General features: G+C 35.2%; 52 protein-coding genes and 1 pseudogene (2 of these 53 only partly in view). 24 read left to right on the top strand and 29 right to left on the bottom strand.

The features are described from left to right. Together Q1A60_RS07640 and Q1A60_RS07635 are read left to right on the top strand one after the other, a co-directional pair. Window positions 1-420, top strand: partial view of a hypothetical protein gene (locus tag Q1A60_RS07640; RefSeq protein ID WP_299763897.1) — the 3' portion only. Its footprint begins 123 nt before the window's first position; 420 of the gene's 543 nt are visible here — the last part of the coding sequence; its start codon lies off the left edge, out of view; the stop codon is at window positions 418-420. A gap of 193 nt (window positions 421-613) precedes the next feature. Further along, window positions 614-1,051, top strand: a complete 438-nt coding sequence (locus tag Q1A60_RS07635; protein ID WP_299763899.1) for a hypothetical protein — start codon at window positions 614-616, stop codon at window positions 1,049-1,051. Between the two features lie 234 nt (window positions 1,052-1,285). Here the strand turns inward: Q1A60_RS07635 and Q1A60_RS07630 are convergent, their stop codons facing one another. Then, window positions 1,286-3,253, bottom strand: a complete 1,968-nt coding sequence (locus Q1A60_RS07630; protein WP_299763901.1) for a T9SS type A sorting domain-containing protein — start codon at window positions 3,251-3,253, stop codon at window positions 1,286-1,288. Window positions 3,254-3,361: 108 nt separating this feature from the next. Next, window positions 3,362-4,069 carry a DUF6503 family protein gene (locus tag Q1A60_RS07625; protein ID WP_299763903.1) on the bottom strand — a complete coding sequence of 236 codons (708 nt, stop codon included), beginning with the start codon at window positions 4,067-4,069 and terminating at the stop codon, window positions 3,362-3,364. A gap of 76 nt (window positions 4,070-4,145) precedes the next feature. Between Q1A60_RS07625 and Q1A60_RS07620 the strand changes: the two genes are divergently transcribed. Then, window positions 4,146-4,907, top strand: coding sequence for a hypothetical protein (locus Q1A60_RS07620; RefSeq protein WP_299763905.1), 762 nt, complete (start codon window positions 4,146-4,148; stop codon window positions 4,905-4,907). 231 nt (window positions 4,908-5,138) lie between these two features. Here Q1A60_RS07620 and dnaE read toward each other — a convergent pair whose 3' ends face one another. Further along, window positions 5,139-9,524 carry a DNA polymerase III subunit alpha gene (gene dnaE, locus Q1A60_RS07615; RefSeq protein ID WP_299763907.1) on the bottom strand — a complete coding sequence of 1,462 codons (4,386 nt, stop codon included), beginning with the start codon at window positions 9,522-9,524 and terminating at the stop codon, window positions 5,139-5,141. Window positions 9,525-9,665: 141 nt separating this feature from the next. Next, window positions 9,666-10,481: a DUF6252 family protein gene (locus Q1A60_RS07610; protein ID WP_299763909.1), complete on the bottom strand. Its 816-nt coding sequence runs from the start codon at window positions 10,479-10,481 to the stop codon at window positions 9,666-9,668. A 131-nt stretch (window positions 10,482-10,612) separates the two neighbouring features. Between Q1A60_RS07610 and Q1A60_RS07605 the strand changes: the two genes are divergently transcribed. The 4 genes from Q1A60_RS07605 to Q1A60_RS07590 are packed head-to-tail and all read left to right on the top strand — an operon-like array spanning window position 10,613 to window position 13,713. Then, window positions 10,613-11,131: a 30S ribosomal protein S16 gene (locus tag Q1A60_RS07605; RefSeq protein WP_299763912.1), complete on the top strand. Its 519-nt coding sequence runs from the start codon at window positions 10,613-10,615 to the stop codon at window positions 11,129-11,131. A gap of 18 nt (window positions 11,132-11,149) precedes the next feature. Beyond that, a complete protein-coding gene (rimM, locus tag Q1A60_RS07600; RefSeq protein ID WP_299763914.1) occupies window positions 11,150-11,674 on the top strand; it encodes a ribosome maturation factor RimM in 525 nt (174 codons plus the stop codon). 11 nt (window positions 11,675-11,685) lie between these two features. Beyond that, window positions 11,686-12,474: a methyltransferase gene (locus Q1A60_RS07595; RefSeq protein WP_299763916.1), complete on the top strand. Its 789-nt coding sequence runs from the start codon at window positions 11,686-11,688 to the stop codon at window positions 12,472-12,474. A gap of 60 nt (window positions 12,475-12,534) precedes the next feature. Further along, window positions 12,535-13,713, top strand: a complete 1,179-nt coding sequence (locus tag Q1A60_RS07590) for an acyl-CoA dehydrogenase family protein (RefSeq protein WP_299764389.1) — start codon at window positions 12,535-12,537, stop codon at window positions 13,711-13,713. 54 nt (window positions 13,714-13,767) lie between these two features. On the opposite strand, the gene Q1A60_RS07585 is transcribed toward Q1A60_RS07590, so the two are convergent. Further along, complete coding sequence (locus Q1A60_RS07585; RefSeq protein WP_299763919.1) at window positions 13,768-14,793, bottom strand: tetratricopeptide repeat protein; 1,026 nt, start codon at window positions 14,791-14,793, stop codon at window positions 13,768-13,770. Window positions 14,794-15,054: 261 nt separating this feature from the next. Between Q1A60_RS07585 and Q1A60_RS07580 the strand changes: the two genes are divergently transcribed. Then, window positions 15,055-15,951: a metallophosphoesterase family protein gene (locus tag Q1A60_RS07580; protein ID WP_299763922.1), complete on the top strand. Its 897-nt coding sequence runs from the start codon at window positions 15,055-15,057 to the stop codon at window positions 15,949-15,951. Between the two features lie 2 nt (window positions 15,952-15,953). Here the strand turns inward: Q1A60_RS07580 and Q1A60_RS07575 are convergent, their stop codons facing one another. The 11 genes from Q1A60_RS07575 to Q1A60_RS07525 all read right to left on the bottom strand — a co-directional run bounded on the left by Q1A60_RS07575 (window position 15,954) and on the right by Q1A60_RS07525 (window position 24,044). Then, entirely contained in the window at window positions 15,954-16,523 is a 570-nt protein-coding gene (locus tag Q1A60_RS07575; protein ID WP_299763924.1) for a hypothetical protein, read from the bottom strand. Beyond that, on the bottom strand, window positions 16,523-17,410 hold the full coding sequence (locus Q1A60_RS07570; protein WP_299763926.1) for a DUF2807 domain-containing protein: 888 nt from the start codon (window positions 17,408-17,410) through the stop codon (window positions 16,523-16,525). The genes Q1A60_RS07575 and Q1A60_RS07570 overlap by 1 nt, the downstream gene beginning before the upstream one ends. A gap of 54 nt (window positions 17,411-17,464) precedes the next feature. After that, window positions 17,465-17,848 carry a hypothetical protein gene (locus tag Q1A60_RS07565; RefSeq protein ID WP_299763928.1) on the bottom strand — a complete coding sequence of 128 codons (384 nt, stop codon included), beginning with the start codon at window positions 17,846-17,848 and terminating at the stop codon, window positions 17,465-17,467. A gap of 5 nt (window positions 17,849-17,853) precedes the next feature. Continuing rightward, the gene (locus Q1A60_RS07560; RefSeq protein WP_299763930.1) at window positions 17,854-18,339 is read right to left on the bottom strand and encodes a DoxX family protein; all 486 of its coding nucleotides are present in this window, start codon (window positions 18,337-18,339) and stop codon (window positions 17,854-17,856) included. Window positions 18,340-18,485: 146 nt separating this feature from the next. Then, window positions 18,486-19,676 (bottom strand): AraC family transcriptional regulator, encoded by a 1,191-nt coding sequence (locus Q1A60_RS07555; protein WP_299763932.1) that lies wholly within the window; start codon window positions 19,674-19,676, stop codon window positions 18,486-18,488. 54 nt (window positions 19,677-19,730) lie between these two features. Beyond that, window positions 19,731-20,819: a tetratricopeptide repeat protein gene (locus Q1A60_RS07550; RefSeq protein WP_299763934.1), complete on the bottom strand. Its 1,089-nt coding sequence runs from the start codon at window positions 20,817-20,819 to the stop codon at window positions 19,731-19,733. A 112-nt stretch (window positions 20,820-20,931) separates the two neighbouring features. After that, window positions 20,932-21,261: a 2Fe-2S iron-sulfur cluster-binding protein gene (locus Q1A60_RS07545; protein ID WP_299763936.1), complete on the bottom strand. Its 330-nt coding sequence runs from the start codon at window positions 21,259-21,261 to the stop codon at window positions 20,932-20,934. A 1-nt stretch (window position 21,262) separates the two neighbouring features. Then, window positions 21,263-21,499 carry a hypothetical protein gene (locus tag Q1A60_RS07540; RefSeq protein ID WP_299763939.1) on the bottom strand — a complete coding sequence of 79 codons (237 nt, stop codon included), beginning with the start codon at window positions 21,497-21,499 and terminating at the stop codon, window positions 21,263-21,265. After that, entirely contained in the window at window positions 21,499-22,551 is a 1,053-nt protein-coding gene (locus tag Q1A60_RS07535) for an NAD(P)/FAD-dependent oxidoreductase (protein WP_299763941.1), read from the bottom strand. The genes Q1A60_RS07540 and Q1A60_RS07535 overlap by 1 nt, the downstream gene beginning before the upstream one ends. Window positions 22,552-22,661: 110 nt before the next feature. Next, on the bottom strand, window positions 22,662-22,904 hold the full coding sequence (locus Q1A60_RS07530; protein ID WP_299763943.1) for a NifU family protein: 243 nt from the start codon (window positions 22,902-22,904) through the stop codon (window positions 22,662-22,664). A 3-nt stretch (window positions 22,905-22,907) separates the two neighbouring features. Beyond that, entirely contained in the window at window positions 22,908-24,044 is a 1,137-nt protein-coding gene (locus Q1A60_RS07525; RefSeq protein WP_299763946.1) for an Mrp/NBP35 family ATP-binding protein, read from the bottom strand. Window positions 24,045-24,389: 345 nt separating this feature from the next. Between Q1A60_RS07525 and Q1A60_RS07520 the strand changes: the two genes are divergently transcribed. Then, complete coding sequence (locus Q1A60_RS07520; protein WP_299763948.1) at window positions 24,390-25,238, top strand: type II CAAX endopeptidase family protein; 849 nt, start codon at window positions 24,390-24,392, stop codon at window positions 25,236-25,238. 53 nt (window positions 25,239-25,291) lie between these two features. Here the strand turns inward: Q1A60_RS07520 and Q1A60_RS07515 are convergent, their stop codons facing one another. Genes Q1A60_RS07515 through trmB form a run of 3 tightly spaced genes read right to left on the bottom strand, consistent with a single transcriptional unit; the run spans window position 25,292 to window position 26,950 of the window. Continuing rightward, entirely contained in the window at window positions 25,292-25,639 is a 348-nt protein-coding gene (locus Q1A60_RS07515; RefSeq protein ID WP_299763950.1) for an MGMT family protein, read from the bottom strand. After that, window positions 25,636-26,265 carry a LysE family transporter gene (locus Q1A60_RS07510; protein ID WP_299763952.1) on the bottom strand — a complete coding sequence of 210 codons (630 nt, stop codon included), beginning with the start codon at window positions 26,263-26,265 and terminating at the stop codon, window positions 25,636-25,638. The genes Q1A60_RS07515 and Q1A60_RS07510 overlap by 4 nt, the downstream gene beginning before the upstream one ends. Window positions 26,266-26,275: 10 nt before the next feature. Continuing rightward, entirely contained in the window at window positions 26,276-26,950 is a 675-nt protein-coding gene (gene trmB, locus Q1A60_RS07505; protein WP_299763954.1) for a tRNA (guanosine(46)-N7)-methyltransferase TrmB, read from the bottom strand. A 69-nt stretch (window positions 26,951-27,019) separates the two neighbouring features. Here trmB and Q1A60_RS07500 point away from each other — a divergent pair. Beyond that, a pseudogene (locus tag Q1A60_RS07500) lies at window positions 27,020-27,988 on the top strand (glycosyltransferase); the annotation flags it as partial. Between the two features lie 57 nt (window positions 27,989-28,045). Here Q1A60_RS07500 and Q1A60_RS07495 read toward each other — a convergent pair. Together Q1A60_RS07495 and Q1A60_RS07490 are read right to left on the bottom strand one after the other, a co-directional pair. Beyond that, entirely contained in the window at window positions 28,046-29,098 is a 1,053-nt protein-coding gene (locus tag Q1A60_RS07495) for an ATP-binding protein (protein ID WP_299763956.1), read from the bottom strand. After that, window positions 29,098-29,781 carry a response regulator transcription factor gene (locus Q1A60_RS07490; protein WP_299763958.1) on the bottom strand — a complete coding sequence of 228 codons (684 nt, stop codon included), beginning with the start codon at window positions 29,779-29,781 and terminating at the stop codon, window positions 29,098-29,100. Before Q1A60_RS07490 ends, Q1A60_RS07495 begins: the two co-directional genes overlap by 1 nt. Window positions 29,782-29,981: 200 nt before the next feature. On the opposite strand from Q1A60_RS07490, the gene Q1A60_RS07485 reads away from it, so the two are divergent. The 4 genes from Q1A60_RS07485 to Q1A60_RS07470 all read left to right on the top strand — a co-directional run bounded on the left by Q1A60_RS07485 (window position 29,982) and on the right by Q1A60_RS07470 (window position 35,447). Beyond that, window positions 29,982-32,540, top strand: coding sequence for a DUF5689 domain-containing protein (locus Q1A60_RS07485; RefSeq protein WP_299763960.1), 2,559 nt, complete (start codon window positions 29,982-29,984; stop codon window positions 32,538-32,540). Window positions 32,541-32,648: 108 nt separating this feature from the next. Further along, complete coding sequence (locus tag Q1A60_RS07480) at window positions 32,649-33,626, top strand: acyl transferase (RefSeq protein ID WP_299763962.1); 978 nt, start codon at window positions 32,649-32,651, stop codon at window positions 33,624-33,626. Window positions 33,627-34,187: 561 nt separating this feature from the next. Next, entirely contained in the window at window positions 34,188-34,643 is a 456-nt protein-coding gene (locus Q1A60_RS07475) for a YHS domain-containing (seleno)protein (RefSeq protein ID WP_299763964.1), read from the top strand. Window positions 34,644-34,994: 351 nt separating this feature from the next. Beyond that, entirely contained in the window at window positions 34,995-35,447 is a 453-nt protein-coding gene (locus Q1A60_RS07470) for a YHS domain-containing (seleno)protein (protein WP_299763967.1), read from the top strand. An 82-nt stretch (window positions 35,448-35,529) separates the two neighbouring features. Here the strand turns inward: Q1A60_RS07470 and tyrS are convergent, their stop codons facing one another. Beyond that, on the bottom strand, window positions 35,530-36,825 hold the full coding sequence (tyrS, locus tag Q1A60_RS07465; protein WP_299763969.1) for a tyrosine--tRNA ligase: 1,296 nt from the start codon (window positions 36,823-36,825) through the stop codon (window positions 35,530-35,532). Between the two features lie 84 nt (window positions 36,826-36,909). On the opposite strand from tyrS, the gene Q1A60_RS07460 reads away from it, so the two are divergent. Continuing rightward, window positions 36,910-37,908, top strand: a complete 999-nt coding sequence (locus Q1A60_RS07460) for an NAD-dependent epimerase/dehydratase family protein (RefSeq protein WP_299763971.1) — start codon at window positions 36,910-36,912, stop codon at window positions 37,906-37,908. Here Q1A60_RS07460 and Q1A60_RS07455 read toward each other — a convergent pair. Genes Q1A60_RS07455 through Q1A60_RS07445 form a run of 3 tightly spaced genes read right to left on the bottom strand, consistent with a single transcriptional unit; the run spans window position 37,892 to window position 40,489 of the window. Beyond that, complete coding sequence (locus Q1A60_RS07455) at window positions 37,892-38,419, bottom strand: DUF4296 domain-containing protein (protein ID WP_299763973.1); 528 nt, start codon at window positions 38,417-38,419, stop codon at window positions 37,892-37,894. The genes Q1A60_RS07460 and Q1A60_RS07455 overlap by 17 nt on opposite strands. Then, a complete protein-coding gene (locus Q1A60_RS07450) occupies window positions 38,419-39,759 on the bottom strand; it encodes a dihydroorotase (protein WP_299763976.1) in 1,341 nt (446 codons plus the stop codon). The genes Q1A60_RS07455 and Q1A60_RS07450 overlap by 1 nt, the downstream gene beginning before the upstream one ends. A gap of 1 nt (window position 39,760) precedes the next feature. Further along, on the bottom strand, window positions 39,761-40,489 hold the full coding sequence (locus Q1A60_RS07445; RefSeq protein WP_299763978.1) for a polyprenol monophosphomannose synthase: 729 nt from the start codon (window positions 40,487-40,489) through the stop codon (window positions 39,761-39,763). Between the two features lie 108 nt (window positions 40,490-40,597). On the opposite strand from Q1A60_RS07445, the gene Q1A60_RS07440 reads away from it, so the two are divergent. From Q1A60_RS07440 to Q1A60_RS07420, 5 genes are all read left to right on the top strand, one after another. Then, window positions 40,598-41,248 (top strand): DUF4271 domain-containing protein, encoded by a 651-nt coding sequence (locus Q1A60_RS07440; protein ID WP_299763980.1) that lies wholly within the window; start codon window positions 40,598-40,600, stop codon window positions 41,246-41,248. A 29-nt stretch (window positions 41,249-41,277) separates the two neighbouring features. After that, the gene (locus tag Q1A60_RS07435; RefSeq protein WP_299763982.1) at window positions 41,278-42,024 is read left to right on the top strand and encodes a uroporphyrinogen-III synthase; all 747 of its coding nucleotides are present in this window, start codon (window positions 41,278-41,280) and stop codon (window positions 42,022-42,024) included. Between the two features lie 254 nt (window positions 42,025-42,278). After that, the gene (gene aspS, locus Q1A60_RS07430; RefSeq protein ID WP_299763984.1) at window positions 42,279-44,027 is read left to right on the top strand and encodes an aspartate--tRNA ligase; all 1,749 of its coding nucleotides are present in this window, start codon (window positions 42,279-42,281) and stop codon (window positions 44,025-44,027) included. Then, on the top strand, window positions 44,020-44,283 hold the full coding sequence (locus tag Q1A60_RS07425; protein ID WP_299763986.1) for a hypothetical protein: 264 nt from the start codon (window positions 44,020-44,022) through the stop codon (window positions 44,281-44,283). Before aspS ends, Q1A60_RS07425 begins: the two co-directional genes overlap by 8 nt. Window positions 44,284-44,377: 94 nt before the next feature. Continuing rightward, window positions 44,378-44,569, top strand: a complete 192-nt coding sequence (locus tag Q1A60_RS07420; protein ID WP_089369861.1) for a cold-shock protein — start codon at window positions 44,378-44,380, stop codon at window positions 44,567-44,569. 62 nt (window positions 44,570-44,631) lie between these two features. Here Q1A60_RS07420 and Q1A60_RS07415 read toward each other — a convergent pair whose 3' ends face one another. Next, window positions 44,632-45,081 (bottom strand): nucleoside deaminase, encoded by a 450-nt coding sequence (locus tag Q1A60_RS07415; protein ID WP_299763988.1) that lies wholly within the window; start codon window positions 45,079-45,081, stop codon window positions 44,632-44,634. A gap of 53 nt (window positions 45,082-45,134) precedes the next feature. On the opposite strand from Q1A60_RS07415, the gene dxs reads away from it, so the two are divergent. Next, window positions 45,135-46,886: a 1-deoxy-D-xylulose-5-phosphate synthase gene (gene dxs / locus Q1A60_RS07410; RefSeq protein ID WP_299763990.1), complete on the top strand. Its 1,752-nt coding sequence runs from the start codon at window positions 45,135-45,137 to the stop codon at window positions 46,884-46,886. Between the two features lie 54 nt (window positions 46,887-46,940). On the opposite strand, the gene Q1A60_RS07405 is transcribed toward dxs, so the two are convergent. Both Q1A60_RS07405 and Q1A60_RS07400 read right to left on the bottom strand, forming a co-directional pair. Continuing rightward, complete coding sequence (locus Q1A60_RS07405) at window positions 46,941-49,592, bottom strand: T9SS-dependent M36 family metallopeptidase (RefSeq protein WP_299763992.1); 2,652 nt, start codon at window positions 49,590-49,592, stop codon at window positions 46,941-46,943. A 360-nt stretch (window positions 49,593-49,952) separates the two neighbouring features. After that, window positions 49,953-51,281 (bottom strand): deoxyguanosinetriphosphate triphosphohydrolase, encoded by a 1,329-nt coding sequence (locus Q1A60_RS07400; protein ID WP_299764391.1) that lies wholly within the window; start codon window positions 51,279-51,281, stop codon window positions 49,953-49,955. A gap of 244 nt (window positions 51,282-51,525) precedes the next feature. On the opposite strand from Q1A60_RS07400, the gene Q1A60_RS07395 reads away from it, so the two are divergent. Together Q1A60_RS07395 and Q1A60_RS07390 are read left to right on the top strand one after the other, a co-directional pair. Further along, window positions 51,526-52,794, top strand: coding sequence for a hypothetical protein (locus Q1A60_RS07395; protein ID WP_299763994.1), 1,269 nt, complete (start codon window positions 51,526-51,528; stop codon window positions 52,792-52,794). Between the two features lie 93 nt (window positions 52,795-52,887). Then, window positions 52,888-55,716: a TonB-dependent receptor gene (locus tag Q1A60_RS07390; RefSeq protein WP_299763996.1), complete on the top strand. Its 2,829-nt coding sequence runs from the start codon at window positions 52,888-52,890 to the stop codon at window positions 55,714-55,716. A 102-nt stretch (window positions 55,717-55,818) separates the two neighbouring features. Here Q1A60_RS07390 and Q1A60_RS07385 read toward each other — a convergent pair whose 3' ends face one another. Continuing rightward, window positions 55,819-56,184: a nicotinic acid mononucleotide adenyltransferase gene (locus tag Q1A60_RS07385; protein ID WP_299763998.1), complete on the bottom strand. Its 366-nt coding sequence runs from the start codon at window positions 56,182-56,184 to the stop codon at window positions 55,819-55,821. Between the two features lie 349 nt (window positions 56,185-56,533). Here Q1A60_RS07385 and Q1A60_RS07380 point away from each other — a divergent pair, with 349 nt between their 5' ends. Beyond that, window positions 56,534-57,671, top strand: partial view of an inorganic phosphate transporter gene (locus Q1A60_RS07380; RefSeq protein ID WP_299764000.1) — the 5' portion only. Its footprint extends 1,103 nt past the window's final position; only the first 1,138 of its 2,241 coding nucleotides appear in the window; its start codon is at window positions 56,534-56,536; the stop codon falls past the right edge of the window.

Here is a 57,671-nt window from a genome sequence, read left to right as displayed (position 1 = left end):
AATCAATACGCATACATTTTTACAGATCCCAAAGATGCCAATGAGTTTTATTATTACATAAGCGCTAAGTTTCCACCAAATCAAGAAGGAGATTCTGAAAACAATGTTCCTGTACAAATAAATGATACCAATTACTACATTTCTTTTTATGAAACCGAAAAGAAATCTCGTATGGTCAATTTACTTCCAGCAATTACGAATGAAGTATTGAGAGACAAAAACATTCCTATTGAACTTGAAGAGCCCCCAATTACAAGAGAAGGTACTTGGTATATTGTTCTTACGATCACAGATGCCGAATTTATAGATGCCTTGTCTCCCAGCTACAAGAATCAAAAAAAGATTTTAGACTACACCAAGATACTTCATAATGAATACATAAGCACCACTAATTATAATAGCCTACAATTTCAGAAGTAACTATTCATACAAGATTATCATAAAGAGTACGCTTTCGCGAACCTGTCTGCCGACAGGTTCACGATCATCTTGATACTGAATCATTAACGTGTATTCAATACAATACTGTAAAGATCATTTTTAATCATAGGAGATATTGTTTGTTCTATATGGCATAGTCTTTGATTTTATCCCAAAGACTAAAACTACACCTATGAAAAGAATATCCTACATTCTCCTTCTATCTATTTGTTATTCCTGTATACCACTACAGATTGCACCTAATTTAGAGGAGGGAAAAGTTTACAAAGCAAAGAAATTTAAGCGTTCACTTCCTAAACAACGCACCTATGTGTTTACAGATCCTAAAGACGCCAATGAATTTTATCACTTTATAACCTCTAAGTATCAGACCAACACAGATACTGATGAGAATAACATTCCGATACTTATAGAAAACAGACGTTATTTCTTATCATTTTACGAAACAAAAAAAACGACACAAACGATTAATTTAGTGCCGCTTGCTTTAGATGCTACTTTAATAGCTAATGATAGCGAACCTATTTTAGAGGATATATACACTTCAAGAACAGGAAACTGGTACATCGCACTTACCATTACAGATTCAAATCTTAACGATGCCTTTTAGATCCAACCTATAGAGATGTAGCTAAAATTGTATCCTTTGCAACACAATTGCAAGAAGAATATCTTACCACTCAGAACTACAATGAGTTATTGCTTCAGAAAACAGTAAACACTCATTAATAAAGTGATGATACAGGATACGCTTTCGCGAAAGCGCACTTAGTATTATATATAGAAAGCTCCCTCTTACAAATAAAAGGGAGCTTTTCTGGAAGAAGACTCATCTTGAACCTTCTTATTTTACATGTATTTTCTTAACAATTTGTGTTTCTCCATCACTTATCTCTAATAAATAAATCCCAGAAGTAATGGTATTAGTAAATAATTCATAATTAGACTGCTCTTGTTTTGAAATACTATTTTGAGCTACTAATTTACCTTCTACACTGTACATTTTATATGATAATTCTTGTGCAGATGACCAATTAATTTGTAGTGTAATTGGGTTATCTCTATGTAAAGTATAATATACCTGAACATCATTTGTATTCTGAGCGATGTTTCCTACATTAACATCATAATTTGTTGTCCCATCTGACGAAAGAAACTCAAGACCAATGGTGTCTATTTCTTCGCCAATAAATTCATCTAAAAAGAATGTAATTCCTGACCATCCATTATCATCGTTTACATTTACAAAGAAACGCGCGTCATCTATAGATTCATTTGCAAAAGAAACCTTTACAATAAGGCTCGTCCCATCATTAGTAACTTGATCATAAATAATATCTATTTTTGTATCTCCAGTAACCAAAAGCTGTGTTTTATACAGCAACAAATCCAAAGGATCTCCTGCATTCAAACTCCCTTGCAGATGCAACGAACTTCCTCCATTATAGGCATTTTCAAAATCCCAAGTTGCAGAAAGTAATCCGTTTTCTGAAAAAGCAAATTGCCAATTTGGAAGAATATCTTGTTCATTCATATTATGCCAAGAAGCACTATTTACAAGTACTCCTTCTTCAAATCTATTAAGTCCGTGACCCGTATTAAAATTAGTCTCAAAAGGAATTTCTGTAATGGTCGAAGCTGCAGGCACCCAATTTGAATACCCTCTAAATCCTGAAGCGTCTACTATTCTTGGGTTTCTATCTGCTCCCGCAAACATATGTCGCTCTTCACTATAAAAATTCGCATAGTCATTTGGATCTGTATTAAATGTAGAATACTCAGCATTATTAAACACACAATTTGGTGCAAATAACCCAAAAGATGTAATTGGAGATGTAGGATCGTCATGCATCAAAGACATCCAGTTATTACCTCCTGTTTGAAAACGCGCTTGATTTCTCCCTGGCCAAACATCTACTCCTGTAAATACTTCAAAAGAAGATCTCCCTATGGTATTTGCTCTGTTTCTTGATGCATTTGGAAATGCCATCGAACTCCAGAAAAAGTTAATAAATATATGACTACTGATACGATCTTCAAATCCATTAGACGTATCACCATCAGTATCGTTTTGCACAAAAACACTATTACTTGTACTAAGCCTGTTTTGCCAATTCACACTACCGTTCAAGAGCATCGCATCATACCACATTACTTCTTTACCTACAGCTTCTACTGCTGTGGTAAGATCTCTTAAAAAATCTTGCATAAGCCCTGCCGTGGTGGAATTTGTGTTGGTCTCTTCATTAATAAACCACCCATCAAATTGGTAATATTGCATAATTTCTACCATAATAGGAACTACAAGAAAATTACCATCACCGTCTTGTTCTAAAAAATTATTTAATGTTGCTGTGCTCCCTCCAAATTGGTTAGGCGCAAAAAAAACATTACCTAATACTTTCACTCCATTACGATGGGCTGCATTTACCCAAGGTGCTGATGGTAATTGAACTGTCTGACTAGCTGTACCCCCAAACCAAACTAATTTATCTATATAGGACCAATTGGTGAAATTATAGAGGTTAAATTGTGATTGCTCTTGCCCGTAATTTCCTAAATTATTCATCCCATCTGGCAAATAGGCAATTTCCATATCATTCGGTAAATCTGGATTTAATTGCGTCTCCGTATTTTCAAAACGTATCGCTAGCGGCTCGTCTGCTATAAGAATGGGATCTGCCGTGGGACCATTTTGCGTCCATTCCTTAAGTTCATCTACAGTTAGAATGTAAGGAGGCTCATTTATAATTTGTGCATTTATATATACACCATATAGTAAGCCTACAAAAAGAGTAATTTTTTTAATCATATCATATATTTTTCAAGTAGCTGTTAAATATATGAATTTCACTCTTTAGAATTGGCTAACGACTATATTTGCTTTCGCGAAATGGTATACTGAGCCTGTCGAAGTAGCTTACTTTTTCACCAGTTTGTCCGTTCCTAAATATCCATTGTCTTTATTGTAGTACCAAGCACGATCTTTAGGCATTTTAATCCCTCCTATTTCCATCTCATCCGTAAGAAGAATATATTCTCCTGTGGTTTCTTCGGGTCCTTTAAAAAACTGATACACTTCCATGGCATATGTAGTAGGATTAAAGTAAAATTGCCAGATATCAGAACCTACTTCTTGATCATAGGTCGCACGAAGCACCAAATACTCTTTCCCTTTAAATGTCTTTTTTTGCACTACAGGATCTATATGGGTTCCAGGGTCCTTAAGTTTCATGGGAAGTCCATATAAATAGGTGTAGTAATTTTTAAACATGGTAGAGCGTTCACAATCACCTCGATGTTTCTTTATGTCTTCTTCAGATACCTTATCACTTCCATTCAATGTAAATGTACATACTCCTTTATCAACTACACGTGTTGTATGATTTCCTTCTATCGACATTGTTAATCTAAAAAACTCATTGGGTAAATCAATTTGCACCTGACTAAATCTAGCAGGTCTGTCTGGCATTTCAAGTTCTATATTCAAAAGTCCAGAAAAGGTTTCCCAATTTCCATTTGGATCGTGATAGGTGATTGCTTTTTCTAAAAGTTGGTTTGCTGTTAGATTTTGACCTGTTGCAGATAGTGCAAATACACCCAACAGGATTGTCAAGATTGTTTTCATGTGGTTGTTAATTGAATATACAATGTATGATTATATTGGAATGATACCAAACCACAATTACACACGTTATCCCTATATGATCAAATATATAGCCTTACTCTTATTCTCAACAAGCCTATTTGCTCAAAACACATCGCCTAAAACCGTTCATGTATTTGTAGCGCTATGCGATAATGCAAATCAAGGGATTGTTTCTGTTCCTAAAACATTAGGGAATGGTCAAAGCCCTAGAACGAACTTATATTGGGGTGCGCTATATGGCGTAAAAACACATTTTAAAAAGAGTAACGATTGGACATTTATCAAATCTATTCCTTCAGAAAATCCTCAAATTTTAGAACGTGTACTTTTTAAACACACCACTACAAACACCTACCTACTCGCAGATGCCTATGATGGAAAACACATCAAACAGACCACTATTGATTTTCTAAAAGCTTCTTCAGGTGATTTTTCTTCGTCTATTACGATAGATGACAAATCAATAGACTTTGGAGGAAAAGCAGATTTAGTGAGTTATATAGGCCATGATGGGCTTATGGAATTTCAATTAGACATTGCTATTACAAAAAATACTTCTTCTACCAAAGACGCTATTATACTTGCTTGTTACAGCAAAGAATATTTTAAACCCTATTTCGAAAAAACGGGCGCGACTCCATTAGTCTGGACAACAGGACTCATGGCGCCAGAAGCTTACACCTTAAAATGGGCATTGGATGGTTGGATTCAAGAAAAAAACGATGCTGAAATACGAGAACTTGCCGCACAAGCCTATAATCACTATCAAAAATGTGGCATGCGTGGAGCTCGTAACTTATTGGTAACAGGATTTTAATTTGTTTTACGTTAACTATGGATTACACACCTTAAAAGGTATTAAAGAAATCTTTATTCCATCCTTTAGGATTTGAGGAAAAGAATGAAGATAACGTGTACTAATACCAACTATTCACCAAAATGCACAACGAGTTAAAAAAGATATCTGCTTTCGCGAAATCGAGCTTGCGAGACCTGCCTGCCGGCAGGCAGATTCACGACCAGGGGGAGAGTGAAACGGTAAAGCGTGCTAATTCAATTTATAATGCACCGAATTTTCCTCTAAAGCATCCAATAACGCCTGAGTTATATTTACCTTCTGCTTCTTACTCGGCATACGGACATATAATTTTTCTTTAGGTTCAAATACCTGAAAATGTAGTTTATTATCGCCTTTATGTTGATCCAAAATCGTTTTTATCTCATGCACACGTGCTTCTGCAATCTCATTAATATCAATATTGATCGTAAGTTTCTTAGCATACGTATCCATTACATCTTGTAATTGCTGGATATTATTAAACTGTGTACGCGGATCACTTCGTCTCCCTGTATCTCTATTGACAAACCCTTCTCGGATAAAAACCTTCGCATGAATAAAGGTATTAGGAATCAAAAAGTGACGTAATTTCAAATACTCTTCACCAAACATTCTGAATTCAAAAGAATCCATAAAATCTTCTATTGTAAAGGCTGCCCAACCTTTTCCATTTTTAGAAATACGATGTTGTACATCGGTAATCACCCCTCCAAAAGTAAGTTCGCGATTTACATAAGCTTCCATGTTATTAAAATGCGATACTGTTGCATTACAGAAGGTTTCCATTTCTGTTTTAAAATCATCTAGCGGATGTCCAGAAATATAGACACCTACCACTTCTTTTTCTCTTCGAAGTTTTTCCATCGTCCCCCATTCTTCACAAGGTGGGACAACAGGTTCTGGAATTTGCACTTCACTTGCTTCTCCAAAAAGACTTACTTGCGCACTATTTTCGTTTTCCTGATGACGCGCTCCGTATTTTACGGCTTTCTCCAAAAACGTAATCCCATCGCCTTCATCATGGAAGAACTGTGCGCGGTGTGTTTCTCCTAATTCATCAAATCCTCCCGCAAGCGCTAAACTTTCAAAGGCTTTTTTATTGGCAGCACGTAAATCAATACGACGTGCAAAATCAAATACAGATTTGTATTTACTTTCTTGTCTATGTTCTACAATGGTTGCTACCGCTCCTGTTCCTACACCTTTTACAGCGCCCATTCCAAAACGAATTGCGCCATTATCATTTACGGTAAACTTCCTAAAGGATTCATTGACATCTGGGCCTAATACTTCAAGTCCCATACGTTTACATTCTTCCATAAAGAACGTAACTTGCTTGATATCATTCATATTATTAGAAAGTACTGCAGCTAAATATTCGGCTGGATAATGTGCTTTTAAATAAGCTGTTTGATAGGCAATCCAAGCATAACAGGTAGAGTGTGATTTATTAAATGCATAGGCAGCAAAGGCTTCCCAATCTTTCCAGATCTTCTCTAGTTTTTCGGCATCATGACCTTTTGCAGAAGCCTGCTCAATAAACTTAGGCTTCATCTTATCCAGTACTGCAATTTGTTTTTTACCCATCGCCTTACGAAGAACATCGGCTTCACCTTTGGTGAAATCGGCGAGCTTTTGAGAAAGAAGCATCACCTGCTCCTGATAGACCGTAATTCCGTACGTTTCTTTTAAGTATTCTTCCATCGCTGGAAGGTCATACTCAATATCTTCTTCTCCGTGTTTACGACGTACGAACGATGGAATATATTCCATGGGTCCTGGACGGTATAAAGCATTCATTGCAATTAGATCTTCAAAAACTGTTGGTTTTAAAGACTGCATATGCTTCTGCATTCCAGGGGATTCATATTGGAAGATCCCTACCGTATCTCCTCGCTGGAATAACTCATAGGTTTTCTCGTCATCCAACGGGAAATTTTCTGGATCGAGATCTACATCATGACGATATTTCACCAACTTCACTGTATCTTTAATCAGTGTTAAGGTTTTAAGACCCAAGAAATCCATCTTAAGGAGCCCCGCTTCCTCAACCACCGAATTATCAAACTGTGTTACATATAAATCAGAATCTTTTGCGGTGGCTACAGGAACAAATTTTGTAATATCATCTGGTGTAATAATGACTCCACAGGCATGAATTCCTGTATTACGCATAGAACCTTCTAGTTCTTTTGCCTTACGTAACATTCTCCCTTCCAAATCATCTCCTTCAGAAAGATTAATCAGCTCATTTACTTTGACCAAATCATCAGCTCTGAATTTCGCTCTAAGCTCTTGTTCACTTTTACCTATGATCTTATTAAGCTTAGACATATTAGGAATCAACTTTGCAATACGATCTGCATCTCCTAAGGGTAAATCTAATGCTCTTGAGGTATCACGTATGGATGACTTTGCAGCCATGGTACCATAGGTGATAATTTGAGCCACTTGATTGGCTCCGTACTTATCAATTACATATTGCATAACACGACCACGCCCCTCATCATCAAAGTCAATATCAATATCGGGCATACTTACACGATCCGGATTTAGGAATCTCTCAAAAAGCAGATCATACTTCATTGGATCGATATTGGTAATCCAAAGACAATACGCCACCACACTTCCTGCTGCCGATCCACGTCCGGGACCTACAGACACATCCATGTTTCGGGCTTCTCGTATAAAGTCCTCCACAATCAAGAAATATCCAGGATACCCTGTCTTTTCAATAACATCAAGCTCAAAGTCTAAACGTTCTATCACCTCTTCAGACAAAGGTTCTCCATATCGTTTTTTGGCACCTTCATATGTAAGATGCCTCAAAAACTTATTCTCTCCTCGTTTTCCTCCGTCTAATTTATCTTCTTCAAATAAGAATTCTTCAGGAATATCAAAAGCAGGAAGGAGTACATCACGAGCTAATTCAAAAGCCTCTACTTTATTGACAACTTCTTGTACATTGATAATCGCCTCTGGAAGATCATTAAAAAGCGCTTTCATTTCATCAGCGCTTTTAAAATAATATTCATTATTAGGCAATCCATAACGATACCCTCGTCCTCGACCCTTCGGGGTTGCTACTTTCTCTCCATCTTTTACACATAACAGAATATCATGTGCTTCGGCATCTTCTTTATCTACATAAAATGTATTATTTGACGCTATCAATTTAATGTTATGCTTTCGCGAAAGCGTAACCAGTACGGGCATCACCCTATCTTCATCTTCTTGTCCGTGACGCATGAGCTCTACATAGAGATCATCTCCAAATTGTTCTTTCCACCAAACTAAGGCTTCTTCTGCTTGTTTCTCTCCTACATTCAAAATCTTACTCGGCACTTCTCCATAGAGATTTCCTGTAAGCACAATCACATCTTCTTTGTATTGTTCTACAACTTTTTTATCAATACGTGGGACATAATAGAATCCATCGGTATAAGCGATAGATGCCATTTTTGCCAGATTGTGGTAGCCATTTTTATTTTTGGCGAGCATCACAATTTGATATCCGTTATCTTTTTGACTTTTATTTGTGTGGTCTACACACACATTAAATTCACAACCTACAATAGGTTTTATGGTTTGTGCTTCAGGGGCATTCCCTTCTGCAATAGCTGCTTCATTTTTTGCTTTTGCGCCTTTATTGTAATTTTTTACTGCTTTTACAAAGTGGAAAGCCCCCATCATATTTCCAGTATCGGTCATGGCAACTGCTGGCATATTATATTTTGCAGCAGCATCTACTAGGTTTTGAATGTTTGTAGTAGATTGTAGAATGGAAAATTGTGTATGATTATGAAGGTGTGCAAAGGCAACTTCTGCCATTTGCGCTTCATTATCTGCTATTTCTGTTTTTGAAATCTCAGGCACTTCATCTTTTTGAAGTGATTTCCTAATCTTCTCAGACGCTTTCTTAAGATTAATATGCTTCAGTCCAATAAATTGGATAGGCTGCGGATTGCTTTGCGAGAAGTTTTCAAAGTAATCTGGTTGTACGTCTAGTTCTTCTTTTGTAAAAACTCGTGTACGAATAAGTTCAAAAAAACAACGTGTAGTTGCTTCCACATCGGCTGTTGCATTATGTGCTTCCCCAAAACCTTCACCAAACAAGTATTTATGCAGCTCTGTAAGTGTAGGCAATTTAAATTTACCGCCTCTACCTCCAGGGATTTGACATAATTGTGCTGTGGTCTCTGTACAGGTGTCTAATACAGGTAATTCTTGAAGGTCGTTAGGAAGTGTTTGTCTATGGAACTCTGCTCCCATAATATTCACATCAAATCCCACATTTTGACCTACAACATATTTTGTTTTTGATAGCGCTATATTAAACTTCTCTAATACTTCTTGTAATGGAATACCATCTTGCGCAGCTAGCTCTGTCGAAATACCATGAATACGCTCTGCATCATAGGGAATGTCAAATCCATCAGGCTTAATTAAATAATCCTGATGTTCTATTACATTGCCCATTGCATCATGTAACTGCCAAGCAATTTGTATTGCTCGTGGCCAGTTATCAGAATCGGTAATAGGGGCATTCCAATTTTTAGGTAATCCCGTAGTTTCAGTATCAAAAATCAAGTACATACGAATGCGTATTTATAACAAAGAAATGTACTAAAAATCTTCAGATAGCGTAGTACTTTTTACAGATGAGTTATTAAATGTTATACACTAAAAAAGGGCCTCGAAATGAAGCCCTTTTTATTAGTATTTTTCACCTGTATATTAGTAGCTTACAGAAAACTCTCCGTCTGTAATTGAAAACCCATCTACTTCAAATACAAAGTTTCCTGACACTTCATCAGCGTCTGTATCATTTGCAACAATCGTTAAGGTTCCTGATTGCGCTTCTAATACTGTATTATTTGATAATAAGGTATAGGTTGCTCTAAAATCTGTACCTGGAGCAATATCATACGTCCCAGGAGGTGTATCTGGCGGAAAAAGCACTGAAATAGATGCTTGTTGTGTCTGACCAGCAACAGTTAAAAGGTTTGCCTCAACAGCAGCGATAATCGTCGGATTGAATATTACTGAATTTACTCTCGCGGTAAATGAATCATTAGTACTCATATCTGGTGTATCTCCTAACTCTGTAAGGATAGGAATCCCAAACATAAATCCTCTACTTAGTGTAATGGTATCTTGATTAGCATTACGTAATGCTGTAAAATTAAATGTTCCAGATACTGTATTATCACCATTAATTTCATAATTCACCTGTCCGTCTGCGCTAGAAGACGCTGTCGAAAACACATTTCCAAACTCATCTGTATACGATGCTATATTTGTATTTGGATTATCCCCACCTAATTCAACTTGCGTCTGATTTAAGGAGTTAATTAATATGTTTATGGTTTGCGAATCAGTATTTCCTTGTATTAAAAGGCTTCCGTCATCATTAAATACGGCTCTGCTATCTGCAGATCTAACAAGAACAGTATCTACAACGGCTTGTAATGCGGGGCTGTTATCTTGAATGTCATTAGAACATGAAAAGATAAACAGGGACAGTAGTAGGATTGGGAATAAGCGTTTCATAATTACATAAATAGGTTTAGTGACAAATGTACTATAAAAAAGTAAATAACGTAATGTAGGCTAAAAAATTGTGTTATCTTTGCACGCCTAATTAAATCTGAGGTCGGGTACCTCAAAAATTAATTCAAATTATGTCAGTTAAAATTAGATTACAAAGACACGGTAAAAAAGGAAAACCTTTTTACTGGATCGTAGCGGCAGATGCTCGCTCAAAAAGAGATGGTAAATTCTTAGAAAAATTAGGAATTTATAATCCAAACACAAATCCTGCAACTATCGAATTAGATGTTGACGGATCTGTAAAATGGTTACAGAATGGTGCACAACCAACTGAAACTGCTAAGCGTCTTCTTTCTTATAAAGGAGCAATGCTTAAAAACCATTTAGCTGGAGGTGTTCGTAAAGGCGCACTTACAGAAGAACAAGCTGAAGCAAAATTTAATGCTTGGGTAGAAGAAAAAGCATCAAAAATTGCTTCTAAAGAAGGAGATCTTTCTAAAGCGGCAGAAGCAGCAAAAGCAGAAGCACTTAAAGCTGAGCAAGCTGTAAACGAAGCTCGTATTGCAGCAGCACAACCTGAACCAGTAGTAGCAGATGCAGAAGATGCACCAGCAGAAGCTACTGAGGCAGCAGCAGACTCTGAAGAGTAATCATTATATTTTTGCACGATGAAGAAAGAAGAATGCTTCTATCTAGGTAAAATCGTACGAAAATATAGTTTCAAGGGGGAGCTCCTAGCAAAGCTAGATACAGACGAACCCGAAATGTATACAAATTTGGAATCAGTATTCGTGGATTTTAACCCGAATCTGGTTCCTTTTTTTATAGAATCTTCTCAACTCCACAAATCTACATTACTACGCTTCAAACTCGAAGATGTAGATACCGAACAAGATGCAGATGATCTGATAGGAGCCGAATTATATCTTCCTTTAGATATGCTTCCTAAATTGGATGGAGACAAATTCTATTTTCACGAAATTATAGGATATACAGCCATTGATGAGAATTTTGGTGAGATTGGCACTATTAAAAACATCAACGACACGACTTCTCAAGCTATTTTTGAAATAGAACGAGATGGCAAGGAAGTACTCATTCCTATGATTGATGATTTTATAAAAAAACTAGATCGCGATAAAAAAACGATCTTACTTCAAGTTCCTGACGGACTTATAGATCTCTACCTATAAGTATATATCACATGGCACAAAAGCCTTTTCAATTCAAGCAATTTACAGTCGCACAAGATCGATGTGCCGCCAAAATAGGGACCGACGGTGTCTTATTAGGTGCCTGGGCATCTATAGACCATAATCCTGAATCTATTCTTGACATAGGCACAGGAACTGGTATTATTGCCTTGATGATGGCACAACGAAGCTATGCCGAAACAATAGACGCATTAGAACTTGATGATGATGCTTATGAGCAGGCAACAGAAAATTTTGAGAATAGTGACTGGGGCGATCGGTTGTTTTGTTATCATGCGCATTTATATGAGTTTGCAACCGAAATAGAAGACACTTACGACCTTATTATAAGCAATCCCCCTTTTTACGAAACACCCTCTCTGCCTTCGGCATCTCTTCCAGAGGGAGAGAACACAATGTCTGAAGCTAGAAAAAAGGCACGATTTGAAGATACAATGCCTTTCGAATTATTAATAGGTGCTGTCGCCAAATTACTTTCAGAAACAGGAGTATTCAACGTCATCATTCCGCATCATAGAGAAGAAGACTTTATTGCATTAGCGTCTAGCGCTCATTTATTCCCAACACGCATCACCCATGTGAAAGGAAATTTAGAGAGTCCTATTAAAAGAAGTATGTTAGCGTTTCAACGTTTGGAACAAATTCCTCACGATATAGAAGGCGACTTTATACGCTTTCGCGAAAGCGTACTCCCGAAAGAACTTATCATAGAATATGCTAGACATGAATATACTGACGCTTATATTGCCTTAGTGAAAGATTTTTACTTAAAAATGTAGAGGTGATATTGGGGCATAGAAAACGTTTTCGTTACATTTGTGTCTACTAAAAATAAAACCATGCGACCAGATCTTTTTGAAGCGCCAGATTACTACAATCTTGACGATCTTTTAACTGAAGAACACAAACTAATACGTGATGCTGCTCGTGCTTGGGTAAAGCGCGATGTATCCCCAATTATAGAGGAAGCAGCACAAAATGCAACATTTCCTAAATCTATTATTCCAGGACTCGCAGAGATAGGTGCTTTTGGGCCTTATATTCCTGAAGAATATGGGGGTGCAGGTCTTGATCAAATCTCTTACGGATTGATCATGCAAGAGATCGAAAGAGGAGACTCTGGTGTACGATCTACTGCTTCTGTACAATCATCTCTTGTGATGTATCCTATTTGGAAATATGGAACTGAAGAACAACGTAAAAAATATTTACCAAAACTTGCCTCTGGAGAATGGATGGGGTCTTTTGGCCTTACCGAACCTGATCATGGTTCTAATCCAGGAGGAATGGTCACAAACTTTAAGGATATGGGCGACCACTATCTTTTAAATGGAGCCAAACTTTGGATTTCTAATTCTCCATTTTGTGATGTTGCCGTAGTATGGGCAAAAAATGAAGAAGGACGTATACACGGTCTTATTGTAGAGCGTGATATGGAAGGTTTTTCTACCCCAGAAACGCACAACAAATGGTCACTACGTGCGAGTGCCACTGGAGAATTGATTTTTCAAGATGTAAAAGTTCCTAAAGAGAATTTATTACCTAACAAATCAGGATTAGGAGCCCCATTAGGATGTCTAGATTCTGCACGTTTTGGGATTGCTTGGGGAGCGATAGGTGCCGCTATGGATTGTTACGATACGGCTTTACGTTATGCAAAAGAACGTATTCAGTTTGGAAAACCAATCGCAGCCTTCCAATTACAGCAAAAGAAGCTTGCTGAAATGATTACTGAAATCACAAAAGCACAATTATTAGCGTTTCGTTTAGGGCAACTTAAAAATGAAGGTCGTGCAACTTCTGCACAGATTTCTATGGCAAAGCGTAATAATGTGGATATGGCTATAAAAATTGCTCGTGAAGCTCGTCAAATCCTAGGAGGGATGGGTATTACAGGAGAGTATAGCATCATGAGACATATGATGAACTTAGAAAGTGTTATTACGTATGAAGGAACACATGATATTCACCTCCTTATTACAGGACTTGATATTACAGGTGAAAATGCTTTTAAGTAAAAACAAATTATATATTAAAAAGCCGAATCTTAATAGGATTCGGCTTTTTTGTTTTTATGAATACTCTTGTTGTTTTTTCTCCACAAGCTCCATTTGTGCCTTCCGCATATCTGCTACCATACGCATTACCTTATTCTGTCTGTATACAAATAAGACAATAAGTGAGATCCCAACAAGCGTACATATTCCATAGATAATCATTCTTCTTTTTTTATCCTCTTGTTGTTCTGCTTTTTCTCTTAACTGTTGTTCCTTATTTTTCTCTAGCATAGATTCAAACGCATGGATATACCCTATGCGAGATAGTGCTGTTTTCTTATTGATATCATTAAGACTATCTACAAGTACTAGCGCATTTTTACTGTAATCAAATGCCATTTCTCTATTACCTGAAGACAAGTATACATCTGCAAGTAATTGTAATGTTTTTGATTTGATATTAATATTATTTTCTTCTTCAGCGAGTGCAACAGCTTTCTGAAAACATAAAATTGCATTTTGATTATCTCCTAACTTATATAATAGTTTTCCCTTAAAATAATGCGCTATCATAGGAACACTATCAGGATCATAAAATGAAAAAGCTGTACTTATCTGTCTTTCTGAAGACGCATAATCGTCGAGCATATAATACACTTCGCTTTTATAGACATGGTTTAATGCCTTTTGATAATCATTTTTAATTTTTTCGGCATAAGCTATTCCCTTATCTAAAAAACCATTTGCTGTATCGTACTCTTCTTTTCTGATATAGACCTCTCCTAGACTTTTATATACTAATGCTAGTATTTCAGATGGCCCTTCCTTTTCAATAAGGTTTTTCTTAACTGAATTAAAATACGTGATAGCCATATCATACTCTTCCATTTCTATAAGGATTTCTCCTAAGTTGTAAATGGCATTTCGAAGAGCTACAGTGTCCTTTTGATGAATAGCGGCAACTCTTGCTTTATCATAATAGACATATGCTTCAGCAGAGTTTTTTAAACTATCTTTATTTATAGACGCAATCTCTTGAAGTATAGAAAGTTTTTCTTTCTTATTATTTATTTCTTCTAGAGTCGCCTTTAGGCGATCCAAGTTATTAGTTTGACAATAACTTGTAATCACAAAGAAAAAACTAACAAAAACGAACCATAAAGTACGTCTTTTACATGTAGAGAAACTCATTATATTCAAACCTTAAGGGGTTAGTTTGTTTGCTTAATATACAAAATAAATAGTTCTAAAAGTGATCCTTTCTTTTTTCTTACAAGAAGCATTAAACATATTTCTAGTTACTTATATAAGAAAACAAACCCTATATAGTCGTACTTAAATAGTTTTTTGCATCTTTACGATATGAACTCTCGTCAACGATTAGATAGGGCTTATAAAAACGCTAAAGTGATTCACTTTAGTAATGCTGATAAAATGGTTTTCTTTTCAGATTGTCATCGAGGTGACAAAAGCTTTGCAGATGATTTTGCCAGAAATGAAAACATTTATTTCCATGCACTTACGCATTATTACAAAGAAGGGTTTACCTATTACGAACTAGGAGACGGTGATGAATTATGGGAAAATAGTTCTTTTGAAAGTATTCTCAGAGCTCATAAAAATGTATATCATTTACTCCAAAAATTTCATCTTGAAAATAGACTTCATTTAATATGGGGAAATCATGATATGGTGTATCGAGATCATAAATACATACAGAAACACCTTACCACCTATTTTGATCCTAAAGATGATAGGGAAGAGATTCTTTTTAACGATTTAAAATACCATGAAGCTATTGTTTTAAAGCATTGTGACACACTACAAGAACTTTTTTTATGCCATGGTCATCAGGCTGACTGGATGAATTATCACGGATGGCGTTTTAATAGATTCTTGGTGAGGGTGTTATGGAAACCATTACAAATATTTGGTATTTCTGACCCCACAAGTCCTGCAAAAAATTACAAAGAACTTATTAAAGTAGAACGTCGTCTAAAGAAATGGATTACGGATAATAAAAATCTTATGACTATTGTAGGTCACACACATAGACCTCGTTTTCCTGAACCTGGCGACATTGCTTTTTTTAATGATGGAAGCTGTGTACATCCTAGGAGTATTACTGGAATAGAAATAGAAAATGGGGCTATCTCATTAATAAAGTGGCATATTGATACACATAGCGACGGGACTTTACGCGTGAGTCGTGTTTTATTGGAAGGACCTCAACAATTAATCGCTTATAAAACTACATAGTTTCAAAACCCAAACTCTTTTTCAACCTCAATATCGCAGGATTTTTCTTGTGCTATCGGCACACCACCTTCTATTTTCCAGTGTTCTTCTAAGAGCGAAGCATAACAAATCTCAATCTTTAAATCCTGAATGCGTTTCTCAAGAATACGAGTCTCTGGTGTCCACTTAAGAAATATCAAGTTTACTTCTTCGCCTGGAGTGATCATTTGTTTTCTTATGTTTCCCGCAGTATTTATAATATTATAATCTATGTTTTGAGCTTCTGGCATTACTGTCTGGAGAACATCAAACCAATCTCTAAAATGTATACTGTCATTAGCTACTTTATACGAATTAATCTTTGCAAGCCCGTTTCCACTATTTTTGAGTACAAAGCCAAACCCTTCGCCATTGTACAACATTCCCATAGTGAGGTATGGATACATCGTTGCTTTTTGCTGAGTACGCATAATACGCATCTCTTGCACAGAGATAAGTAGCGCGCAGGCACTTATAAAAAGTGCGCTGCCAGCTACAATAAGGTTTGTATTTCCTTTTTTCCCTAAGCGTTTTATTTTCTGTAATAATCTCATTAGTCCTCAAATAATTTAACTGTATTCCCTTCGTCTTTTGCTGTTATGGTAATTAAAAGCTTCTTAATTCCTAACTTATTTACTTTATATACTTTGGTTCCCACAGTCCAGCGTTCTTTTTTAACGGCGCCTGGCATCATAGGGAAACCATACCCGAAATGCCCTCCATCTTTTTTAGGTCCTTTTACGACAAAATGATTACGATTCCATGAGTTATTTTTGATTTTAACATCTATATACCTTCCTTTATCATCGCTCTTTGCAAATCGTGACTTTTTTATTTTTCTCTTTACATCTCCTTTAAGTTCTGTGGGTTGATTTATTAATTCTATACGAGCTTCTTCATTGAGCTCCCCATCAATGGTTTGAGACGCGTTCACAATTGCTTTCCCATCTCCCCACATATTGATATATGCTTCTTGTGTTTCTAAAGCCGCAGCATCTACTGTTCCTGCTTCTCCAGAAATACGTGCATACGTTGCTGTTCCACTGGCTTTGATAGTGCCTAAAATGGCTATCAGAGAGACTTCCTGGCGTTGTATATTTTTAAATAGTACGGTTTCATGAACGCCAACTTGTAATCTTTTAAGTAACGGAGCCCCAATCGAGATCTTAATATTTTGAGACGGCTGGATCCATTCTTTTTGAGCTAATTTCATCGTTCCTCCAACAATCTCCGTATCTATCAGGTTTAACAAATTGCTATCTGTTGTTATTGTCATAGTTGCAGTTGCATTCTGATCTATTTCTACATCGGCATATAATGTCATTTCTAGATCTGTAAGGTTATTTACAGGAATTGTAATACTACTAATTTCCTTGTTTCCTTTTACTTGTGCCATAGTGGTCATCCCGACCATCATAAGCAATACATATAGTTTTTTCATTGTTTATTGTTTTTAGTGCGCTCCTGCTGATAGGCAGGTTTGCGAAAGCATTAATTATTTATTTGTTTGTTTTGCATCTGGGTTATTAAAAACACCTTCATATACGAGTGTTTCTGGTTTGTATTCAAAATGAAGTTTTCTATTGTCCTTACCTAGAAGTTCATAGATTCCATTGTGTACGAACTTAAACTCCACGTTACTTACAGCAGTAGTTTGCGATACTGTTAGCTCATAAATTCCATCGCGATTTGTATCTGTAAGAGGTAGTATTTCTTTCCAGGGTGGATTTGTAAACTCTCCTTTTACACCTACTTGAGAGATGGGTTTAACGGCTGTCATATCTACTTTAAAAGTGACTGTTTTAAGATGCTCTTCTTGTACGCAACTTACCAAAGAGATAAGTACAAGACATAGGGTAATTATTTTATATGTTTTCATATGTATTAGTTTAGTTTTTTAGAAATTAAATAGTCTACACCAAAGCGCCCTGATCCTAAGTATGTGTGGTAGATGGCTATCCATAAGAATCCCATTGCTGGCAACATAGCCCATGTACCTTGACTCCACTTTTGCATAAAAATGGCTACAAGCATTGTACATATAATGAGAAAGGAGGCAATTCTTGTTTTAAATCCAAACGCTAAAAAGATACCTCCTACCGCTTCACTAAAAGCACCCATCCAAGCAAAGAAAATGGGCATCATCGCAAAGATGCCTCCGTATTCAGCTACATCTTTTGGAAACCAAGCGGATACTTCAAAAAGAGATAAATTTTGTCCATCGGGCGTCCAAGGCATTCCAAACTTGCTTGATCCAAAATCTACAGAAAGTAATACGCCACATACAAATCGAATAATCGCAAAAGTGAGATCTACAAACCAATGTTTTTGTGTAACTGGCGTAATAAGTATTTTGATTATTTTTTTCATAACGGTTGTTCTTTTGATTCGATAGGTCAAAAGTGCAACCATTAGCTATTTCTCACGCTTCAAAACGTACTAAGACGACTCAAATACGATTTGAGTCGTCTTATTTTGTATTTCAACATATCAGGTGTTTGACATAAACCTCTTATTTATAGAGATTTAATATATTCTGTAGGGGACGTTTGTATAAGCTTCTTAAAAACACGATTAAATGTAGCTTTACTATTAAAACCGCACTCAAGTGCAATACCAAGTAATGATAATTGCTCTTGTTTCCCATCTTTCAGCATTTGCTTTACAGCTTCTACTCGATAGGTATTCACAAAATCGTTAAAGTTTTTACCGAACCCATCATTGATCACTTCAGATAATTGGGAACGGGACATCTTAAGCTTTCGCGAAAGCGTAATTAAATTTAAATCAGGATCTAAATAGGGTTTTTCTTGTTCAAAATACGCACGAACAACCTGTTTATTTTTCTTTACCTCTTCTGAAAGTAAAGGCTCACTAGTGACAGAAACTGAATTAAATGTGGCAGCCGTTGATGCATTAAAATCTAATCCCTTTAGCTTATCTGTATCGGTGATATATCCTTTTATCCCTATATAAATAATCGCAAGTGCATTTAGAAACTGCAACCACCATTTCTGAATCCAACTCAGTTCTGTGATGGTCATATCTACAAGCGTCTGCCCAATATCATATATAAACAATAGTGTATATATCAGTAAAAAGTTACGCATCCAATTAAGTTCTAATGTATACGTATTTGAAAAATATTGCTGGATATTTTTACGATAGGTTGCATATAACTGCAGTGTCAAAACGATATACACAATCATTTGAATATAAGAAAATGCAGATTGAAAAGGATCTACATACTTCCATTGGAAATTCTGAACTAAATATCCATTTTGTGTTTCTGAAAACCCTGGTTGATTAGCATCATAAATAAGAATAACTACCTTAATTAAAAAATAGAGAATGCCTGGCACAAAATGCCAAAGGTGTTGTTTTTTAAAAGTGAAATCTGATACTGTTATACTTTTTACATAAAAATAAATAAGAGGAACAACGATGAGTCCAAAATTAATTAGGTAGTAATTAATCTTTGTATTTCTAAAAGTATCATACCAATCCATAAATCCAATGGTATAGGTGGTACGATGGTAACACGTAATAAGGAGAATAAAAGCTAAAATCAGATAGGATATGCTTTTTTCTTTTTTATATTTTCCGAATAGTAAAAAAGAAAAAACAAGTCCTTGAATCACCAATATAAGAAGTGGTGTACTGTATAAATTGAAATTAGGAAATTCTATAAGAAAGTTGGTCAACACTATCCAAAGTTATAAAAATCTTTGATATAACTCCTGTTTTAAAAAATAAGCTAACTACTCATTTTTTATACTACGTTCATTAAGCTCTTCTCCTACAAGTTTTGTTTGGATATCATGAACTTCTTGAGCCATTTTAACTACCTTAACTTGCCTAGACACTAAAAATACAAGCAGGATAACCCCAATCCCCACAAGTACATAAATAATATTTAAATATTTTTCTTTTTGCTGCATTCGAGACAGCTCTTCTTCTTTTGCTTGTATCTCAGCATTTAGTTTTAGTTTTTCTATTGTATTTGTGTCTTTTGCAACATTCAAATTATCTTTATACATCACAAAGCGCTTATAATGAGCCAATGCTTCTTTATAATTTTCTTTAGTATATGTAATACGATATAATAAATCTGAAGCTTCAGAAATACTTTTGATATCATTTTCTTGTTGAGCAAGCAACAACCCTTTCTTTCCTTCTACTATGGCACTATCTGCTTCTTGTAAAGCAAATAATGTATTACCGCATGAAATATTTAATGAAGGAAATGCTAATCCTTTTTTCTTTGCTAGGTTTTTTGCAAGTTTCAAGTGTTTATTTGCCGCTATATATTTCCCTATTTTATATTCTGTCTCCCCTAGATTTGCATAATCAATAGCCATCCCAACACTATCTTTATTTCGGGTAGAAATCTCTATTGCTTTATTAAAAAAAGTAATCGCTTTATCGTATTTTTCTTCTGTAAAATATAACGCAGCAATACTACTATTGATCACACTGATGCTTCGAGAATCCTTAAGCCTTTCAAAGATGAATAATGCTTTTAAGTAATTTTCAATGGCTAAACCCGTTTCACCTGTTTCTGTGTGAATTAGACCAAAATTAAATAAGGCTCTTCCTTCTTTATCAGGAAGGCTATACTCTTTTGCTATTTGATATGCTTTTTGGTTATAATAATACGCACTATCAATATATAATTGGGAGTTATAAAAAGAAACAGAAATTTCGTTGTACAGATTTGTTTTTTCTATAGGATATTCTATCTCCTTTAGAAGCAACTTTAAACTATCCACTTTTGACTCTTGAGCTACACTAGCAGATAAAGTAAATAGCATACATAATGCACATACGCATCTATATACTGAATTCATTGTTTGGGGCTGTTAATTCTTTTAAATATACAAAATGTATCTAAACACGCTAAGAACCGTTCAACTATTTTTTAAAAGCATCATAATGAAGTCTTTAAAGACGCATCTAATATTAGCTTTCTGGTGCTAATCGTACTTTAAGTCCTTCTAATGCTGTATCCATATGTATTTGACAGCCAAGTCGGCTGTTATCTTCAACATAAAAAGCTTCGGCAAGCATCGCATCTTCATCATCAGACATTTCAGGCAACTCATGATCACTCTCTACATAACATTGGCAGGAAGCACACATCGCCATGCCTCCACAAACACCTATGGTTCCTTCTGGTGCCAGTTCATAAGAACGCACTATTTCCATAAGGTTCATATTCATATCTATAGGTGCTTCTACTTGATGTGTAGTGCCTTCTCTATCTGTAATATGTATCGTAATATCTGACATGTTAAATACCTATTAGTTTAATAATCCCAAAAATAACTAACAATACAATATAAAGTAGTATCAAAAATATACCGAAGTATAAAAACTTTGCAAGAAATCCTTTTGCTTTGACTCTCTTTTTATATATCCCTGTTTTTGAAAGTACTAAATGAAGAAAGAAACCTCCAACAATAACAATTACAAAGAAGCCAATAATACTAGCCGTACTAACCTCAGCATTTGTAATAATTTGATCCATTACTCTATAGCTTTTACAACAGCTTTGGGTGCTTCTTTTTTACTTCCATCAAATCCAGTAACACCCCCTACGGTTGTATATTTCATAACATATCGCTTATCAGGAAAAATACGTTGGTAAGCACTCTGACACATGAGTGTAGCTTCGTGAAAACCGCAAAGAATAAGTTTTAACTTTCCAGGATAGGTATTTACATCTCCAATAGCATAAATGCCAGGGATATTGGTTTGGTAATCAAGGCTATTATTTACTTTAATGGCATTTTTTTCAATCTCAAGTCCCCAATCTGCAATAGGCCCTAATTTAGGAGCTAATCCAAATAATGGAATAAAATGATCTACTTTAATTTCTTTTTCTTCTTCGCCTCTTTTTACCGTAACACTTTCAAGGTGATCATTTCCAGAAAGCGCTATAATTTCTGCAGGCGTAATCAAGGTAATCCTTCCTTGGTTTTTTAATTCTTGTACTTTTTCAACACTATCTAACGCTCCTCTAAATTCATTACGACGGTGTACTAACGTTACTTCACTTGCTACATCTGATAAGAAAATACTCCAATCTAATGCGCTATCTCCACCTCCAGCAATAATGACTCTTTTATTTCTATAAAACTCAGGATCTCTAATAATATATTCGACTCCTTTATCTTCAAAATGAGTAATGTTTTCTAGAATAGGTTTACGCGGTTCAAAACTTCCCAAACCTCCTGCTATTGCAACAACAGGCGCATGATGTTTCGTCCCTTTATTTGTCGTAACAATAAAAGTATCGTCTTCTTGTTTTTCTATAGTTTGTGCACGTTCTCCTAATGTAAATCCAGGTTGAAAAGGTGCAATCTGTTTCATGAGATTGTCTACCAAGTCTCCTGCAAGTACCTCTGGAAATGCAGGAATATCGTAAATAGGTTTTTTAGGATAAATTTCTGAGCATTGTCCTCCTGGTTGTGGCAAGGCATCAATAAGGTGGCATTTTAATTTTAAAAGTCCGGCTTCAAAAACAGCAAAAAGTCCTGTGGGACCTGCTCCTATAATAAGTATATCTGTTTTAATCATTGATTTTTGTTACGTACGCTTTATCGTTACACTCTCCCTTTTGGTCGTGAATCTCACTAGTTCGATTTCGCGAAAGCGGTTTTACAAACACATCTCTAGTAAGGCTATCTCTAAGCTTCTACATTAATAACACTTTCAATCTGAGGGGCATGCTTTTTTATAGTCATCTCTACACCACTTTTCAATGTCATTTGATTTACAGAACATCCAACACATGCGCCTTCTAATTGTACGCGAACTGTTGTACCCTCATCAATACCAAGTAAGGTAATATCGCCTCCGTCACTTTGAAGAAATGGTCTGATTTCTTCAAGTGCATCTTCTACTTTTTGAGTTAATTCTTGATCTGTCATACCCTAGTTTTTAACGGCACTACACCCTGCCATTGTTGTTATTTTAATTGCTTCTGTAGGAGGCAAGTTTTTATTACGGCGTACAGTTTCTTCTACTACGTTTCTTGTAAGTTCTTCATACGCTTCAGAAAGTGGCGATCCAGATTGTAATGCTGCTGGACGTCCAACATCTCCTGCTTCTCTAATACTTTGTACTAATGGAATTTCTCCTAGAAGTCTTACTTCTAAATCTTCTGCAAGATTTCTTGCGCCTTCTTTTCCAAAGATATAATACTTATTATCTGGCAATTCTTCTGGTGTGAAGTATGCCATATTCTCTACAATACCTAATACAGGTACGTTGATACTTTCTTGCTGAAACATAGCCACTCCTTTCTTTGCATCTGCAAGGGCTACTGTTTGAGGTGTACTTACAATTACGGCTCCTGTAATAGGTAATGATTGCATGATACTCAAATGAATATCTCCCGTTCCAGGAGGCAAGTCTAATAATAAGAAATCTAACTCTCCCCAAGCAGCATCAAAAATCATTTGATTCAATGCTTTGGCAGCCATAGGACCTCTCCACACAACAGCTTGATCTGGTTTTGTAAAAAAGCCTATAGACAATACTTTTACTCCATAATTCTCTACAGGTTTCATCTTAGACTTACCACCTACATTTACAGAAAGAGGGCGTTCATCTGGAACATCAAACATAATAGGAATAGAGGGACCGTAAATATCGGCATCTAGTACTCCTACTTTAAAGCCCATTTCTGATAAGCTTACAGCAATATTTGCTGTTGTCGTAGATTTACCTACACCACCTTTACCAGAGGCAATAGCTACTATATTCTTAATTCCTGGAATCTGTTTTCCTTTAATCTCCACCTTTTCTTTAGGAGCAGGAGCATCTACTTTTAGATTTACTTTTACTTGGGCTTTTTGTTCCACCTGATCATGGATAGCCTTCATAATTTCAACTTCTGTTTTTTTACGAGCTTGTAGTGTTGGGTTCTTAATAGTAATATCTACAATAACCTCATCTCCAAACGTAAGGACATTAGTTACTGCACCACTATCTACCATATTTTCTCCAGCACCAGGAACAGTTATTGTTCGTAATGCTTCTAAGATATCTTTCTTATTCAGTTTCATTTCTTTTTGTACTATAATTAGTCTAAAATCACTAAATCTTACTTAGACTAATTCTAAATGCAAAGATACCTCATAAAGTATGAAGTACAAAGTCCTTTCTATGGCTCAAAAAGTTAAGTATATGTGAATACACACTAGTGTTTCGCACTCTCGATGGTCATGAATCTGGCTGCCGACAGGCAAGTCTCACAAGTACGCTTTCGCGAAAGCGTACTATAAAATCATCACATCTAAAACCAACTTTAACACATATACAGGTACATTTTCACAAAACACAGGCAACCTTTTCAAAAACAAAAACGTCTTTTAAGTATATCATTCATCCTTCTCTTTTAAAAAAGACATATGTATTCAATCAAAAACATCAATCCATTTATCACTTCTTTAGGTCTAATTATACTCATTACAATTATCTTTTCTTTACCAATAGATGCCTTATTTTCTGATGATTATTTTTCAGAATTTCAAATTGAATATATCATATTAACATTAAAAATGTCGTCCCTTTTTGTAATAGCATTTATAGGTATAAAAAAAGTAGCTATATTATCATTAAGCGGACTCTCACCAAAAAATCCATGGTCTTTTAAACTCCTTAACGTAATCCCTATATATCTTTTTGCTCTTGGAATCCTATCTTTTATAGGAAATGACCTTACACACATACAGATCAGTAATGTCATTTTACTATTTATAGCGTGTATGGCAGTTGGTTTTGCAGAGGAGTTTATTTTTAGAGGATTGTTAGTTCCGCTTTTTATTAAAAAATATCGCTATCACAGAAAAGGAATCTTTCTAAGTATTTTCTTTTCTGCCTTATTTTTTGGACTCTCACATTTGATCAATTTGTCTGTAAATGAAAATGTTCCTCAGGTAATTGCTCAAGTGATCTTTGCTACTTTTATGGGAATATTCTTTGCTTCGATTTTATTAAAAACAAATAAGTTAATTCCAATAGCTATAACACATGGACTTATAAATTTCTTTTTCCTTTTTGGAACCCTACCTGCTATAAACAGTAATTCAGAAGTCACTACACAAAGTCTATCTGAACAAATAGCGGAAGCCATCCCTTCTATACTTTTATTTCTTCCTTTACTAATTGTAGGGCTTATTATCTCAAGAAAAATAAATAGAGATCGTACGCTTAAAAAATTACCTGCTCAAGGCAATCAAAAAGTAATCAAACTGTAACTAAGTAGTAGGGTGAAAAATGACAAGTATATAAGATGTATACTAGAAGAAGGTTACTCCAATCCTAGTTCTACAACAGGATCCCAGAAGTATTTTTTAAAGTTTACTACTTTATCATCTTCTACCTGAATACCTTCTTCTGCTAGCATTTGCTCCATAGCATTGCTACTTCCAAAATGCATTTTACCAGTAAGCATGCCTACTCTATTTACAACTCGATGTGCAGGAACATCTGGGTGTTTACCCGCTCCATTCATTGCCCATCCTACCATACGACTACTGCGTGCTGCACCTAGATATTTTGCAATGGCGCCATAACTTGTCACACGTCCATAAGGAATGAGTTTTGTAACGGCATATACTTTATCAAAAAAGCTTTCTGTTTCTACTGAGTATTTCATTCGAAGTAAACGGTTCTTATTAATGTAATAATGACTAATACTAGCATTAATGCTGCCATGAAATAGTTAGAATATTTTGCAAAAGAAGCACTTCTATTTTCAATTCTTGCAAAGAAAACTACATATAGATATAAGGTTGTAAATGTTCCCAATACGGCCGCTGCGATAAATACGCTTATTGCCATGACATCATATTCTACTTTTCCACTTACATTTAGCGCTGCTCCTAATGCACAGAAATAAGGAATTGGTAATACATTGAGTACAGAAACCATCATTCCTTTACCCAAACTTCTAATTCCTGCATGTTTAGGGGCCTTTACTTTTTTTACGCGACTGCGTTTAGCTTTTATGAAAAAGAAAATAGCCATGATTAAAAAAATAACCAATCCTGTACGAAGCAACATATTACGCACATATGGATTTCCAAAAATATACCGTGCTAATAAAATAGCAATAAGTGCCTGAAAAGCAACCACCAACGAAGCTCCTATCGCTACGAGAAGTCCATTATTTTTACCATGCTGAACACAGGTCTTTGCAACAGACATATTGATAAGCCCAGGAGGAATCACACCTGCTAATGCTGCAAAATAAGTAATAAAAAAGAGTTTGGTTGTTTCCAAAAGTCCTGAACTATTTGACTCTAAATTTAATATAAGTTATTGGTTTTCCCTCTTCAAGATATTGTTTTTCATAAAATGTTTGTATTCCCACTACTTCTTCGGGGGAATATTCATTCTTATACACATTATGATTTGCATGTAATATCTCATGACCTTCTCCATGTAAAAGCCCTAGTGTATACCCATGCATAAACTCAGAATCTGTCTTCAAATTAATCGTTCCTTCTGGTTCTAATATCTGCTTATATTTTTGCAAGAATTCTGTATTAGTCATTCTATGCTTAGTGCGTTTATACTTAATTTGAGGATCTGGGAAGGTAATCCATATTTCTGCTATTTCAGCTTTCGCGAAAGCAAAATCAACAAGCTCTATTTGTGTACGCATAAATCCTACATTGGTTAAGTTTTCTTCCAATGCGGTTTTGGCGCCTCTCCAAAAACGAGCACCTTTAATATCTATTCCCAAAAAGTTTTTATCTGGATACCGTTGCGCTAATCCTACAGAGTATTCACCTTTTCCACAACCTAATTCCAAAACAATAGGCTTATTATTTTTGAAAAAGTCTATTTTCCACTTACCTTTAAGGGGGAAACTTCCATTCACCAACTCCTCACGAGTAGGTTGAATAACGTTACTGAAGGTTTCGTTTTCACGAAAACGCTTTAATTTATTTTTACTTCCCAAAGTACTATTTAATATTTTGGTAAAATTAAGGAAACTTTTAGTAGATATAAGAGTTTGAAATTTGCATTTATGAGTAAAACGGTAAATATACTTGTAGCTCCTCTTAATTGGGGACTAGGACATGCAACACGTTGTATCCCTATAATAAAGGCATTACTAGCAGATGGGTTCCATGTTATTATAGCAAGTGACGGTATTGCTTTAGGGTTATTACAAAAAGAGTTTCCGCATTTAGAAGCGATCAAACTCCCTTCTTATAACGTCGAGTATCCAGAAAAAGGACAACACTTTAAACGAAAAATGTTGTCTAATATTCCCAAAATAGGAAAGGCAATCCGGGAGGAGCATAAAGCACTAAACGATATTTTAGAACAGTATAACATTGATGGTATTATTTCAGACAACAGGTTAGGGCTCTTCACTTCAAAAGTACCTACGGTGTTTATCACACATCAATTGCAAGTATTAAGTGGCAAAACTACGGGAGCTACTACCTTTTTACATAAACGGTTTATAAAACGTTTTGATGAATGTTGGGTACCAGACTACAAAGGGAGTGCAAATCTCAGTGGTATTCTTGGTCATCCTAAAAAAACAGTATATCCCATACAATACATAGGGCCTCTAAGCAGAATAAGCAAAGAGGAAATACCAATACGCTATGATGCCCTTGTTATTTTATCTGGTCCAGAACCTCAGCGATCTATATTAGAAACAGTATTACTCGCTGAACTCAAAAAATACAATGGCAGTGTTTTATTTGTAAGAGGCGTTGTAGAGGAAGAGGAAGTCCGTATGCAACAGAAAAACATTGAGATTGTAAACTTCTTAACGTCCGATAAACTTACCGCTGCTATGAATAGTAGTGATTTTATCATTGCTCGATCTGGCTATACAACAATCATGGATGTAGCTGCTTTACAGAAAAAAGCCTTTTTTATTCCAACACCAGGACAACCTGAACAAGAGTATTTAGCGAAACGATTAAAAGAAAAAGGAATTGCTCCGTATTCCAAACAAGAGAATTTTAAAGTAAAGGACCTTGCAAAATTAAGTGTTTATAAGGGATTTGAGCAACCACAAGAAGTGATTGATTTAAGACAGTTTTTCGGCCTTTTCAAGGGTGAAAGAAAATTCAGATCCAACGCCAAACTCGCTTTCGACATAGATTTTCTCATCATGCGCTTCAATAATATGCTTGACAATAGAAAGGCCTAATCCAGAACCTCCCACTTTACGATTTCCTGATTTATCTACACGATAAAACCGCTCAAAAAGTCTAGGGATATGTTCACTTTCTATTCCATCACCATTATCTGTGATACGAATAAGCACTTTATTTTGAATTAAATCTTGAATACTCACCTCTGTAGTTCCATCATTTTTTCCGTATTTGATAGAATTCTCAATAAGGTTTGTCAATAACTGTTGAATTCGTTCTTCATCTGCATTCACTAGAATAGGCTCTTCATACGTATGATCAAAGGTTAATGTCACATTTTTTTTTGCTGCCTTCATCTCTAACAATTCAAATGCACTTTCAACCAATGCTACAATATCAAAATAGGTATAATTAAGATTTAAATCACCTACTTCCAGTTTTGTAATCATATCGAGATCATTTACTAAATAGATAAGACGCTCTACACCTTTATCTGCTCTCTCTAAATATTTTTTACGCACCGATTTGTCCTTAATCGCTCCATCTAATAGTGTAAGAATATATCCTTGTACAGTAAATAAAGGTGTTTTAAGCTCATGGGCAACATTCCCTAAAAAGTCTTTACGGTACTCATCTTTAATTCTTAGCGACTCTATCTCAAGCTTTTTACGTGTGGCATAACGCCCCACCTCATCACTAAGCGATTTTAAATCTGTTGTAATTCTACCAGGCTTGAGATCGGCATCTTCTAGTAGTGTTACCTCGTCATAGATATTTTTTACTCTTCTGTAAATAAACACCTTAGTGCGATAGTAGATAATAACAAAAAGAAATATAAAACAAAAAAGGGCCACCATAGCGACAAGAATCCAATCAATGTTTTCCTGCCAATATCCAATCCCTACAAGTATCCCTGAAAAAAAAAGCGTTACATATAGCGCCGTAACTATTGAAAAACCATATGACCTCCTAAAGTCGTCTGTCATTAAATTACAAATTTATATCCCACTCCTTTTATTGTCTTAAAAGATTCATCACCTATTTTTTCTCTTAGCTTACGTATGTGGACATCTATAGTACGACCACCTACGACCACTTCATTTCCCCAGACTCTATCTAGAATATCTTCTCTCTTAAAAACTTTCCCTGGTTTTGATGCTAGTAATGAAAGTAACTCAAACTCTTTTCTAGGCAAGACAATCTCTTCCTTCCCTTTCACAATTTTATACTCTTCTCTATTTATGATAATATTACCTACTTTAATAATTTCGGAAGACTCTTCTTTTTCTTTTAACCTGCGTAATAATGCTTTTACTTTACTAATAAGCACTTTTGGTTTAATAGGCTTTGTAATATAGTCATCTGCGCCTGCATCAAATCCCGCCACTTGAGAATAATCTTCACCTCTAGCCGTAAAAAAAGTAATAATAGTATCGGAGAGATCTGGATTTTTACGCAATAATTCACATGCCTCTATCCCGTCCATTTCTGGCATCATGACATCCAGTATAACAAGATGTGGCTTGTGTTTCTTACCTAATTTAACAGCTTCTACACCATTAGCTCCTGTGATCACATGATACCCTTCATTAGATAAGTTATATCCTACAATTTCTAAGATATCTGGCTCATCATCTACTAATAATATTTTGATGTCTTTATTCTTCATGTGTGTATCACAATTTGATGTTATAAATATACTCTATTATATATTCTTTATTAAATCACTAAAGTAATTTATTCCACACGTTACCCAGACAAAATCAATATTAAGAATGGGTTAAATATTTACGCTTTCGCGAAAGCAAAAACAGCTACCATTATTACATTTTGTATTTTTGCACCTTATTACTAAACTAATTAACGATTATGAAAAAAATTACTCTTTTAATTGCATTATTCATCTCTTGCCTTTCTTTTGGACAGGTAGTGATCAATGAAGTCGATGCAGATCAAACTGGAACAGACACGATGGAGTTTGTCGAGCTCTTTTCTGAGATGCCAAATCAATCTCTTGATGGTCTTGTCCTTGTTCTTTTTAATGGATCTGATGATGCTAGCTACAATGCAATAGATTTAACAGGTTTTTCTACAGATGCCAATGGGTTTTTTATTGTAGGAGGTGATGAGGTAATGGGCGCTGATATTATGATAGGTGCTAACAATACCATCCAAAACGGAGCTGATGCCGTAGCTGTTTACACTGGAAATATCGATGATTTTCCAAATGACACTCCCGTAGCAACAGCAAATCTAGTAGATGCTATTGTGTACGGAACAAATGATGCTGATGATGCTGGATTATTAGCTGGATTAGGAGAAACAGTACAATACAATGAAGACAACGTAGATGCAGATGTCGAGTCACTACAACGTCGTGACGATGGTACCTACTGTACAGCAACACCTTCACCACGTGCAGCAAACGGATGTTCTGCTTGTACACTTTCTTTTAGTTTTAATGATGCTACTTGTGATGATGTTACTACAGGTGAAGATAGCGTTACGTACCTTGTAGATTTTACAGGTGGTGGAGCAGAGATGGTTACACTAGCTCTTGACGGAACTACAGGAACTATCGGAGGTGACGATCCATCTAGTGCAACAACTGGAACAATCTCTATAAGTGTGAGCGAAGGAGTTGATTTTGCTTTAACTGCGACTGGAACAACATGTGACGTAGCAATTGATTTATTTGCTGTAAACTGTGTTCCTACTACAAACGTAGCAGACATTGCAGAACTTAGAGCAGGTATAGAAGGCGTTGAATATTTACTTACTGGAGAAGCTGTTCTTACATTCCAGCAAAGTTTTAGAAATCAAAAATTTATTGAAGATACATCTGGAGCCATTCTTATCGATGATTCTGCGGGTGCAATTACAACAATGTACACCATAGGAGATGGGATTACAGGAATCTTAGGAACCTTAGGTTCTTTTAATGGAATGACACAATTTGTACCTTCAGAAGATCCTGGAGCTGCTACTTCCACTGGAAATGCAGTAGTACCACAAATGGTTACAATTACAGAACTTAATGCAAATCCAAATGATTTTGAGTCAGAATATGTACAATTAGCTGACCTTACTGTAGACAATTCTGCAAACATGACATGGGTCACTGGTACAGAATACCCAATTTCAAATACAGATGGAGATTATGTATTCAGAACGTCATTTTTTGATGCAGATTATATTGGGGAAAACGTTCCTACAGAAGCAACTATTGCTGGGATCATCACAGAACGTAATAACGGAGACTACTTTATCACTGCTCGTGATTTAAATGATATAGAAAATACTTCTTCTTGTACACTTGTATTAGGAGCGACAACTGTTACTTGCGACACAGAAACTTCAGGTCAAGACGGCACAACAGTTACTGTTGATTATACAGGAGGTGGCACTGAAACATACAACCTTATATCTTTAGGTGGTGGTGCAGTTTCTGGAGATGACCCTTCTACAGTAGCAGAAGGTACAATTATAGTATCTGCTGTTTCTGAAGCAACTACCATAACGCTCGAAATCACAAGTACAAATTGTTTTATCTCTGTAGATATCACAACACCAGCTTGTGAAGAAACACCAGAAGTTGCAACTATTGCAGAATTAAGAGCACAAGCGGAAGGTGAAGAATTTGTTTTAAGCGCAGAAGCAGTCTTAACATTCCAGCAATCACAACGTAATCAAAAATGGATAGAAGATGCTACTGGAGCGATTGTTATTGATGATCCTGCTGGCGTAATCACAACTACATATGCTATAGGAGACGGAATTACAGGAATAAGAGGAACATTAGGTTCTTTTAGCGGACTTTTACAATTCTCTCCTTCACAAGATCCAGGAGCCGCTAGCTCAACTGGGAATGAAATTATACCACAAGTAGTATCTATTACAGCGCTTAATGCAGATGGAGAAGCATACGAGTCTGAATATGTAGCTATCTCAGGCGTTACTGTTACAAACACCACTGGAGATACCAACTGGCTTATGGATACAAACTATGACGTTACAAATACTGATGGTACCTTTACATTACGTACTAATTTTGATGAAGCTGATTATGTAGTAAATCCAGATGCGGTACCAACGACAGAAGTAAACATTGCTGGACTTATTGGTCAGTTTAATGATACGTACCAAATCACTCCTAGATTTTCTGCCGATATTGATATTGCACTTTCTATTGAAGAAAACACTATTAATGGCTTATCAATATATCCTAATCCAGCGCAAGATGTTGTAACAATCTCTACAGCTTCAAATACAGAAAAAGAAGTATCTGTATTTGATATTACTGGAAAACTAGTATTACGTACAATGACAGTAAATACGATCAATGTACAAACATTAGAAACAGGAATCTACTTAATGACGATTAATGAGAATAACGCTACGGCAACAGCTAAGCTGATTGTTAGATAATCTCTCATCTATAACATTGACAAAAAAGCGCCTTTTAAAAAAGGCGCTTTTGTTTTTATACAGCTATTTATTCCAAAGGGATTAATACCTTTGTTTTAAATCAAGCATATGGAATATCAAGATATTTTTGCGATACAAACTCCTCAAGAATTTGAGCAAAAAGCCCTTGACACATTCCGATATCAATTTGAAAACAATTCAATCTATCGTTCTTTTTGTGACTTATTATACAAACACCCAAGTGACATTAAGAGCTTAGAAGAAATTCCTTTTCTACCTATTTCTTTTTTTAAGTCGCATGAAGTAACCACTTCTCAATCAAAAGCAGAAGCGATATTCACAAGTAGCGGAACCACTGGAAGTATCACCAGCAAACATTATGTAAAAGATCTCGCTTTATATGAGGCTAGTTTCCTAAAAGGATTTACTCAGGCTTATGGAAACATAGAAGAGTATGTTATTCTTGCTTTACTCCCTTCATATCTTGAACGCACAGGGTCTTCACTAGTGTATATGGCAGATCATTTAATTAAAAAAAGCAACCATGAAGATAGCGGGTTTTATCTGCATGATTATTTCGCTTTAAGCGAAAAATTAAAAAGCCTTGACGCCTCTGGTCAAAAAATACTTCTTATAGGCGTAAGTTTTGCTTTATTAGATCTCGTAGAAAACGATCATTTCTCTTTAAAAAATACCATTATCATGGAAACAGGAGGCATGAAAGGAAAACGAAAAGAAATGATACGAGAGGAACTTCATCAGGTATTATCCGAAGGGTTTGGTGTTTCAGAAATACATAGTGAATATGGCATGACAGAACTCTTGTCTCAAGCATACTCAAAAGGTAAAGGTATTTTCACAACACCTCCATGGATGAAAATATTGGTAAGAGATCCAGAAGATCCATTTACCATACTCCCACACTCAAAAACAGGAGGACTCAACATCATAGATCTAGCTAACATCCATTCTTGTTCTTTTATTGCAACACAAGATCTAGGCGCCACATACCATGATAACACCTTCTCTATTGTAGGCAGATTCGATAATTCTGACATACGAGGCTGTAATCTCATGGTCCTTTAAAAATCAAGCAACCTTCCTCAGCGTAGGACTACAAGGCATTTACACGAAACTAAATTTTAATTTTGATGCAAGCTTCGGAGTCGCTAATCCATTGTCGATGCCAATAAAATATTATAATTATGTTAAAAATGTAATGTTCTACATTTTTGACGACCTAATGTTTGTAAAGTTTAAATAATAAAAGATTTAAAAAAAATGTTTTGTAAGCTTTTAAACTTTTAAACAACAAATAAATTAGTAGTAAAGAAAATAAGATATTACTAAATATTTTAAATAATAGAATTATAAAATCACAAGTAAATAGTACTTGAAAAAATAAAATATAAAGATTAGAAAAAATTCATAATTGATTGGTTAGTTAGTTAGAAAACCCTAGTAGAGCATCTTGCCACTAGGGTTTTTGTTTTATGTATTTTTGACAATATCATTTCAATTACATATAACTCAAATTAAGTTTCAAAAAACAAATAAGGAATAATTGACAATTTCTTTGTAAGCTTATTTAAAAATACCGACTGAAACCTCATAATAAATCAAAAATCAACAAATAAAGACGTACTCATGAAAAAATCACTAATCATATTTATAGGATTATTACTTGTTGGATTTTCAATTCAAGCACAACAAACAGATTATTACCTTAAAAAAGGATACGTTGCTGAAGGATACGATGTTACTGAATACTTTAATAACAAAGCCGTCGAAGGTGACAAAAAGTTCACCACAGAACATGACGGAGTCAAATTCAAATTTGTAAGTCAAGCAAATCTTGACAAATTCAAAGCAAACCCTGACAAATATACTCCTCAATATGGGGGTTACTGTGCATATGCAGTTGCCGATAAAGGAAAAAAAGTAAGCGTTGATCCTAAAACATTTGAAATAAGAGATGGAAAGTTATATCTCTTTTATAATTCATGGGGCGTAAATACTCTAGAAAAATGGCAAGAAGAAGGGCCGGAAAAATTAAAAGGACAAGCAGATGCCGCTTGGAGTAAAGTAAAATATAATAAATAAAATAAAAGATTATTCATAATTGATTGGTTAGTTAGTTAGAAAACCCTAGTAGCACATCTTGTTACTAGGGTTTTTTCATGTATACATCATAGGCAAATAGTATTCAATCTTTCCATCCACTTAAACACTCCTTTTTCCAGTGAAACCTTAGGCTCATATGAACGCTAAGGGTAACCATCTTACTTCGAAATAGTTTTTATATAATATATAGATATTACGCTTTTAATTATGTTATTTAATTCTTGTCAAAAAAATTAGTTTCTAGAAAAATTGACATTTTTATGTAAGTATCTAATTTTATCTCGACCTAGTCTTTATAAAATTAATAATCAATACTATAAAACAAATAAAATGAAAAAATTAACCTTAATAATCGCAACAATTCTTATCAGTTTATCCTCTCAAGCGCAACAAATTGACTATTATTTAGATAGTGGATATATCGCTGAAGGATACGATGTAACAGAATATTTTAACAACAAAACTGTAGAGGGAAGTAAAAGCTATGTAACCACATATGATGGCGCAAAATATAAGTTTGCATCACAAGCTAACCTAGACAAGTTTAAAGCAAACCCTACTAAATATGTTCCTCAATATGGTGGATATTGCGCATATGCACTTGCGACAAACGGAAAGAAAGTAGATGCCGACCCAGAAACATTTGAAATAAGAGACGGTAAATTATATATGTTCTATAATTCTTGGGGGAAAAATACCTTAAAGAGCTGGAAAAAAGAAGGACCAACCACTCTACAACCTAAAGCAGATAGAAACTGGGAAAACGTAAAATACAAAAATTAGTTTTTCACCCCTTTTACCAGAACAGCCCATTAGATTTTATACTAATGGGCTGTTCGTTTTTATTCTAAAATGTACTGTTTAATTAAACTACTCTTATAATAAAGTAATTTCTTCTTCCTCTTTGTAACAGCACAAATTTGTTATTAATCAATTGTTCGTTTGTGATTTTAAAATCTTCAGTAACTTTCTCTTTATTAACAGAAATAGAATTTTCTTTAAGCGCTCTTCTGGCTTCTCCGTTAGATTTTAAAAATCCTGTCTTTTCTGCAAGGGCTCCAATCATATCAAGACCTCCTTCGATTTCAGATGTAGCAACCTCAGCTTGAGGGACTCCTTCAAAAACATCTAGGAAAGTCGCTTCATCCAGATCTTTTAAATCATCACCTGTAGATTTTCCAAAAAGAATATTTGAAGCCTTTACTGCATTTTCTAATGCTTCTTCTCCATGTACTGTAACAGTTACTTCTTCTGCAAGCTTTTTCTGAAGTGCTCGCTGATGAGGCGCTTCTTTATGAGCCTCAATAAGCGCAACTATTTCTTCTTGATTCAGAAACGTAAATATCTTAATATACTTTTCTGCATCTTCATCACTTGTATTTAACCAGTATTGGTAAAACTTATAAGGAGATGTTCTTTTTGAATCTAGCCATACATTTCCACCTTCACTTTTTCCAAACTTACTCCCATCAGATTTTGTAATTAATGGACACGTAAGTGCATATCCTTTTCCGCCACCTATACGACGTATTAACTCTGTTCCTGTGGTGATATTCCCCCATTGATCACTTCCACCCATTTGGAGTGAGCAATCATTATTCTGATATAAGTGCAAGAAGTCATAACCTTGTACAAGTTGGTATGTAAATTCTGTAAAAGACATTCCATCAGAGGATTCTCCAGACAAACGATTCTTTACAGAATCTTTTGCCATCATATAATTAACAGTCAAGTGCTTTCCAACATCACGAATAAAATCTAGAAATGAAAATTCCTTCATCCAGTCATAATTATTCACCATCACTGCTTCATTATCTGCTCCAGAGGTAAAATCTAAAAACTGTGATAGTTGTTTACGCACACACTCTTGGTTATGACGTAATGTTTCTTCATCAAGTAGATTACGTTCTGAAGATTTCCCTGAAGGATCCCCTATCATTCCTGTTGCACCTCCTACCAGCGCCACTGGTTTATGCCCAGCTCTCTGAAAATGTGCAAGCAACATAATAGGCACTAAATTCCCTATATGTAAAGAATCTGCTGTGGGATCAAACCCTACATAAGCGCTTCGCATTGCTTCCATAAGGTGTTCTTCGGTATTAGGCATCGCATCGTGCACCATACCTCTCCATTGCAATTCTTGAACAAAATTTTTAATCATCGAAATTTCTTTTTGAGGATGCAAATATAAAAATTAAAGTGGCGTTATTGGGGTACTTGAGCAGAGTAGATTATATTTATACTCATGATTTTAGTTACAGGAGGTACAGGACTCGTCGGAATGCATTTATTACTTGCTCTTACACAAGAAAGCAAACCCGTGCGATCTACGTTCAGATCTCTTAAAAAAGTACAGGAGGTGGAGGCTTTTTTTGCTTTCGCGAAAGCGGAAACAGCATTCAAAACAATAGATTGGGTAGAGGCAGATATCACAGACGTGCCTTCACTCGAAGTCGCTTTTAAAGACATTACACATGTATATCATTGCGCTGCACTGATCTCTTTTGACCCCTATGATTTTCAAAAACTACTAAAAACCAATGCTGAAGGAACTGCTAATGTGGTGAATTTATGTCTCGCATATCAAGTTCAGAAATTATGTCATTTGAGTTCTGTCGCAGCGTTAAGCAAATTACCTAACAACCCCATTACAGAAGAAAATATCTGGGACCCTAATGAAGCTAATTCTGTGTATGCTATTTCAAAATACGGTGCCGAAATGGAGGTTTGGCGGGGCACACAAGAGGGGCTCGAAGCTATTATTTTTAATCCCGTTATCATTTTGGGAGAAGGTGATTACACAAAAGGTAGTGGTATATTATGTAATCATACCCTAAAAGAAAAGACATTTTTCCCAAAAGGAAGTAATGGATTTATAGATGTAAAAGATGTTGTGCATCTTATGATACAAGGTCTTCATAGTTCTATAACAAAAGAACGTTATATTCTAGTAGGAGAGAATACTTCTTATAAAGATATCTTAGATCGTATGGCAACTAGTTTTTCTAAAAAACCTTCTAAAAAATCACTTTCTAACGGACTTCTTAAGATTCTTATTTTAGGAGATTCTTTTTTAGGATTATTTACTCGCAAACGAAAAATCACTCGTATAAGTGCCGCTTCTATTCAAGGGATAGAAGTATATAGTTCAGAAAAAGCAATACAGCAATTTTCGTATACACCCACGCCTATAGATGAGACATTAAAAAGAATACAACAGCATATAGCTACAAAGAATCTATAACAATTTCCTTAGATATTCTAAAAGGAGCATTTGGTTTCTTTTCTTTATCTATAAGACTATTTTTATCTAATTTACCTGCAATACTATCTAATTTCTTGATACTGTCTTTTTCGCGTTGTATTTCTTTTGCTCTCGCTGTACGAATAGAGTCCTTAACCTTCTTTTCAATTTTTGCTAAAGAATCATAAAGGGAAAACTCTCCATCTATTCGCTTCTGAATAGACAAATACATATTCTTATACGCTTCAATATCTGAAGAATAATAGGAAACACTTTTAGCATATTGCAAGCTATCTATATCAAACTTTTCAAAAATATAGGTTTCTGGCTTCACATCATACTTACTAAGTTTTTGAATATCATAACCTCTCGCTCCATTTAAGATAGACATCTCATAAATAATAGCTTCCATTTTTGCTCTGTCTATAAGATTTTCTGGCTTTTCTACATCCGGAATATCTTGACAGCTTACAACAAATAGTATAAAAAGTATGTATATGAATGATTTCATTATCTATCAAAAGTTAAGCGCTCTCCAAATGTATCATCATATACTTTAAAATTCTTGTATGCCAATCTACCATTTACAAAGGTATGCGTGATACGTGATTTAAATGTAGTGCCTTCAAAAGGAGACCATCCACATTTATATAAGATATTTTCTTTTTGCACTGTCCAAGGCGCATTCAAATCTACAAGAACCAAATCTGCCTTATATCCTTCTCTTATATATCCTCGTTTTTCTACTTGAAATAAAATAGCGGGATTATGACACATTTTCTGAACAATTTTTTCCAGAGAGATACGTCCTTGATGATAAAATTCTAACATCGCTGGTAATGCATGCTGTACTAATGGCCCTCCGCTAGGCGCTTTTGTGTATACCTGATCTTTTTCTTCTAGTGTATGAGGCGCATGATCTGTAGCGATTACATCTATTCTATCATCTAGCAGTGCTTTAAAAAGTTCTTCTCTATCTGCAGCAGTTTTTACAGCAGGGTTCCATTTAATATGAGTTCCTTTATCTTCATAATCTTGATCTGAAAACCATAAATGATGTATACACACTTCAGAAGTGATTTTCTTTTCTTCCAAGGGTATTGTATTATCAAAAAGATGGGTCTCCTTAGCCGTAGAAAGATGGAAGACATGTAAATTGGCTCCTGTCTTTTTTGCTAGTTCAATCGCTCTTGAAGAAGAGATATAACAGGCATCTTCACTACGGATAATAGGGTGTAAGTGAATCGGAATATCATCTCCATAACGCTCTTTGTAAATCGCTAAATTATCTTTGATCGTCTGCTCGTCTTCACAATGCACAGAAATTCTCAAATTGGTAGAAGAGAATATTTTTTCCAATATTTCTTCATTATCTACAAGCATATTCCCCGTAGAGCTTCCTAAAAATAATTTAAGCCCTGCAACATTTTTCTTATCTACCTTAAGAATCTCTTCTAAATTATCATTGGTTCCACCAAACATAAAAGAATAATTTGCATGAGAATGCTCCTTGGCAATGGCAAATTTTTCTTCTAACTTTTCAATCGTAGTCGTTTGCGGGTTTGTATTAGGCATTTCCATAAAAGAAGTAATTCCACCTGCAACAGCTGCTCTTGACTCACTTTTAATATCGGCTTTATGTGTAAGTCCTGGTTCTCTAAAATGTACTTGATCATCTATAATACCCGGCAATAAATATTTCCCTTCTGCATCAAAAACATGCACATCAGAAGATTTTGCACTGATACTTTCTCCTATCTCCTGAATAACCCCTTGATGTACGAGGATATCCCCATGCATAATAGTACCTTCATTTACTATATGCACATCCTTTATTAAAATTTTTTCCATTTTATTTTTTCCCCTTAAAAAGATGGTTTAATCGTAATCGGATTACTCCAAAAACAGCTTCTGAAATAATTCCTTTACTCATTTTACTTTGTCCTTTTGTTCTATCTGTAAAAACAACTGGTATTTCTACAATAGCAAATTTTTTAATGTATGCTTTGTATTTCATTTCTATTTGAAAAGCATATCCTACAAAACGAATTTTGTCTAGGTTTATGGTCTCAAGCACTTCTTTTTTATAACAAATAAAACCAGCGGTTGTATCATGTATGTCCATACCCGTTATTAAACGGACATATTTTGAAGCACCCCACGAGAGTAATACTCTACCCATAGGCCAATTTACCACATTAACACCTGTCACATAACGCGACCCTATAGCAATATCTGCTTGATTTTTCGCGCAAGCGTTATAAAGCCGTATAAGATCATTCGGGTTATGCGAAAAATCGGCATCCATCTCAAAGATATACTCATACCCTTTATGTAACGCCCATTTAAAGCCTGCAATATACGCCGTTCCTAAGCCAAGCTTCTTTTCTCTTTCTAAAATAAACAAGCGATCTTGATAATCTGACTGTAGTTCTTTTATCTTTTGAGCAGTACCATCTGGCGACCCGTCATCTACAACAAGAATATCAAAAGCACGCTGTAACGCAAAAATATTACGTACAAGTCGTTCTATATTTTCAATTTCATTATAAGTAGGTATAACTACTAAAGCGTTTGCCATGAACTATTGCTTTCGGCAAATGTACTTATTTTCTGGATGTAGAAAATATGAAGTTGGTGGCTTTTACAGGTATTTTATGGTATTTTTAACGCATCTTAAATCATACTATTGGAAACTGCCTTAAAAACAATCGTTAATAAAGACTGGATTACCCTACTTCTAGTGCTATCTTTTTTAGTGCTTGTATTAGGTAAGTTTTTCTATACACAACAATTTCAAGGATTACTTCCTTTTTTAGGATCAGATAAATACGTCACAAGAGCAAAAGACAAAAAATCACTACACCCTTTTACTATACTATTATCTATACATCAAATTACAATACTCTCCTTGTTTCTATTTTTATGGTATACAATATCACTAGGAAAAGAATACACACTATTACCTGATTTATATCTTAAAATACTTATAGGTTACATCCTATTTGAGATAGTAAAGACACTTATTGATAAAATTATTGGGTATTTATTAAATGTTCAAGGAGTCATGCAATTGTACTTAAACAGGAAGCTAAACTTTAAAAATATGTTAAGTATTCTTGTATTAATACTTTGCTTTTTTGTTGTTTACAGTGATTTTGTTACCGTTCAACTTTTACAAATAAGTTTATGGTCTATTATTGGCTTATACTTCATTTCATTAGCGATTACAATAAGTAAATATCAAGATCAAATTCTTTCACTTCCGTCTTATTTTATTTTGTATTTTTGCACTCTCGAAATAGCACCCTACTATATTTTGTATCACATAGCTACATAAATAGATAGGGTTTTATAAAAAGAGTATCTATGAAAGTGAAAACTATTTTAGTCTCACAACCAAAACCTAAGGTTGAAAACTCGCCGTACTTTGAATTAGAACAAAGACAACGCGTAAAGATAGATTTCATCCCATTTATACATGTGGAAGGAGTATCTAGCAAAGAGGTTCGATTACAGAAAATAGACCTAAATGACTACACTGCTATTATCTTAACTAGTCGTAATGCTGTAGATCATTTCTTTAGAATTGCAGAAGAGATGCGATTTAAAGTGCCAGACAGCATGAAGTATTTTTGTCAAAGTGAAGCAGTCGCTTTTTATCTACAGAAATATGTCGTGTATCGTAAACGTAAAATTTATGTTGGCAAGCGTACTTTTGTAGAGATGACACCACTTATCAAGAAGCATAAAAATGAAAAGTTTTTATTACCCTCTTCAGATAAGCTTAAAGACATTATCCCACAAACACTAGATGAATTAGGTGTAAATTGGAAAAAATCTACCTTCTACAAAACAGTGGTAAGTGATTTATCAAATTTAGAAAATGTATTTTATGATATCCTAGTATTCTTTAGCCCTAGCGGCATAGAATCACTACTTCATAATTTCCCTAATTTTAAGCAGAATAATACTCGCATCGCTGTTTTTGGAAATACAACGATAAAAGCTGCAGAAAAAGCAGGTCTTAAAATTAATATTCAAGCGCCTACCCCGCAGACTCCGTCTATGACAATGGCCTTAGAAAAATACATCAAAGAGGTTAATAAAAAGTAAACTTCTTTTACACATTACAAACCCACAAGATTATATGTTGTGGGTTTTTTTATACGCTTTCGCGAAAGCGTACACATTCCAACCAAAAAAAAGGAAGACATAGCTTGTAACAAAGGATATCTTCCTATTTTTGCACCTAAGCCAAGAACCTCAAGGCTAGTCCGCGAGGCATTTGCAGGAAACTAATTTTTGATTTCTGAGGCAAACCTCAGATCATTTACATCTCGATTATCGAGTAAAAAGTACCAAAATACATGTACAGAAGTCATAACAACGGAAGCCTAAGAGCTAGCGATATTAACACAGAAGTAACCCTATCAGGATGGGTTCAAAAATCGAGAGATAAAGGATTTATGATCTGGGTAGATTTACGAGATCGTTACGGAATCACACAACTTATATTTGACGAAGAACGCACTCCAAAAGATATGATGGAGCAAGCAAAAACGTTAGGAAGAGAGTTTGTTATTCAAGTAAAAGGAACCGTTATTGAACGCGCTTCTAAAAATCCAAATATCCCTACGGGAGATATTGAAATCTTAGTATCTAAGCTTACAGTTCTTAATGAAGCCTTAGTACCTCCTTTCACGATTGAAGACGAAACAGACGGAGGAGAAGATGTACGTATGAAGTATCGCTATTTAGACATACGAAGAAATCCTGTTAAAGACAGTTTAATCTTTCGTCATAAAGTAGCTATGGAGGTGCGAAAGTATCTTTCTAATGAAGATTTTATAGAAGTAGAAACACCATACTTAATTAAATCTACACCAGAAGGAGCGCGTGACTTTGTAGTTCCTTCTCGTATGAATGAAGGACAATTTTACGCATTACCACAATCGCCACAAACATTCAAACAACTCCTTATGGTAGGAGGAATGGATAAATACTTCCAAATTGTAAAATGTTTTAGAGATGAAGATCTAAGAGCAGATCGTCAGCCAGAGTTTACACAAATAGACTGTGAGATGGCGTTTGTAGAACAAGAAGACATTCTAAATATTTTTGAAGGGCTAACACGCCACTTACTTAAAGAAGTAAACGGAGTAGAAGTAGAAAAATTCCCTAGAATGTTATATGATGATGCGATGCGTCGTTATGGAAATGACAAACCAGACATCCGTTTTGGGATGGAGTTTGGAGAACTTAATGAAGTTGCACAGCACAAAGACTTTAAAGTCTTTAATAACGCCGAACTTGTTGTAGGAATTGCTGTTCCTGGAGGAAATAGCTATACTAGAAAAGAAATAGACAAACTTATAGACTGGGTAAAACGCCCACAAGTAGGTGCCTTAGGCATGGTATATTCACGCTGTAATGATGATGGATCTTACAAATCTTCTGTAGACAAATTTTATGATCAAGACGATCTTGCAAAATGGGCAGAAGTTACAGGAGCAAAACTCGGAGACCTTATCTGTGTGCTTTCTGGAGATACCAATAAAGTAAGAGCTCAATTAAGCGCTTTACGCATGGAGCTAGCCGAAAGATTAGGACTTAGAGATCCTAAAGTATTTGCACCATTATGGGTCATAGACTTCCCATTACTAGAACTAGATGAAGAAACAGGTCATTACCATGCAATGCACCACCCATTCACATCTCCAAAGCCAGGACAAATAGAATTACTAGCTACTGATCCTGGTGCTGTAAAAGCAAATGCATATGACCTTGTCCTAAATGGAAACGAAATAGGAGGAGGTTCTATTAGAATACACGACAAAAAGACACAAGCCCTAATGTTTGATTATTTAGGATTCACTCCTGAAGAAGCAAAAGCACAATTTGGCTTCCTTATGGATGCGTTCCAATACGGAGCACCCCCACACGGCGGACTTGCTTTTGGATTGGATAGACTTGTGGCGATACTTGGCGGACAAGAAACAATACGAGATTTTATCGCATTCCCAAAAAACAACAGTGGTCGAGATGTTATGATTGATGCTCCAGCAGCTATTGATGAAGACCAACTTAAAGAATTACACCTAAAATTAAATGCATAAAGCAAGGCGTATTTTTATTATCCTACTTTTTTTTGCTCTTGTAGCAGTATTTGCTATTGGGTTTTATTATAAATCCCAAGAAGGTCAAGAAATCATTGGAAATAAATTAGTAGGATTTGCACTTGTAGGAGGCTTTTTTGTGCTCATGCCCCTGTTTATCTACCATCGCTGGAAAGATAAAAATGTACACGACTATATGCTTACAAAAGAGAATATTCTAAAAATGAAGGAATTTAATGACTCAAAAGAGCGCTGAATCCCATTAGTTTACAAAAATAAAACGGTTTGAAAACAATATGTTAAAAATTAAAGCGTAAGTTTGTACTTTATTAATATTTTTATTTTTTATAATGGAAGGAACAGTTAAATTTTTCAATGAGTCAAAGGGTTATGGTTTTATAACTAATGACGACACCGGTAAAGATATCTTTGTACACGTTACAGGTCTTAATGGAGAAACTATCTCTGAAGGTGATAAAGTTGAGTACGTAGAAGAAGAAGGAAGAAAAGGAATGACAGCTGCACAAGTACGTGTACTGTAATGATATAGATAATATCTTTTTACGATTATTAAAGCCTGCAATTGCAGGCTTTTTTTATGCCTTTAATTTAAATTTCGCTTCTCTACAAAAAAGCGTTTCAATAAGTTTTTTGCATCTTCTGCCAGTACACCTCCTTCTATTTCTGTTTTGGGATGCAACTTCGTTCCCATCACTTTACAACCACGCTGTTCGTCTGTAGCACCATAAACTACCCTATCTATCTGACTCCAATATAAAGCCCCCGCACACATTTGGCAGGGCTCTAATGTGACATACAAGGTACATTTATGCAAATATTTTCCACCCAAATAATTTGCAGCAGCAGTAATCGCTTGCATTTCTGCATGTGCTGTAACATCGGTAAGACGCTCGGTAAGGTTATGAGCTCTTGCAATAATAGTATTATTTACCACTACAACAGCGCCTACAGGAATTTCTCCAAGTTCGTAGGCTGTTTCAGCTTCAACCAATGCTCTTTTCATAAAATAAACATCATCAAAAGGTTCTATCATAGGAATCGTATTTCAATATTCAAAAATACAATATCAAGACGTACCTTTGCCATATGCTAAATCACATTGATAGTCCACAAGCATTAAGACAGCTCACAATTGACCAATTACCGCAATTAAGCAAGGAACTGCGTCAGTTTATCATTACCATCCTATCCACAAAAGAAGGGCACCTAGGAGCTAGCTTAGGCGTTATTGAATTAACCATCGCATTGCATTATGTATTTAATACACCAGACGATAAACTTATTTGGGATGTAGGACATCAAGCATATGGTCATAAAATTTTAACCGGACGAAAAGATATTTTTCACACCAATAGACAAAAAGGAGGCCTTAGCGGATTTCCTAAAATCTCTGAAAGCAACTACGATACTTTTGGCGTAGGACATAGTAGCACTTCTATTTCTGCAGCATTAGGAATGGCTATTGCCGCTAACCTACAAGACAAAAAAGAACAACAACACATTGCTGTAATTGGTGATGCCTCTATCGCTAGCGGAATGGCTTTTGAAGGTTTAAACCATGCTGGTGTAACAGACGCTAACTTACTTGTTATACTCAATGATAATGCGATTGGTATTGATCCAAGTGTAGGTGCTTTAAAAAAATATCTCACCAACGTCAAAAAGGGAACTGCTAGAGAAGAAAACATTTTTGAAGCGCTTAATTTTGACTATCATGGTCCTGTAGATGGTCATGACCTTCCTACACTTATAAAGACATTAAAAAAACTTCAAAAAATAAAAGGCCCTAAATTTCTTCACGTAATCACTACAAAAGGAAAAGGACTGGCTCTAGCCGAAAAACATCAAGTCACCTATCATGCACCAGGAAAGTTTGATGCTGCCACTGGAGAACGCCACTCTAAAGATACCACACAATTACCCCCTAAGTATCAAGATGTTTTTGGACACACTATTGTAGAACTTGCCTCAGCTAATAAAAAAATAATAGGAATCACTCCTGCCATGCCTACTGGAAGCTCTCTTAAATATATGATAGAAGCTTTTCCTGATCGCGCATTTGATGTAGGTATAGCAGAGCAACATGCAGTTACATTATCTGCAGGTATGGCGACACAAGGGATGGTTGTATTTTGTAATATCTATTCTACATTCTTACAACGAGCTTATGATCAAATCATACACGATGTAGCGTTACAAAATTTACCTGTGATATTTTGCTTAGACAGAGCTGGACTTGTAGGTCAAGATGGCCCAACACATCATGGATCGTTTGATTTAGCATATCTTAACTGTATACCCAATATGATCATCTACGCCCCTAAAGACGAGATAGATCTTCGTAATATTATGTATACAGCGCAATTAGGCTTACCACATCCTATTGCTATACGATATCCTAGAGGAAGAGGAGTTACCATTAACTGGAAACAGCCATTTCAAAAGATCACTATTGGCAAAGGACATTGTATTCAAAAAGGAAAACACATTGCTATTCTATCCATAGGAACCGTTATACACAATGCCCTAAGAGCCACAGAAGACAAATCATATACTATTAGTATTTACGATATAGGATTCTTAAAACCTATAGACACAGAACTTCTTGATGCTATTTTCAATACATATAACGTTATTATTACTATAGAAGATGGCACTATTAAAGGCGGACTAGGAAGTGTTATTACTGATTACGCTTTCGCGAAAGCGTATAAAGGGATCATCACACCTCTTGGAGTACCAGACGAGTTTATAACACATGGCACTACAGAAGAGCTTCAAGAAGAAATAGGTATCTCACCTAAAGAAATAGCAAATACCATTGAAACATACCTATAAAAAAAAGGCTGATTTAAATTAAACCAGCCTTTTTATCAATTTATATTGATGTGCTTACTCAATGATAAGCTTTTTAGTAATCGCGCTTGTATCACTAGTAATATTCATAATGTATACTCCTCTAGATAATCCTGTTGCATTAACAGATATAGTACCTTCAAGAGTTGCAGGCTCATTATAAACTTCTCTACCGTTGATATCATAGATACGTATTTGACCTTCACCAAATGTACCAGCTACACTCACTGTAATCTCTCCATTTGAAGGATTAGGGAATACACTGAATACAGAGTCTAGATCACTTTCATTTACACTAAGTAATTCTTCACAGTTTTCAATAACATCACCTGGAATATCAAATGCTTCTACTTGATCAAATCTGTTATTAGAACTTCCTTGCTCTGCACTAAATCCTGCTCCACGAGCAGCAAACACATTCCAGATAGTACAGGTTGCAAAATCTTTTTCATCCTCAGGGATAAGTGTGTTAATTTCTACTGCAGCAAGAATAGCATCTCTACCATCAAGGAATCCAGGGCTACATGGTTGTAATTTTAAACCATCTACTACTAATTGTAAAGCAATATTGTTTCCTCCAGTTCCATTATAAAAATCATCATCAAAACCATACTCATCAATAAATGCCCAAGTCATATCCCATATCATTGTTGACCAAACAGTACCAATACCATGTGGCTGAGAAATAGCTGGGTTATTTACATCATCGTATGTTAATGAATTCACAGAAAAATCAGTGCTATAAGGTGCAGGACGTATTCCTGGTCCATCAATAGGCTGACCAACAGCGTATGTTCCAATACCTCTACCTTGTTCTGCTGTATCTCCATCTCTCATTGTAAGCATTAGTCCGAAGTAATCAGACCATCCTTCTCCCATTTGCTCAGCATTACCTAAACATCCAGAGTTAAAACGACCACCAGTTAAACGGTTAGAAATACCATGTCCATACTCATGAGCAATAATTCCATTATCTAAACTACCATCTAATCGGAAAGGACCTCCATTTACTATAGAAACATTTATTGTTTCTCCACCTTCAAGTGCTGCAATAATTGCTTCACCATCAGCTAAACTTACCATCATACTAGGAATTGTCACTTGATCACCTACAGCACCAGCTCCCATAGGGAAAATAGGATCTGTAGAATTAGTAACTACAATTACAGCGATTGCACCTTCATTTTCGGCAGCTAATACTTTCACTCCAAATTCACACTCTCCTCTTCTTATTACAGCAATATTACCACTTAACTCAGCTCCATTTGTAATAGTATCACAAGCATCTGTAGGATCTGTAGAAGCTCCTGAATCGTCATCTTGTACTAGAGCAAGATCTCCTACTATTGGTGTTTCTTCTGGTAACGGTTCTCCAAAAGCAGCACCTATACCTACATAACCTCCATCTAAGGTTCCTCCGTTTATTGTAAGAGCTTCACCTGGAGGTCCTGCTGGGTCAAATAAAAACATTTGCATTCTAGGAGCATTACCATCTGGAGGTGTTCCAAAGTTTGCATTATTTGTTCCAGAACCATCTTGTGCATCTGCTAATACTAAATCATTACCACTTCCTCCATTTCCATAATTATTCTGTTGGAAATTACCGCTTTCTTCATCAAAACCATAGTGATAAAAAACATCGTGCATGATATTATTCCAGTAAAATAAATTTGTAGTTACTGCATCAAGCATATTTACTGGATCAGTATTTAAATTATATTCAAAGTCAAAGTTTAACTCATCTCCACCATCAGGAGAAGCTCCAACTCCATTATTTCCATTAATATCATCCTGAGCTAAAACATTGTTTCCTCTTGTGATTGTAAAATCAGCACCCTCTACACCATCATTATCATGCCATCCAAAAGGAGACGCCACTAAATCTTGTGGCTCTACCACAATAGATTCATCTCCATGACTAGGGCTTTCTAATGGTAATGCAAATACATTATATTGTTCTCCTGCTAAAAGCTCACTTGCTACTGCAGTATTTTTAGTCATTGAAAAGTCAGAGTTGTTTTGATTAGAAGTTCCAATCGAATTATGATTGTGAGATTCAAATGTACAGCTCACTACCCAGTCATGCTGCTGAAGAATTTGCCCATTTAGAGCATCTACACGCACACTATACCAGTGTTTAGTATCTGTTGTATGAATACTTAAATCCCATGCAAGCTTAATTGTATTATCTTCCATAGGTTGGTACACCAATTTCACAGGCACTTCTTCTAAAGACACGCCACCTTGCGTAAGCACAAATTGCTGTGAAGAAATTGTTTGATTTAAAGAAAAATTAGAATTCCCTAAACCTAAAGAAGTAGCAGCACTAGAAGCTGCTTGTACAGGTGTAAGTACTGGTGAAACTGCATTTACTCTTGACGCAATATCTCTTTGAAGATTACTTGCAACATGAATAATAGAACCGTCTCTAAAAGCAACATTTACATTTCCGTTAAAAACCTCAATGTTATTTACCCTTTGGGTAGCATATACATGAGTTGTTGTACTTTTTTGTGAGAAAACCTCATCTTGAATTTTTAAGTCCGAAACATCTTGATCTGTAACCTCTAATGAAGACGTATTCGCCTGTAGGTGATCTCTAATGATCGTACTGTAATCTTGAGCATTTGTAAGTGCTGTAAAAGCAAACACAAAAACAAACACTGTTAGTTTGTAGAGTTTTAGCATTTTTTTGGTTTTTATATTATAACTAAAAAGTTTGAGTAAGAACAGATATTCTGTTAGTACATTATATTATATACATAACAATCTTATATGCATTATTCCTACTATACTGTCAAAAGTTTATATTTTTGAACAGAAATCAAAAGTATTGCAAATTTATGGATTTTAAAATTTTCAATTAAAAATTAACACTAACTGTTAATTAATCCCAGTAATAGTGTCAATATCTTACAGAATCACTAATGTCGAAGCTTTTTAACAAAAAAAAACACAACAACAACATCTATATTTTTTTTGTTTAGTCTTCAACGTTCTTCTTAAAAACTATTTTAATTCCAAAATAGTTGGTTGTATGAAGTAAAACTAACGAACATTAAGTCCTTTTAATTTTTGAAAAATACGTAGCGATTTGCTATCAGTCATCACAGATACATAATTACATATATTCATTAATTCTTGATACAAAGACATGCCTTCGCTATTAGCATCTTCAAATAGTCTCAAGACTAACGTATCATAATGTGTTGGAGCGTTTGTAATCACTTTACAGCGTTTATCCAAAAGCGTTGAAAGAATTTCATACCCTGCTATTTCTTTTTCGACTACTTCCTGACTTTGATAGATATTTGAAATACTAATTTTCAATATATCGTCTATTTGAGCTTCATATTTGGATTTATCTAATAACGCTTTCGCGAAAGCGCCCTTAAGAATAGCCTCTTCATTTTTCATAAATATAGCAACCGCCTCCTCTATTAACGTTCCTATAGCAAGTGCCCTCAAATAGCCAACACGAGCAGCTTTTGTGGTAAGTTCATAATACTTTTTGGTATTAATATTAGGAACTAGCTTTACCATATACTCCAATGCATATTCTTCTGAAATCAACCCAAGATTAATCCCATCTTCAAAGTCTATAATGGTATAACATATATCATCTGCCGCCTCCACTAAAAAAGTTAATGGGTGACGCGCATAACTTATATCTTTTCCTTTTCTAGTTTGTAACAATCCTAACTCTTCTGCCACTTCCTGAAAAGCTATTTTCTCACTTTGAAAAAAACCAAACTTCTTATCGGCGATATGCTTTGTGGGTTTTACAGGAAGTGACTCTTTAGGGTATTTCATAAAAGCGCCCAATGTTGCATACGATAGCCGTAAGCCTCCTTCTGCACCAGGCTTAGATTCTGTTAATATTTTAAACCCATTCGCATTTCCTTCAAACGCACATAAATCTTGATACTCTTTAGCTGTAAGTTCAGAAGCAAAACGTTTTCCGTTGCCATTTTTAAAATAATCACCTATTGCTTTTTCACCTGAATGACCGAAAGGTGGGTTTCCTATATCATGCGCAAGTGCTGCTGCAGCCACAATAGCTCCAAAATCATTAAACTGATACCTGTGTACTTCAGAAAGATGTGGATATTTTTCCAGAAGTTGTTTTCCCACTTGTCTCCCTAAAGATCTTCCTACCACAGCTACTTCTAGACTATGCGTAAGTCGTGTATGTACAAAATCTGTTTTTGACAAAGGAATCACCTGTGTCTTATCCTGAAGACTTCTAAATGCTGAAGAAAAAATAATACGATCATAATCTACTTCAAAACCCAATCGTGTCTCGTCTTGCTCTTTTCGTAATCGCTTATTTGTATCGCCATGTCTTTTAAGTGATAATAGGCGTTCCCATTGCATCATAATACTCTTATTTAATAGTTGCAAGATACGCGTTGTTACGCTTTCGCGAAAGCGTAATTACAGACATCTAAATTTTAAAGAAACACAAAGGAAACATTAACCCGTTCCAGTTAACATTAACCTTACATAAACATCACAACTTGCTAAAGCAACAATAACATTGACTTAATTAAATACCAAAAAACCTATAGCATCTTTGCAGCAAATATTTAAAGAAACATAAAAACTAACAATTAGAAAAATGAAAAAAGCAATATTAAGCATCTTATTTATTGGGTTAGTAGGATCTATATTTACTGCATGTAGTGGCGATGATGATGCTCCAATCGTTATAACTGAAACACCTACAGATGGTGGTAACGGAGATGATGGTGGTGATGAAAATTTTGTATTATCAGGGCAAATCACTGAAGATAGGACTTTAACCTCTGATCAGATATGGACACTTGATGGACGTGTCACTGTAACTAACGGAGCTTGTTTAACTATAGAAGCTGGAACAATCATCAAGGCTTTAGGAGGACAAGAAGCTAACGCATCGGTTCTTATTGTAGCTAGAGGAGCCAGCATTAAGGCTCTTGGTACTGCTGCTCAACCAATCATTATGACGTCTACTGCAGATGGCATTCAACCAGGAGAAACTGTAGGTACACTTACAGAAAATGATCGTGGATTATGGGGAGGTCTTATTGTATTAGGTAATGCTCCTTCTTCTTTAGATGGTGATGTTACTGAACAACAAATAGAAGGAATTCCTGCAAACGATCCTAATGGATTATATGGAGGTAATGACGCTGCTGATAACTCTGGTACTATTACTTATGTTTCTATTCGTCATGGAGGAACTGATATTGGAGAAGGAAACGAAATTAACGGACTTACATTAGGAGGTGTAGGAACTGGAACTACTATTGATCATGTAGAAGTAGTAGCTAATGTTGATGATGGTGTTGAATTCTTTGGAGGCACTGTTAACGCTTCTAATTTAGTAGTATGGGCTCAAGGAGACGACGGTATCGATATTGATCAAGCATATTCTGGGACTGTTTCTAACTCTGTAGTTATTGCTGGAAATGTATCTGATCATGCTCTAGAAATTGATGGCCCTGAAGGTTCTGCTAATGGAGGGTTTACTCTAGATGGAATTACTTTAATTGGAGATCAAGATACTTCTAGAGGTGAGTATGCTGATTATCGTGATGGTGCTCAAGGAGCAACTAACAATGTATTTGCTACTAACTTTCAGGCTGATAAAGATGTTGAATTAGACAACAATGGAGTTGCTCAAAACTTTTTAGATGGCGCTTTAACATTTAGCAACTGGACAGTAGAAGGTATTTCTCCAGCAAATTCAATTTTTGATGAGAAAACAGGAGATGGTGAATCAGATATTATCCTAAATCCAACATTCACTGAAAGAGCTGCGATGTGGACTACTTCTGGAACTTCTGGAGGAGCCGATACAACTGTATTTGGATGGACATTCGCTTCTGCATCTGGATCTTTATAATACCAAATGTTAATACATAATTAACAACTTATAAAATAGTATTGCCCATCTGTAAATTAAAAGATGGGCAATTTTATGATTAAATAAACACATATGAAAACCCTAATTACTTCATTTTTTTTATTGTTTTTAAGTATATCATTTGCAGTTGCACAAACAGGTAGTGTTTCTGGAACGGTAAATGATGGACAATTTAATGATATTCTTCCTTTTGCAAATATCATTGTACAAGGAACACAAAAAGGAACTACTTCTGATTTTGAAGGAAAATACACCTTAGAATTAGAACCCGGAACTTATATAATTGAATATTCATTTGTTGGATACCAAACACAAGCTATTAGCGAAGTGGTTATCAAAGCAAATGAAACCACTATTGTAAATGTTACATTATCATCAGAATCATTAGATGAAGTTATCGTAACAACTACCATACGCAAAAACACAGAACAATCTGTATTGAATGTACAAAGAAAATCTGCACAACTATTGGATGGACTATCTTTAGAGAATATTAAAAAAACTGGCGCAAGTAATGTTGCGGCGGCTGTAAAAAATGTACCTGGCGTATCTGTACAAGGTGGTAAATTTGTATACGTCCGTGGTCTTGGGGATCGCTATACAAAATCAATTTTAAATGGTGTTGATGTCCCTGGATTAGATCCAGATCGAAACACACTCCAACTAGATGTTTTTCCATCATCTATTTTAGAAAATGTCATCGTTGTAAAATCTGCAACAGCAGATCAGCCTGCAGATTTTACAGGAGGTGTAGTTGATATTGTCACTAAAGATATTCCTTCACGTAAAGAACGAAGTGCATCTATAGGAACATCTTATAACCCAGATTTTCATTTTAATGAAAATTATATTAAGAATGAAAATAGTGACACAGGCTTCTTAGGTTTCGATGATGGTTTAAGAGATAACCCAATAAATCCTAATCAAACATTCCCTGATTCACCAACACAAGCTCCTAATACAGTTGAATTTCTAACTGGGTTATTTAATCCTCAATTAGCAGCCATCAACAGAAGCAGCGGAAATGATTTTAATTTTTCATATGCACAAGGAAACTCTTATGATATTGGTGAAAACAGATTAGGATATGTAGCTTCTGTAAGTTATAGCAATAAAACAACTTTTTATGAAGACTATATTGATGGTCAATTATTTAGAAAACCACCTAATGATGTGGAGTCAAATGAACTACAAATAGACAGAACACAACAAGGTATAAGAGGAAGAAACAATGTCTTAATCAGCGCCTTAGGAGGGCTTTCGTATAAAACTCAAAAATCAAAGTATCGTTTTAATATACTACATGTTCAAAATGGAGAGTCTGGAGCTGCCATTAGCACTCGTGAAAATAGGATTGGTAATAGTAACGAAAGTATTCGTAATGTCTTAACATACACTGAAAGAAGTATCACTAACTTCCTTTTAAGCGGAAAACACACTAATGAAGATGCTAGCTGGACTACTGAATGGAAAATATCACCTACGATTTCAAATGTAGATGATAAAGATTTCAGAGTAACTCCTTTCTTAATCGAGGATGATGGAGATCTAAGTGTTAGCTCTAGTGAAACAGGAGACCCTATTCGCTTCTACAGAGAATTAGATGAAATTAATGTTGCAAATAAAATTGACATTACTCGCAAACACAAATTATTTGAAGGTGATTCCAAATTAAAATTTGGAGGAGCTTACACCTATAAACAACGTGATTTTAGAACTGATCGATTCTCATTTAGAGCAAATAACCCAATCACATTCTCTGGAGATCCAAATGAAGTATTAGGAGAAAATGCTTTTAATGCAGATACTGGCGATGGGTTTTTTGTAAGAAAAAATACAAGTGATTTAGATGTATTTGATTCAAATGCAAACATTGCTGCGCTATACGTAAGTGAAGAGATTCACCCTAATGATTGGTTTACTGCAGTAGTAGGTTTACGTTTTGAAAAATTTGATTTAAATTTTACAGGTAGCACTTTAGCTGACGGTATCACTACACAACTTGATGACGAAAAATTAATTGACAAAGCTGACCTTTTCCCCTCAGCTAACTTAATTTTCAACTTAAATGAAGATGGAAGTCAAAAAATTAGAACCTCATATTCTCGTACCACAGCACGACCATCATTTAAAGAAGCATCTTCGGTATTTATATTCAACCCTATTCAAGCAATTACAGAATTAGGTAACCTAGATTTAGAACCTTCTTACATCAACAACTTTGACCTTCGTTATGAGATTTATGGAGAAGACGAAAAGAAATTTCAAGCTGGCGACTTCTTTGCAATTAGTGGTTTCTACAAAACCTTTAAAGACCCTATAGAACAAGCATTCTTTATATCAGATCCAAGTCAGGTTACTTGGTTAAATCTAGGAGATGCAAACGTCATTGGAGGGGAGATAGAATTACGTAAAAATCTTGCTTTTATAGGCCTTAACAATTTTTCTTTTAACATCAACTTTTCTCTTATCGAATCTGATGAAGAGTTTAGTGATGATGAACGTGAATCAAGGGAAAATGTATTAAGACCTGGCGAGACATTAGACAGTGGTCGTCAATTACAGGGGCAATCACCATTCCTATTAAACACAGGACTTGCATTTGATTCTGGTGATACAGGATGGAAAGCAGGATTATTCTATAATGTACAAGGAAAAACACTACAAATTGTAGGAGCAAGAGAAACTCCTGATGTATTTACACTTCCTTTTAATGATCTTAAGTTCAATATCTCTAAAAGTTTTGGAGAAGATAAAAATTCAACACTTACTTTAAAAGTAAGCAACTTATTGGATGATGACATAGAGAGTATATTTGAATCCTTTGGTTCAGAAGATCAAATATTCTCAAGATGGAGTCCTGGACAGAGCTTTAGCTTAAGTTACAGTTTTAAATTCTAAATATTAAAGTTTGTCAATTAGCCACAAAAAAACCTTCCCATTCGGAAGGTTTTTTTGATAAATAACTTTATATAGTACTTAATATATCAATCTAAAGGAAAACTACTTATTACTTACAACACGAGTACCCTCATTTTTCCAAGTATTCACTGCGGCAATGCGAGAATCTTTATAGTCTACCTCTGTAAGTGTATCATTATTCCAAAAGAACCATTTACCAACTTTAGCACCATTATCATATTGAGCCGTAGCAGTTTTTTCTCCTTCCGCATTATAACTTATCCATTCACCTGTTACTTTACCATCTTTTGTAAAAAAACCTGTTTGACTCACCGCACCATTATCGTGATATAGTGTTGCTTCTATCAAATCTCCGCTTTTAATATATGTGTTTTTCTTTATTTCCTTTTGTGCCTGTACAGAAGTGATCATCAAAACTGCAACTAATAACATCATTATCTTTTTCATATTTGGGACTTTATTCGTTAAACTTAACGCTAAGTTAATTAAAAATTTACATTAAAAACAAGTTTACGTAACTTTTTATTTACATTAAGTTTACATTAAACTTGTAAGGTTATGATTATTAACAATTTATATTTCAATAGTTTCATAACATAAAACACCAACTAAGATCTAACTAGACATCTTTTTAGCGCTATTTTATTAAAATCACTCTCCTAATCTTAATACTGAAACAACACCGTAGAAACAAGCAAAAGTTCTTATCTTTCGCTTCGATATAACCTTTACATAACATACAGGCAATAAGAATTTGAGACTTTTGCGGTTAAGGGCTTTTTATAGCATATAACATATGGAGAACATATATATTTTTATGATTGCTGCACTAGCTATTCTAGCTATTGCAGATTTGGTAGTGGGTGTAAGTAATGATGCAGTAAATTTTTTAAACTCTGCTATAGGTTCTAAAGCTGTTACTTTTAAAACGATTATGATAGTTGCCAGTATCGGTATTGCTTTTGGAGCATTATCTTCCAGCGGAATGATGGAAGTAGCACGTAAAGGTATTTTTGATCCTAGCCAGTTTTATTTCAATGAGATCATGATCATCTTTATGGCAGTCATGATTACGGACATCATCTTATTGGATATCTTTAACAGCTTAGGAATGCCTACCTCCACAACGGTATCTATTGTTTTTGAACTACTAGGAGCAGCCGTAGCTATATCATTAGTTAAAATTTCCAGAGAAAATGAAGCCTTCTCTACTATTGTAAATTATATTAACACAGAACAAGCTGTAAAAATAATCTCAGGAATTCTACTCTCTGTATTTATAGCCTTTACTGTTGGAGCACTTATTCAATTCCTTACTCGTTTATTACTTACCTTTAATTTTGATAAAAAGCCGCGATGGACAGCTGCTGTTTTTGGAGGTTTATCTATAACAGGAATTGCTTACTTCATTATCATAAAAGGATTAAAAGGAGCAGACATTCTTCCTCACGAGTTCAGTACTTGGGCTAGTGAGAATTTACTCGCCTTTTTAGGACTTAACGTAGCGTTATGGACAATAATCTCTTTTATTGTTCATAGTATTTTCAAAATAAATGTATATCGACTTATCATCATTATAGGAACCTTTGCTTTAGCTATGGCATTTGCTGGAAATGACTTAGTCAACTTTATTGGAGTTCCTATGGCAGCATATAATGGGTTTCTAAAATGGACAGCTTCTGGTGTTGCACCTGAGCTATACAGCATGGGTGTATTAGCAGAAAAAGTTCCTACACAAAGAGAATTATTACTTGTTGCTGGTCTTGTTATGGTACTTACCCTATGGTTTAGCAAAAAAGCGCGTCGCGTTGTAAAAACATCGGTAGATTTATCTCGCCAAGATGAAGTAAAAGAACGCTTCCGCCCTAATTGGTTATCTCAAAATTTAGTGCGATCAGTAATTGTCATTAATGCTAGCATTAATAAAATATTAC

The sequence above is a fragment of the uncultured Dokdonia sp. genome, from assembly GCF_947492535.1.
In the GTDB taxonomy this organism is placed as follows: domain Bacteria; phylum Bacteroidota; class Bacteroidia; order Flavobacteriales; family Flavobacteriaceae; genus Dokdonia.
The sequence above is the reverse complement of the archived record's forward strand: the minus strand, read 5'-3'. Positions and strand labels throughout refer to the sequence as shown.

Excerpts from the sequence above, each read along its gene's own strand:
- Q1A60_RS07635 (WP_299763899.1), top strand. The coding sequence starts at position 614 with ATGAAAAGAATATCCTACATTCTCCTTCTATCTATTTGTTATTCCTGT.
- Q1A60_RS07630 (WP_299763901.1), bottom strand. The coding sequence starts at position 3,253 with ATGATTAAAAAAATTACTCTTTTTGTAGGCTTACTATATGGTGTATAT.
- Q1A60_RS07625 (WP_299763903.1), bottom strand. The coding sequence starts at position 4,069 with ATGAAAACAATCTTGACAATCCTGTTGGGTGTATTTGCACTATCTGCA.
- Q1A60_RS07620 (WP_299763905.1), top strand. The coding sequence starts at position 4,146 with ATGATCAAATATATAGCCTTACTCTTATTCTCAACAAGCCTATTTGCT.
- dnaE (WP_299763907.1), bottom strand. The coding sequence starts at position 9,524 with ATGTACTTGATTTTTGATACTGAAACTACGGGATTACCTAAAAATTGG.
- Q1A60_RS07610 (WP_299763909.1), bottom strand. The coding sequence starts at position 10,481 with ATGAAACGCTTATTCCCAATCCTACTACTGTCCCTGTTTATCTTTTCA.
- Q1A60_RS07605 (WP_299763912.1), top strand. The coding sequence starts at position 10,613 with ATGTCAGTTAAAATTAGATTACAAAGACACGGTAAAAAAGGAAAACCT.
- rimM (WP_299763914.1), top strand. The coding sequence starts at position 11,150 with ATGAAGAAAGAAGAATGCTTCTATCTAGGTAAAATCGTACGAAAATAT.
- Q1A60_RS07595 (WP_299763916.1), top strand. The coding sequence starts at position 11,686 with ATGGCACAAAAGCCTTTTCAATTCAAGCAATTTACAGTCGCACAAGAT.
- Q1A60_RS07590 (WP_299764389.1), top strand. The coding sequence starts at position 12,535 with ATGCGACCAGATCTTTTTGAAGCGCCAGATTACTACAATCTTGACGAT.
- Q1A60_RS07580 (WP_299763922.1), top strand. The coding sequence starts at position 15,055 with ATGAACTCTCGTCAACGATTAGATAGGGCTTATAAAAACGCTAAAGTG.
- Q1A60_RS07575 (WP_299763924.1), bottom strand. The coding sequence starts at position 16,523 with ATGAGATTATTACAGAAAATAAAACGCTTAGGGAAAAAAGGAAATACA.
- Q1A60_RS07570 (WP_299763926.1), bottom strand. The coding sequence starts at position 17,410 with ATGAAAAAACTATATGTATTGCTTATGATGGTCGGGATGACCACTATG.
- Q1A60_RS07565 (WP_299763928.1), bottom strand. The coding sequence starts at position 17,848 with ATGAAAACATATAAAATAATTACCCTATGTCTTGTACTTATCTCTTTG.
- Q1A60_RS07560 (WP_299763930.1), bottom strand. The coding sequence starts at position 18,339 with ATGAAAAAAATAATCAAAATACTTATTACGCCAGTTACACAAAAACAT.
- Q1A60_RS07550 (WP_299763934.1), bottom strand. The coding sequence starts at position 20,819 with ATGAATTCAGTATATAGATGCGTATGTGCATTATGTATGCTATTTACT.
- Q1A60_RS07545 (WP_299763936.1), bottom strand. The coding sequence starts at position 21,261 with ATGTCAGATATTACGATACATATTACAGATAGAGAAGGCACTACACAT.
- Q1A60_RS07540 (WP_299763939.1), bottom strand. The coding sequence starts at position 21,499 with ATGGATCAAATTATTACAAATGCTGAGGTTAGTACGGCTAGTATTATT.
- Q1A60_RS07535 (WP_299763941.1), bottom strand. The coding sequence starts at position 22,551 with ATGATTAAAACAGATATACTTATTATAGGAGCAGGTCCCACAGGACTT.
- Q1A60_RS07530 (WP_299763943.1), bottom strand. The coding sequence starts at position 22,904 with ATGACAGATCAAGAATTAACTCAAAAAGTAGAAGATGCACTTGAAGAA.
- Q1A60_RS07525 (WP_299763946.1), bottom strand. The coding sequence starts at position 24,044 with ATGAAACTGAATAAGAAAGATATCTTAGAAGCATTACGAACAATAACT.
- Q1A60_RS07520 (WP_299763948.1), top strand. The coding sequence starts at position 24,390 with ATGTATTCAATCAAAAACATCAATCCATTTATCACTTCTTTAGGTCTA.
- Q1A60_RS07515 (WP_299763950.1), bottom strand. The coding sequence starts at position 25,639 with ATGAAATACTCAGTAGAAACAGAAAGCTTTTTTGATAAAGTATATGCC.
- Q1A60_RS07495 (WP_299763956.1), bottom strand. The coding sequence starts at position 29,098 with ATGACAGACGACTTTAGGAGGTCATATGGTTTTTCAATAGTTACGGCG.
- Q1A60_RS07490 (WP_299763958.1), bottom strand. The coding sequence starts at position 29,781 with ATGAAGAATAAAGACATCAAAATATTATTAGTAGATGATGAGCCAGAT.
- Q1A60_RS07485 (WP_299763960.1), top strand. The coding sequence starts at position 29,982 with ATGAAAAAAATTACTCTTTTAATTGCATTATTCATCTCTTGCCTTTCT.
- Q1A60_RS07480 (WP_299763962.1), top strand. The coding sequence starts at position 32,649 with ATGGAATATCAAGATATTTTTGCGATACAAACTCCTCAAGAATTTGAG.
- Q1A60_RS07475 (WP_299763964.1), top strand. The coding sequence starts at position 34,188 with ATGAAAAAATCACTAATCATATTTATAGGATTATTACTTGTTGGATTT.
- Q1A60_RS07470 (WP_299763967.1), top strand. The coding sequence starts at position 34,995 with ATGAAAAAATTAACCTTAATAATCGCAACAATTCTTATCAGTTTATCC.
- tyrS (WP_299763969.1), bottom strand. The coding sequence starts at position 36,825 with ATGATTAAAAATTTTGTTCAAGAATTGCAATGGAGAGGTATGGTGCAC.
- Q1A60_RS07460 (WP_299763971.1), top strand. The coding sequence starts at position 36,910 with ATGATTTTAGTTACAGGAGGTACAGGACTCGTCGGAATGCATTTATTA.
- Q1A60_RS07455 (WP_299763973.1), bottom strand. The coding sequence starts at position 38,419 with ATGAAATCATTCATATACATACTTTTTATACTATTTGTTGTAAGCTGT.
- Q1A60_RS07450 (WP_299763976.1), bottom strand. The coding sequence starts at position 39,759 with ATGGAAAAAATTTTAATAAAGGATGTGCATATAGTAAATGAAGGTACT.
- Q1A60_RS07445 (WP_299763978.1), bottom strand. The coding sequence starts at position 40,489 with ATGGCAAACGCTTTAGTAGTTATACCTACTTATAATGAAATTGAAAAT.
- Q1A60_RS07435 (WP_299763982.1), top strand. The coding sequence starts at position 41,278 with ATGAAAGTGAAAACTATTTTAGTCTCACAACCAAAACCTAAGGTTGAA.
- aspS (WP_299763984.1), top strand. The coding sequence starts at position 42,279 with ATGTACAGAAGTCATAACAACGGAAGCCTAAGAGCTAGCGATATTAAC.
- Q1A60_RS07425 (WP_299763986.1), top strand. The coding sequence starts at position 44,020 with ATGCATAAAGCAAGGCGTATTTTTATTATCCTACTTTTTTTTGCTCTT.
- Q1A60_RS07420 (WP_089369861.1), top strand. The coding sequence starts at position 44,378 with ATGGAAGGAACAGTTAAATTTTTCAATGAGTCAAAGGGTTATGGTTTT.
- Q1A60_RS07415 (WP_299763988.1), bottom strand. The coding sequence starts at position 45,081 with ATGATAGAACCTTTTGATGATGTTTATTTTATGAAAAGAGCATTGGTT.
- dxs (WP_299763990.1), top strand. The coding sequence starts at position 45,135 with ATGCTAAATCACATTGATAGTCCACAAGCATTAAGACAGCTCACAATT.
- Q1A60_RS07405 (WP_299763992.1), bottom strand. The coding sequence starts at position 49,592 with ATGCTAAAACTCTACAAACTAACAGTGTTTGTTTTTGTGTTTGCTTTT.
- Q1A60_RS07400 (WP_299764391.1), bottom strand. The coding sequence starts at position 51,281 with ATGCAATGGGAACGCCTATTATCACTTAAAAGACATGGCGATACAAAT.
- Q1A60_RS07395 (WP_299763994.1), top strand. The coding sequence starts at position 51,526 with ATGAAAAAAGCAATATTAAGCATCTTATTTATTGGGTTAGTAGGATCT.
- Q1A60_RS07390 (WP_299763996.1), top strand. The coding sequence starts at position 52,888 with ATGAAAACCCTAATTACTTCATTTTTTTTATTGTTTTTAAGTATATCA.
- Q1A60_RS07385 (WP_299763998.1), bottom strand. The coding sequence starts at position 56,184 with ATGAAAAAGATAATGATGTTATTAGTTGCAGTTTTGATGATCACTTCT.